This is a genomic window from Hymenobacter artigasi (assembly GCF_012275535.1).
GTDB classification, from domain to species: domain Bacteria; phylum Bacteroidota; class Bacteroidia; order Cytophagales; family Hymenobacteraceae; genus Hymenobacter; species Hymenobacter artigasi.
Map to the genome: position 1 here is coordinate 1 of NZ_JAAVTK010000021.1, position 57671 is coordinate 57671.

At 61.2% G+C, this 57671-nt stretch carries 32 protein-coding genes, 2 tRNA genes and 1 pseudogene (1 of these 35 running past the window's edge); 17 read left to right on the plus strand and 18 right to left on the minus strand.

All coding sequences use genetic code 11. The features are described from left to right. Positions 1-189 (plus strand): annotated as a pseudogene (locus HBN54_RS21180) (IS630-like element ISMth1 family transposase); the annotation flags it as partial. 155 nt (positions 190-344) lie between these two features. On the opposite strand, the gene HBN54_RS21185 reads toward HBN54_RS21180, so the two are convergent. Together HBN54_RS21185 and rpoN are read right to left on the minus strand one after the other, a co-directional pair. Continuing rightward, positions 345-3098: a response regulator gene (locus HBN54_RS21185; protein WP_168675239.1), complete on the minus strand. Its 2754-nt coding sequence runs from the start codon at positions 3096-3098 to the stop codon at positions 345-347. Between the two features lie 135 nt (positions 3099-3233). Then, a complete protein-coding gene (gene rpoN, locus HBN54_RS21190) occupies positions 3234-4826 on the minus strand; it encodes an RNA polymerase factor sigma-54 (protein WP_168675240.1) in 1593 nt (530 codons plus the stop codon). A 275-nt stretch (positions 4827-5101) separates the two neighbouring features. Here rpoN and asnS point away from each other — a divergent pair, with 275 nt between their 5' ends. Beyond that, positions 5102-6496 (plus strand): asparagine--tRNA ligase, encoded by a 1395-nt coding sequence (asnS, locus tag HBN54_RS21195; RefSeq protein WP_168675241.1) that lies wholly within the window; start codon positions 5102-5104, stop codon positions 6494-6496. Positions 6497-6607: 111 nt separating this feature from the next. Here the strand turns inward: asnS and HBN54_RS21200 are convergent, their stop codons facing one another. Next, entirely contained in the window at positions 6608-7918 is a 1311-nt protein-coding gene (locus tag HBN54_RS21200) for an alginate O-acetyltransferase AlgX-related protein (protein WP_168675242.1), read from the minus strand. Positions 7919-7957: 39 nt separating this feature from the next. After that, positions 7958-9382, minus strand: coding sequence for an MBOAT family O-acyltransferase (locus HBN54_RS21205; RefSeq protein ID WP_168675243.1), 1425 nt, complete (start codon positions 9380-9382; stop codon positions 7958-7960). 112 nt (positions 9383-9494) lie between these two features. Here HBN54_RS21205 and HBN54_RS21210 point away from each other — a divergent pair, with 112 nt between their 5' ends. Further along, positions 9495-11132 (plus strand): FAD-dependent oxidoreductase, encoded by a 1638-nt coding sequence (locus HBN54_RS21210; RefSeq protein ID WP_168675244.1) that lies wholly within the window; start codon positions 9495-9497, stop codon positions 11130-11132. A 232-nt stretch (positions 11133-11364) separates the two neighbouring features. Here the strand turns inward: HBN54_RS21210 and HBN54_RS21215 are convergent, their stop codons facing one another. The 3 genes from HBN54_RS21215 to HBN54_RS21225 all read right to left on the minus strand — a co-directional run bounded on the left by HBN54_RS21215 (position 11365) and on the right by HBN54_RS21225 (position 13435). Further along, on the minus strand, positions 11365-11880 hold the full coding sequence (locus HBN54_RS21215; protein WP_168675245.1) for a hypothetical protein: 516 nt from the start codon (positions 11878-11880) through the stop codon (positions 11365-11367). Positions 11881-12039: 159 nt separating this feature from the next. Next, positions 12040-12531 carry a hypothetical protein gene (locus HBN54_RS21220; protein WP_168675246.1) on the minus strand — a complete coding sequence of 164 codons (492 nt, stop codon included), beginning with the start codon at positions 12529-12531 and terminating at the stop codon, positions 12040-12042. Positions 12532-12640: 109 nt separating this feature from the next. Continuing rightward, on the minus strand, positions 12641-13435 hold the full coding sequence (locus HBN54_RS21225; RefSeq protein ID WP_168675247.1) for a hypothetical protein: 795 nt from the start codon (positions 13433-13435) through the stop codon (positions 12641-12643). Positions 13436-13725: 290 nt separating this feature from the next. Here HBN54_RS21225 and uvrA point away from each other — a divergent pair, with 290 nt between their 5' ends. Then, positions 13726-16758, plus strand: coding sequence for an excinuclease ABC subunit UvrA (gene uvrA, locus HBN54_RS21230; protein WP_235955649.1), 3033 nt, complete (start codon positions 13726-13728; stop codon positions 16756-16758). 93 nt (positions 16759-16851) lie between these two features. Here uvrA and HBN54_RS21235 read toward each other — a convergent pair whose 3' ends face one another. From HBN54_RS21235 to HBN54_RS21250, 4 genes are all read right to left on the minus strand, one after another. Next, positions 16852-17454: a DUF4142 domain-containing protein gene (locus tag HBN54_RS21235; RefSeq protein WP_168675248.1), complete on the minus strand. Its 603-nt coding sequence runs from the start codon at positions 17452-17454 to the stop codon at positions 16852-16854. 163 nt (positions 17455-17617) lie between these two features. Further along, complete coding sequence (locus HBN54_RS21240; RefSeq protein ID WP_168675249.1) at positions 17618-18268, minus strand: DUF4142 domain-containing protein; 651 nt, start codon at positions 18266-18268, stop codon at positions 17618-17620. A gap of 231 nt (positions 18269-18499) precedes the next feature. Next, on the minus strand, positions 18500-19102 hold the full coding sequence (locus tag HBN54_RS21245) for a DUF4142 domain-containing protein (RefSeq protein WP_168675250.1): 603 nt from the start codon (positions 19100-19102) through the stop codon (positions 18500-18502). A gap of 76 nt (positions 19103-19178) precedes the next feature. After that, complete coding sequence (locus HBN54_RS21250; protein ID WP_168675251.1) at positions 19179-19790, minus strand: DUF4142 domain-containing protein; 612 nt, start codon at positions 19788-19790, stop codon at positions 19179-19181. Positions 19791-19988: 198 nt separating this feature from the next. Between HBN54_RS21250 and HBN54_RS21255 the strand changes: the two genes are divergently transcribed. Both HBN54_RS21255 and HBN54_RS21260 read left to right on the plus strand, forming a co-directional pair. Then, on the plus strand, positions 19989-20828 hold the full coding sequence (locus HBN54_RS21255) for a hypothetical protein (protein WP_168675252.1): 840 nt from the start codon (positions 19989-19991) through the stop codon (positions 20826-20828). 719 nt (positions 20829-21547) lie between these two features. Continuing rightward, a complete protein-coding gene (locus tag HBN54_RS21260) occupies positions 21548-24025 on the plus strand; it encodes a T9SS type A sorting domain-containing protein (protein ID WP_168675253.1) in 2478 nt (825 codons plus the stop codon). A 362-nt stretch (positions 24026-24387) separates the two neighbouring features. On the opposite strand, the gene HBN54_RS21265 is transcribed toward HBN54_RS21260, so the two are convergent. Further along, the gene (locus HBN54_RS21265) at positions 24388-25104 is read right to left on the minus strand and encodes a 2-C-methyl-D-erythritol 4-phosphate cytidylyltransferase (protein WP_168675254.1); all 717 of its coding nucleotides are present in this window, start codon (positions 25102-25104) and stop codon (positions 24388-24390) included. Between the two features lie 151 nt (positions 25105-25255). Further along, on the minus strand, positions 25256-26305 hold the full coding sequence (gene queA / locus HBN54_RS21270) for a tRNA preQ1(34) S-adenosylmethionine ribosyltransferase-isomerase QueA (RefSeq protein ID WP_168675269.1): 1050 nt from the start codon (positions 26303-26305) through the stop codon (positions 25256-25258). A 295-nt stretch (positions 26306-26600) separates the two neighbouring features. On the opposite strand from queA, the gene HBN54_RS21275 reads away from it, so the two are divergent. Both HBN54_RS21275 and HBN54_RS21280 read left to right on the plus strand, forming a co-directional pair. Then, positions 26601-27863 carry an ABC transporter permease gene (locus tag HBN54_RS21275; protein WP_168675255.1) on the plus strand — a complete coding sequence of 421 codons (1263 nt, stop codon included), beginning with the start codon at positions 26601-26603 and terminating at the stop codon, positions 27861-27863. 110 nt (positions 27864-27973) lie between these two features. Further along, a complete protein-coding gene (locus HBN54_RS21280; RefSeq protein ID WP_168675256.1) occupies positions 27974-29092 on the plus strand; it encodes a mechanosensitive ion channel family protein in 1119 nt (372 codons plus the stop codon). Positions 29093-29286: 194 nt separating this feature from the next. On the opposite strand, the gene HBN54_RS23895 is transcribed toward HBN54_RS21280, so the two are convergent. After that, positions 29287-30195, minus strand: a complete 909-nt coding sequence (locus HBN54_RS23895) for a TerB family tellurite resistance protein (RefSeq protein WP_168675257.1) — start codon at positions 30193-30195, stop codon at positions 29287-29289. A gap of 254 nt (positions 30196-30449) precedes the next feature. Between HBN54_RS23895 and HBN54_RS21290 the strand changes: the two genes are divergently transcribed. After that, a tRNA-Val gene (locus tag HBN54_RS21290) sits at positions 30450-30524 on the plus strand. Positions 30525-30630: 106 nt separating this feature from the next. Further along, positions 30631-30705 (plus strand) — tRNA-Val (locus HBN54_RS21295). Positions 30706-30757: 52 nt separating this feature from the next. Here HBN54_RS21295 and HBN54_RS21300 read toward each other — a convergent pair. Continuing rightward, on the minus strand, positions 30758-31429 hold the full coding sequence (locus tag HBN54_RS21300) for a DUF6134 family protein (protein ID WP_235955650.1): 672 nt from the start codon (positions 31427-31429) through the stop codon (positions 30758-30760). Then, entirely contained in the window at positions 31419-32213 is a 795-nt protein-coding gene (locus tag HBN54_RS21305) for a DUF547 domain-containing protein (RefSeq protein ID WP_168675258.1), read from the minus strand. The genes HBN54_RS21300 and HBN54_RS21305 overlap by 11 nt, the downstream gene beginning before the upstream one ends. A gap of 270 nt (positions 32214-32483) precedes the next feature. Between HBN54_RS21305 and HBN54_RS23280 the strand changes: the two genes are divergently transcribed. The 5 genes from HBN54_RS23280 (at position 32484) to HBN54_RS21325 (ending at position 38018) form a co-directional block, all read left to right on the plus strand. Further along, a complete protein-coding gene (locus HBN54_RS23280) occupies positions 32484-33176 on the plus strand; it encodes a TIGR04283 family arsenosugar biosynthesis glycosyltransferase (RefSeq protein ID WP_210428140.1) in 693 nt (230 codons plus the stop codon). After that, positions 33176-34165: an NAD-dependent epimerase/dehydratase family protein gene (locus tag HBN54_RS21310; RefSeq protein ID WP_210428141.1), complete on the plus strand. Its 990-nt coding sequence runs from the start codon at positions 33176-33178 to the stop codon at positions 34163-34165. Before HBN54_RS23280 ends, HBN54_RS21310 begins: the two co-directional genes overlap by 1 nt. Further along, complete coding sequence (locus HBN54_RS21315) at positions 34158-35042, plus strand: SDR family oxidoreductase (protein ID WP_168675259.1); 885 nt, start codon at positions 34158-34160, stop codon at positions 35040-35042. The genes HBN54_RS21310 and HBN54_RS21315 overlap by 8 nt, the downstream gene beginning before the upstream one ends. Before the next feature lie 78 nt (positions 35043-35120). Then, positions 35121-36761: a hypothetical protein gene (locus HBN54_RS21320; RefSeq protein WP_168675260.1), complete on the plus strand. Its 1641-nt coding sequence runs from the start codon at positions 35121-35123 to the stop codon at positions 36759-36761. An 87-nt stretch (positions 36762-36848) separates the two neighbouring features. Next, positions 36849-38018 carry a hypothetical protein gene (locus HBN54_RS21325; RefSeq protein WP_168675261.1) on the plus strand — a complete coding sequence of 390 codons (1170 nt, stop codon included), beginning with the start codon at positions 36849-36851 and terminating at the stop codon, positions 38016-38018. Between the two features lie 193 nt (positions 38019-38211). On the opposite strand, the gene tamL is transcribed toward HBN54_RS21325, so the two are convergent. Together tamL and HBN54_RS21335 are read right to left on the minus strand one after the other, a co-directional pair. After that, entirely contained in the window at positions 38212-40623 is a 2412-nt protein-coding gene (gene tamL, locus HBN54_RS21330) for a translocation and assembly module lipoprotein TamL (protein ID WP_168675262.1), read from the minus strand. 77 nt (positions 40624-40700) lie between these two features. Continuing rightward, the gene (locus HBN54_RS21335; RefSeq protein ID WP_168675263.1) at positions 40701-45950 is read right to left on the minus strand and encodes a translocation/assembly module TamB domain-containing protein; all 5250 of its coding nucleotides are present in this window, start codon (positions 45948-45950) and stop codon (positions 40701-40703) included. Between the two features lie 241 nt (positions 45951-46191). Here HBN54_RS21335 and HBN54_RS21340 point away from each other — a divergent pair, with 241 nt between their 5' ends. Both HBN54_RS21340 and HBN54_RS21345 read left to right on the plus strand, forming a co-directional pair. Then, positions 46192-49014, plus strand: a complete 2823-nt coding sequence (locus HBN54_RS21340) for a 4-alpha-glucanotransferase (RefSeq protein ID WP_168675264.1) — start codon at positions 46192-46194, stop codon at positions 49012-49014. A gap of 733 nt (positions 49015-49747) precedes the next feature. Beyond that, on the plus strand, positions 49748-57671 hold the 5' portion of the coding sequence (locus tag HBN54_RS21345; protein WP_168675265.1) for a right-handed parallel beta-helix repeat-containing protein. It continues 893 nt past the right edge of the window; 7924 of the gene's 8817 nt are visible here — the first part of the coding sequence; it begins with the start codon at positions 49748-49750; its stop codon lies off the right edge, out of view.

A 57671-nucleotide genomic window follows, 5' to 3' on the forward strand; every position in this document is an offset into this window, starting at 1 on the left:
GCCATCGCCCGCCAGTGCCTGCACCAGCGCATCCCCACCCTGGACGAGCTTACGGCCCACGTCGCCGCTTGCGTGGCCGAGCGGAATGCGGCCCGAGCCACGGTGAAATGGCAATTCACCCTGGAAAAAGCCCGCACCAAACTCAACCGACATTACCAGAAAATTAGGGTAACCAACTCCCCTGACTAAGCACTAGTCTGTTAGGATTCTCCACCCCTCATAACCTAACCGCCACATTTCAGCACCAATGGTAGGTCTCTGCCACATCTTTCCACAACTAACGTTGCCTTAATTCCTGCCGAAATACCGCCTATTGAGGCTGTTCTCATTAATCCCTAACGTGCTTATTTGGTCAGTACCACTGTGGGCAGGGCGGCCAGCACTTCGGTAAGGCCGGTGGCCAGGGCCTGGGTGGCTTCTCGTCGGGCGGCATCGGAGCCGGTTTTACTCTCCAATACCTCCATCCAGGGCACCAGCTGCTCGGCGCCGATGAGCTTGAGCGACGGCCGCAGCTTGTGGGCCACGGCGGCGGCGGCGTGCCAGTCGGAAGCGGCCAGGGCGGTGTGCAGGTCGGCCACACTGCCGGGAGTATTGGTGTGGAAGGAGGCCAGAATCCGGTTGATGAACGTGGTGTTGCCGTGGGCCGTCTGGTGCAGCAGGGCCAGGTCGAATAGCGGTGTGGGCTCGGCTGTGGGTGCGGGTGGGAGCGGGGCGGTTGCTGCGGGCTTCACGTCTACCAGCGGGACGGGCACCCCGGCAATGAGCGAGGCCAGCTTGCTCAGCAGCTCGGCTTCGTCGAAGGGCTTGGGCAGGGTGTCGTTCATGCCGGCGGCGAAGTACTTTTCGGCATCGGCCCGGAAGGCGTTGGCCGTGAGGGCCAGGATGGGCGTGGCTGCCCGCCGGGCATCGGCGTGCGCCCGGATGCGGGCCGTGGCTTCGAGGCCGTTCATGCCGGGCATCTGAATGTCCATCAGCACCACGTCGTAGCGGTTCAGCTCAAATAATTCAAGGGCTTCGATGCCACTGGCGGCCTCGTCCACTACCACGCCGTGAGCTTCGAGCAGCAGCTGGGCCACTTCGCGGTTCACGGCATTATCTTCCACCAGCAGCACCTTGGCGCCGCGCACGGCGGCTTCCTGCACCGGGGCCAGGGGCGACAGGGCCATCTGCCGGGCTTCGGCGCTGGCCTTGGGCAGCGTGACGCGGAAGGCGAAGGAGCTGCCCTTGCCGGACTCGCTTTGCACCGTGAGCTGCCCGCCCATCTGGGCCACCAGGGCCCGGCTGATGCTCAGGCCCAGGCCCGTGCCGCCAAACTGCCGGGTGGTATCGGCATAAGCCTGGGTGAATTCCTGAAAAATGCTGTCCAGCTTATCCGGGGCAATGCCGATGCCGGTATCCGTCACCCGAAACTCGGTGGTGAGGGTGTCATCGGTTTCGCTCACATAGTAGCCGCCTATTGTCACGGTGCCGCCCGCCGGCGTAAACTTGATGGCGTTGGAAACGAGGTTGATGAGTACCTGGTTAAGGCGGTAGGAGTCGCCGAGCACCCAGGGATGGAGGCAGGAGTCCTGCAGGCGCGTGCCCAGCACCCGAATGCCCTTCTCCTGGGCCTGAATGGCCAGCGGCTGGCAGGCACTGGACATCGAGTCGCAGAGGTTGAAGGGGGCTTGCTCCAGCTCCAGGTTGCCGGAGGTGATTTTGGCCATGTCGAGCACGTCGTTCACCACGTTCAGCAAGTGCCGGCCCGAGTGCTGAATGACGGCGGTGTAGTTGCGCTGCTGCTCGTTGAGGCCGGTTTTGGCCAGCAGGCTGGTCATGCCCAGCACGCCGTTGAGGGGCGTGCGGATTTCGTGGCTCATGTTGGCCAGGAAGTTTTCGCGGGCCGTGGCGGCGGCTTCGGCCGCGTGCTGGGCCGCTTTCAGGCTGGTAATGTTGGTGCTCACCCCAAGCACCTGCGTGCCGCCATCGGCCAGCACCATTGGGCAGCGCACGGTTTGCAGCCACAGCAGCTCGCCGTTGGGCATTTTAATGGAAACCTGAATAGTGCCGGGCTCGCCCGTGCGCAGCACTTCCTGGTCGGCCATTACCGAAATCATTATCTCCTCCTTGCTCAGGGCCAGCTCCATGGTTTGGGTGCCGGCCAGCTCGCACATGTGTTGGCGCATGCGCTGCATGCCGGCGTTCTCAAATATGGTATTGCCCTCGGCATCGCGCACCCAAATGAGGTTGGGGTTGAGGTCGAGCACCAGATTGGTGAACGACTGCTGGGCCAGGGCCGTCGCCTCGCTCTGGCGGATGCGCGCCTCGGCCTGGCGCAGGTTGGTAATGTCGAGGCCGTAGCACATCACCTGGTGCAGCACCCCATCCGGCCCAAACACGGGCTGGTAGTAGCACAGCCAGTGGCGGTGGGTGTCGAGGGAGGTATCGGGCCACCGCTCTTCCCAGTTCACGAGGGCGCGGGTTTGCACGGCCCGCTCAAAAAGGCGGTGGCGGCGTACGGCCAGCTCGGCGGGCAGGCCCTTTTTGGCGCAGTGGTCGGCAAAATTGCTGCCGATGCGGGCCTGGCGCTGGGCGGGGTCGGGCTCGGTGTAGGTGTTGAGGTAGCGGTAGCGCTGGTCGGGGTCGAGTACCGTTACCACGGCCGGCAGGTGGGCCATCACCGATTCGTAGAATGCGTATTGCTCCCGCAGGCTTTCCTCGGCTAGCCGCTGCGCCGTGATGTCGGTGAGGTAAAGCATCACCGAGTTGTCTTCCATCATGGGCACCGCCGACAGCAGGAAATGCTGGTTGTTGGCCATGATTTCGCGCTGCTGCATGGCCCCGGCGCGCAGGGCGCTGGTGGTGGCCTGCACCAGCAGCGGCCGCAGCCGCGAGGGCCCCGTAGCTTCCAGCTCGCGGGCCATGTAGCCGGCGGCCGGGTTGGCATACAGCAGCTGGCCCGCGGCGCTCACCCGCAATAGCGGGTTGGGGTTGAGCTCGGGAAGGCGGCTCAGGGCCAGCAAGGCGGGTAGCTGGGCCTCGGCTTTTTCGCGGCGGGCGCGCTCGGCCAGCAGCAGCTCCTGAAGCTCGGCAGGGTCGGTGGGAAGTTCGGTTTTCATTAGCAGAAGCGAAGCGGCGACGTCTGGCAATGTACTGTCGCCCGGACAGGGAGGCCCAATCCTGACTGGAAAGTTACTTCAGACCACTTATTTCGTGCTTCTGATTAGCTATTTCCGAATTATTTATGCATTGATTTATAGCTCCTTGCGCAGCCGGGCAACCGGAATGTTCAGCTGCTCGCGGTACTTGGCCACCGTGCGGCGGGCAATGTTGTAGCCCCGGGCGTTGAGCATTTTCTCCAGCTTGTCGTCGCTCAGGGGCCGCTCCTTGCTCTCCTTGCCGATGAGGTCTTTGAGAATGCTCTTCACCTCGCGGCTGCTGGCATCCTCGCCCGAGTCGGTGGCAATGCCCTCAGAGAAGAAGTATTTCAGCGGATAAATGCCGAACTCTGTCTGAATGGATTTCGAGTTGGCTACCCGGCTCACCGTGGAGATGTCCATGCTAATCATCTGGGCAATGTCCTTCAGAATCATGGGCTTGAGCTTGCTCTCGTCGCCTTCCACAAAGAACTCGCGCTGCAGCTCCACAATGGCATTCATGGTGCGCAGCAGCGTATTCTGCCGCTGCCGGATGGCGTCGATAAACCACTTGGCCGAGTCCAGCTTCTGCTTCACGAAGGTCACGGCCTCCTTCATCTTGGTGTCCTTCTTGGCCGCCTTGTCGTAGGTCCGGAACATCTCGGTGTAGGCCGGGCTCACGCGCAGCTCGGGGGCGTTGCGGGCATTCAGGGTCAGGTTGAAGCTGCCGTTGTCGTTGGTCAGAATGAAGTCCGGCATCAGGTACTGCGTCTTGCCCAGGCCGCTGGGGCCGCTGCCGCCCGGCTTGGGGTTCAGCTTCAGAATCACATTGATGGCCTCCTTCAGCTCGTCCTCCTCCAGGTCCAGCTTTTGCTGAATGCGGGCGTAGTGCTTCTTGCTGAACTCCTCAAACGTGTCGGTCAGTATCCGCTCGGCGTTCACGGTGTTTTCGTCCTGCGGGCGGCGCTCCAGCTGCAGCAGCAGGCATTCGGGCAGGTCGCGGGCGCCAATGCCGGGCGGGTCGAAGCCGTGCACCACGCGCAGCACGGCCTCAATCTCAGCCACGGTCACTTCCAGGTTCTGCGAAAAAGCCAGGTCGTTGGCAATGGCCGAGAGGTCGCGCCGGATGTAGCCGTCGCCGTCAATCGAGCCGATGAGCTGCTGGCCGATGGCCTCCTGGCGTTCGTCCAAATCGGCAAAGTGCAGCTGGTCGAGCAGCGAATCCAGGAGCGAGCCGCTGGTGTCGGCCAGTGGGGTGTCGCGCTCCTCCTCCTCGCCGGGGCCGTCGCCCTGCATCTTGTAGCCGGCTATTTCATCGTCGTTGAGGTAGTCGCTCAGGTCGAGGTCGGTGTTGTCGGCGGCGGTTTCGCTGTCCACGGGGCCTTCGTCCTTAGGCTGAATTTCGGGCTCGGGCATTTCGTCGGCCATTTCCGATTCGCTGCCGCTGCGGTCGTCAAAGTCCTCATCCAGCGTGTTTTCGTCGTTGTCGAGGCTGGCGTCCGGGTCGTCCGAATCGTCGCTATCATCGTCGTCGCGCTCCATTTCTTCGGAGTCGTCGGGCTCGTCCTCTTCCAGGGCCGGGTTCACCTCCATTTCCTCCTTGATGCGCGTCTCCAGCTCCGCCGTAGGAATCTGCAGCAGCTTGATAAACTGAATCTGCTGCGGGCTAAGCTTTTGGGAAAGGAGCTGTTTTAGGTCGAGGCGTTGCATAATGACGAAAGTACGGAAAGGCGGGGGCGGAGGTCGGGTTTACTAAACTTTGGCATGAAAAGTTGGTGTACCGCAAGCTTTAGCCGAAGTACCGTAAGCTTTAGCTTGCGATGAGCGCAGCGAATAATGTCGGCCGCACCGTTCAACGATTTCACTCGCTACGCTCGTCGCAAGCTAAAGCTTACGGTACTTCGGCCAAAGCTTGCGATAGTTCTACTAAAGCTTACGGTACATTCCTACCTTTGCCCTCTTACACTCCGCTCCCCCCGCAAGTTATGTCCCTCAAACGGTCCACCGTCAAAGAGCTCCTGGCCAGCCAGGACCTCGACCGCGAAGTCCTGGTTAAAGGCTGGGTTCGCTCCCGCCGCGGCAACAAGTACGTGCAGTTCATCATCGTGAACGACGGCTCCACCATCCACACCATTCAGGCCGTGGCTGCCGCCGAGAATTTCCCCGAGGAAACCCTCAAGGATGTGGGCAACGGCGCGGCCGTGGCCATTCGCGGCACGCTGGTGGCCTCGCAGGGCAAGGGCCAGGCCGTGGAGATTCAGGCCACCGAAGTCATCGTGCTGGGCGCGGCCGATGCCGAAGCCTACCCGCTGCAGAAGAAAGCCACGTCGCTGGAGCACCTGCGCGACATCGCCCATCTGCGCCCCCGCACCAACACGTTTGGCGCGGTGCTGCGCATCCGGCACGCGCTGGCCTTCGCCGTGCACCAGTATTTCAACGACCACGGCTTCTACTACGTCCACACGCCCATCATCACCGGCTCCGACGCCGAGGGCGCGGGCCAGATGTTCCGCGTGACCACCCTATCGGCCGACAAGCCGCCGCTGGCCGAGGACGGCTCTGTGGACTACACCCAGGACTTCTTCGGCAAGCAGACCAACCTCACCGTCTCGGGTCAGCTCGAAGGCGAATTGGCTGCCATGGCGCTGGGCAGTATCTACACCTTCGGCCCCACGTTCCGGGCCGAAAACTCCAACACCGCCCGCCACCTGGCCGAGTTCTGGATGATTGAGCCCGAAGTGGCCTTCAACGAGCTCGAAGAAAACATGGACCTGGCCGAGGATTTCCTCCAAAGCCTGGTGAAATATGCCCTGGCCAACTGCGCCGATGACCTCGCCTTCCTCAACGAGCAATACGACAAGGAGCTGCTCGCCCGCCTGCATTCCGTGGCCGACAACGCCTTCCAGCGCCTCACCTACACCGAGGCCGTGGAAATCCTGAAATCAGCCAAGCAGAAGTTCGAATTCCCCGTCGATTGGGGTACCGATTTGCAGTCCGAGCACGAGCGTTACCTGGTCGAGAAGCACTTCAAGAAGCCCGTCATCCTCACCAACTATCCGAAGGAAATCAAGGCCTTCTACATGAAGCTGGACGACGACGGCCGCACCGTGCGCGCCATGGACGTGCTGTTTCCCGGCATCGGCGAAATCATCGGCGGCTCGCAGCGCGAGGAGGATTACACCAAGCTCACCACCCGCATGGCCGAGATGAACGTGCCCGCCCACGACCTCGACTGGTACCTCGACACCCGCCGCTTCGGCACCGCGCCGCACGCCGGCTTCGGCCTGGGCTTCGAGCGCCTGGTGCTGTTCGTGACGGGCATGAGCAATATCCGCGACGTGATTCCTTTCCCACGCTACCCCAAGAACGCGGCGTTTTAAGTCAACAAAAAAGGCCTCCATGTGAGGCCTTTTTTGTTGAAGAATAGTCGTGTTCCGGAAGCTTATCACGAGCTTGAGATTCGTGTACCAGCGCTCAGCCTGCAAGTTGCCTTACTGCAAGTGTTGGCGGTCGAAGAGTGCGTGAGCCTGCTGGCGGCTGCGTTGGATAAGTCCTTCCAGGTCCTTGGTTTGCTCTTCCCAGGTAGCTTGGCTGGTCAGCTTTTCCGCCAGTTTGTCGATGGCCGTTTGGTCGGCAGCGGTGAGTGGGTGGTAGAGGTGGTAAACTTGTTCGGTGAAGCCGAACTCGTTCTCGGCCAGGTTGTGCTCGGTAAGTACCAGCACGACGAAGCGGCGCGATTCCAGCTGCTGCCGCAGGTTCAGGTCAGCTACTTTCTGGCCGGTGTCGTGGTACACGCTGTCGGGTAGATGGACGGCATTGTTGTAGTACCAAAAGCGGGTGTCCTCGGCAAATTCACGCTGCATATACGGGCTGAACAGCATCAGGCCCCAGGTAAAGCTGTCGCCTACGAACAGTGCCGACGGCCGCATCTGGCCTGGCCCGGGCGGGGCAAAAGCCAGCTGCCGGTAGGCCAGCGGCGTGGCCGCCGGCAGCCACATCAGGTTCATGAGCCAGCTCAGGTCGTTGTCGGTGCCGCGCAGCGAGTCGGCCGTGTGCACAATGCGCGGCGGGCCCACGGTGCGCACCAACGGAAAGCGCAGCTGGCCCAGCTGCTCCAGGCATCGGAGCAGCGTATCGGCGGCCAGGGTGGCCCCATAGCCGCTCCAATGTGCGCCAGCGCTCGGGAAAAGCGGGTACGGCCGGGTGCTTTTCCAATGCGCGAATACCGGAACGAAATTGAGCAGGGCCACGCTGTCGGCTTGCAGCGCGGCAGTAAAGCGGGTGTAATTGGTCGGCGTGCCCGGCGCCGGACGTTGGGCGGGCGGCAGGTTTTCGGGGTAGAGGCGGGCTTTGCCGGGGGCCAGCACGAACAGAAACTGGACCCCATGCTGGCGCAGCGCCCGTTGCACCGCCCGCAGCCGCCGCACCCGAAACCGCACCTCGGCGGCCGGAAGGCAGTCGTGCCCCGCATAGCTGGCCACGGCGCTGGGCTGAAACAGCATGTTGTGCTGGCCCACGAGAATTTCGCGCGATTCCAGGGTCCGAAACAGCGAGAATTTCAGTTGGTTGCGCAGCCGCACGAGGTAGGCGCGGAACCCAAGCTGTTCTTCCATGTACTGCTCCAGCGCCGGCTGATACGTGTTTGCCCGTAGGCTGTCCCAGGTCAGCGTGGGGCGCGCCACCTCCGCAAAGGCCCCGTGCAGGCCAGCTTCCTTGGAGAAATGAAACCGGCCCTGTAGTACTGGCACCAGCACCATTGCCAGGAAAAAAACCAGCAAAAACCGTTTGGCAAAAAGGGTCACAGTGACAGGAGGAAAAGAATTGGCCACCAGGCAGGCAACCTAAAATCGGAAATAAATAAACGGGTTAAACGAGTTGCTCACCACGTAGCTCAGGCTGATGACCAGCAGCACGGCCGAGCATACGGCCAGCCCCAGTGCCCCCCGCAGGGTGAAATGCCCCCGCGCCAGCAGGCCCACCTCCCAGCGCTCGACGGCCGGCCACGCCGCCACCGCGCAGCTACCAGCGGCCAGCAATAGGGTGAACCAGAATTCGCCGCTGAAATACAGTTCCTTAGCCGCTGTCCGCAATCTAAGCATCGCGTGCAGGTAGCGCCCGGCCGCATGCAGAGAGTCGGCCCGAAACAGCACCCACCCAACCACCGTGATGAGGAAAGTAGGCACCATGCTCAAAGGGCCAAGGGGCCGATAAAGCCGCAGCAGAAACAGCCGGTCCAGAATCAGAAACAAGCCGTGATAGGCTCCCCAGGCAATAAAATTCCAGGCCGCGCCGTGCCATAAGCCCGACAGAATGAAGACCGTGCCGAGGTTGACGTAGAGCCGGCTGGGCGAAACGCGGTTGCCACCCAGCGGAATGTAGAGGTAGTCGCGCATCCAGCGGCCCAGCGTGATGTGCCAGCGCTGCCAAAACTCGGTGATGGAGCGTGACACATACGGGTTGTTGAAATTCTCGGGAAACTGAAAACCCATCATGCGGCCCAGGCCAATGGCCATATCGGAGTAGCCCGAGAAATCGAAATAAATCTGGAAGGTGTAGGCCAGCGCGCCCAGCCAGGCCTGCGCGGCTCCCAGCGCCTCGGGGGCCATGTGGAAAATCTGGTCGGCCTGCTCGCCCAGCACGTTGGCAATGAGGACCTTTTTGGCCAGACCGATGACGAAGCGAAACAGGCCCGCCAGCTTCTGGTCCACGGTGTCGAAGGCGCTGCGGTCGGTGAGCTGCCCGGCAATTTCGTGGAAGCGGACAATGGGCCCGGCAATCATTTTCGGGAACAGCATGATGTAGAGCATGAAGTCCCAGAAGGACTTCAGCGGCTTGTTCACGCCCCGGTACACGTCGACGGTATAGGTGAGCTTTTCGAAGGTGAAGAAAGAGATGCCAATGGGCAGCACCACCTTTTCCCAGGTTAGTTCCGGCCCGCCGAAGTAGCTGCGTACGGCACTGGCGTTATCCAAGAAGAAGTTGGCGTATTTGAAGTAAAACAGCATTCCAACGTTGAGAAGGATGCTTATTATCAGGAAAATGCGCTGTTTCCAACGGTCAGGCGTGGCATCCATGTAGCGGATGAGCACGAAGTTGACGCCAACCGAGCCCACAAACAACGCCAGGAACTGGAGGCCACCCCAGGCATAGAATAGCAGGCTGGCCAACAGAGCCACCGCGTTTTTGAGGTGTTTGGGCACTGCGTAGTAGAGCAGTAGAAAGCCGGGTAGAAAGTAGAAGAGAAACAGCGTACTGCTAAAAACCATCGTGCAGAAAAAGGAAGGCCAGGTTCGGACATTTAAAGGTAGGTAGCGGATAAGAGTGCCCAACCAAACGGCCCGTGTGCGCGTTGCTAATAAGCACCACACTCCGCTCCGTATGCTCCCCGAAATTAACCTCACCGACTCCGCCAGTCTACCCGAAGGCGGCCTCAAATCCTTCCCCACGCCCAATGAAGGCTCGGCGGTACTGCTCACCCGGCAGCAGGGCCAGGTGCACGCCTTTGCCGCGCACTGCCCGCACTACGGCGCGCCGCTGGAGAAGGGCCGGGTAATGGGAGGGAAGCTGATTTGCCCCTGGCACCACGCCTGTTTCAAGCTCGATAGCGGCCACCTCTGCGAGCCGCCCGCCCTCGACGACCTGCCCACCTTCGCCGTGCGCGAGGCCAATGGCCGCATCTGGGTGCAGCTGCCCGAAAACCCGCCCGCCAGCACCGAGAAGCCCGATGCTACCCCCACGGCCGAAGTAGGCGGTGAGCCACTCCCCGCGCCCGCCAAAGCGCCCGCCGATGCCCGCACGTTCGTCATCATTGGCGGCGGCGCAGCCGGCCAGTTCGCGGCCCAGACGCTGCGCCGCGATGGTTTCGAAGGCCGCTTAGTCATGGCATCGGCCGATGAGGCCGCGCCTTACGACCGCACCAAGCTCAGCAAAGCCTACCTGGCCGGCAAGGCGAAACCAGCGGCGCTCCCGCTGCGCGAGCCGGATTTTTATAAGGTACAACGCATCGAGCTGCTGACCGATACCCGCGCCACCAGCCTCGACCTGAGCAAGCAGGAAATCCACTTCGAAAACCACCCGCCGCTGCGCTACGACCAGCTGCTGCTGGCCCTCGGCGGCACGCCCAACACGCTGCCCAAGCTGCCGGGCTACGACCTGCCCGGCGTGCACACTCTCCGCACCCAGGCCGACGCGGCTGCCATCCTGGAAGCCACGAAAGAGGCCAAGCAGGTGGTGGTTATCGGCTCCAGCTTTATTGGGATGGAAGCCGCGAGCAGCCTCATCAGCGAAACGCGGCAGGTGACCGTGATAGCGCAGGAGAAAGTGCCGTTTGAGCGGGTGCTGGGGCTGGAAATCGGGCAGATGTTTCGCCGGCTGCACGAGGAGAAAGGCGTGCAGTTTGAAATTGAAGCCGAAGTAACGGCCCTGCTGGGCGAAGGCGGGCACGTAAGCGGCGTGCAGCTGAAATCGGGCAAAACCCTGCCTGCCGAGGCCGTGGTGCTGGGTGTGGGCGTGCGCCCGGCCACCGAATTTCTCAAAAATATTTTCGACCTGGGAAAAGACGGCAGCGTGCCCGTCGATGCACAGTTACGCGCCGCCGAAAACGTGTACGCCGCCGGTGATATCGCCCGCTTCCCGCTGGCGCCCGGTGGCGCGCCCACCCGCATCGAGCACTGGCGGCTGGCCCAGCAGCACGGCCATACTGCCGCTCGCAACATGCTGGGCCGGCAGGAAGCATTCACCGCCGCGCCGTTTTTCTGGACGCAGCAGTTTGGCAAGAGCCTACGCTACGCTGGCCACGCCGAGCAGTGGGAAGAAATCATCTACCACGGCGAAGTAGCGCAGCAGGATTTCCTGGCGTTTTACGTGCAGGCGGGCCGCGTTGCGGCCGTAGCCGGCATGGGCCGCGATACGGCTATGATTTACATCACCGAGCTGCTGGGCAAGAATAAAATGCCTGACCCGGCCAGCATCAGCCCCGAAACCGACTGGGCAACGCTGGCCGAAAACGCGGAATAAACCCGGGCGCTCAACGAGAAAAGGCTGCCCATACGGGCAGCCTTTTCTAAATCTGGAGCCGTTGCTCCGGTCCGACCGCCCCAGGCGGTCTGACCGGTTTTCGGCAGAACAAAATCGTGCTCACTTCAACCGGTCAGACCGCCTAGGGCGGTCAGACCGGAGCAAGGGCCTACCGTTTGATAGCCGTTAAATAAACTCGGGCACGGACAAGCCATATGGGCATCACGTTCGTTTAGTCGCGGTCGTGGCCCCTGCCATGACCGTTGCCGTTGCCACGGCCGTTGCCGTTGCCGCGGTCATCATGCCGGCCTTCGCGGTAGCCTTCCCGATAGAGTTTTTTGGCCTGGCCGGGGGGCAGGCCGCGCTGGGGGCGCACAATTACGGGGCGGGGTTGCACCACTACCACGCGGCGGGGGTAGCGCTCGCGGTGCGCGCCCACGTACACCCAAGGCTGACGGCCCCGATAGTCGAGTACCACGGGGTGGAACTGGTAGGGGTCGTAGCCATCAATTACGGCCAGCGGTACCCACTGGCCATTGCGGAACACGATGTACTGCTGGGCGTAGAGGTCGTAGTACCCGTCAATTTCGGGGATGTAGTAGAACTGGGTGCCCTGCGGCACGGCCGGGCCCCAAGCGGGGCGCCCCACGTTTACATTAACATTTACCTGGGCCTGAGCAGGAGTGGGAGTTGCGAAAACAGCAAAAGCACCGAAAGCAAGCGCAAGAAACGGCTGATGGTATTTCATAGCGGAAAAAGGGAAAATGAAAAAGATGGTCCGGGGTTAGCCAGACCGTCTTCCTAATGCAAACCAGACTTACAAACATAAAAGAGCCTCTTTTCTGACCATCAGAGAAGCGCTTTTTTATTAAAAAATGCCCTGGCCAGTGGCAAAGGGCCGGCAGGGCTAGTGCTTGCCTTTGCCGTGGCCTTTGCCTTCGTGCTCGTACTCGTGTTTGTCGTGCTTGTCCTTTTTGCCGTGTTCTTCCACGTAATAAGTGCCACCGACGGGCACCAGGACAGTGCCTTTTTTCAGCTTCTTGGCCTTGCCGTAGGGGTTGCCGTGCTTGGGGTATTTTACCTTGTACTCCTCGTAGCGCACCCAGGGCTGCGCACCCACGTAATCGACCACCACGGGATGAAAGTTGCCGGTGTTATAGCCGCTTAGCGTGGCCGTCCGAACCCATTTACCATTGCGTGATACCACGTACTGGCGGGCCGGTACATCGTAGAAACCATTGGTTTCGGGAATGTAGTAATACTGAGCGCCCTGCGGCACGGCCGGGCCCCAGCTGGGCGGCGTGATGTTGATATTAATCTGAGCGTGCGCCTCGGGGGTGACCGCAAGGGCAGCCCCGCCAAGCAGTACGGTGCACAATAGGGTGGGAAACAATTTCATGGGGGTGTGGGATTGGTTGAAAACAAGAGTGCCCGGTGCCGTACAGGCAACACCGGATGGCCCTTACCGGGTTTAACCCAAGTGGGTTGGTACGGGCTGAATTTGAAATTTAATCTCGGCCGTGGCCCCGGCCGCCACCTTGGTTGCCGCCATTGCTGCGTCCGCCGCCGTCATTGCCGCGCCCGCCGCCGTTGTTACCGCCGCCCTGGCCGGGATTGTAGCCCCCGCCCCCTTGCTGGGGCTGTTGCGTGGGCTGCTGGGGCATCGGATTGGTGCGCGGGGTATTGTTGGTGCGCGGGGTATTGTTGCCGCCGGAGTACTGGCCGCGGTTGTCACGGTCGTTGCCCCGATTGTCGTTGCCCCAACGGCCGCCTCGGTCATCGTGGTCGTTGCCCCGATTGTTATTGCCCCGGTAGCCGCCCCGGTCGTCGCGGTCGCGGTCGCCGTAGTTGCGGCCGTTGGAGTAGCCGCCACGGGTGTCGTAGCGGGGGCGGCCGTAGCTATTGCCGTAGCCGTAGCCGCCGTTGTAGTAGCCCCGGCTAGGGCCATAGTTACGGTAGGGCCGGTAGGCGTAGCGCTGGCGGTAGTAATCAACCCGCAGCCAGGGCTGGGCCCCGCGATAGTCCACGATGACGGGGTGAAACTGGTAGGGGTCGTAGCCATAAAGCTGCGGCAGCGGCACCCAATAGCCATCCTGAAACACGATGTACTGTTGGTTGTAGAGGTCGTAGTAGCCGTCGATTTCGGGGATGTAGTAATACTGCGTGCCGTAGGGAACCTGCGGCCCCCAGGCCGGGGTGCCAATATTAATATTCACCCCCACCTGGGCCTGCGCGGCCGGGGCCGCAAACAGCGCAAACGCGCCCACCAGGGCCGCGCCAATAAATTTTGCGAGGGGTTTCATGATAAGGAACTGATAAAAAGTGAGCTGGCCTCCTAACGGTGCCGCCACCTTATTAGATGCAAGCCAAGTGCCAGAGTGCCCGGCCAACCGTTGGTTGGGCCAAAACATTCGCCCAAATGCCTAAAAACAACGCCTATTTATTTTCCGTGGGATTGCCGGGGACAAATACCCCCCGTTTGGGGTTGTACCCCGACGCCCGGCGGCGTCAGTCCTCGTCTTATCTCGTTGCCCGGACTAGCTATCGGGCGGCGCTTTCCGTACTTTTGCGAACTTATTCGCTGCGTTTCTGAATGGCCAAAAAATCCACTGCTACCCCGGTTGCCAAAGCTCCTAAAGCCCCGGCCGCCGCTAAGAAAAAACCGGTTGCCAATGGCGCAGCCGTGGCGGCCGAAATGGCAGCTGCCGTGCGTGATATTGCCGAAATCCCAGCGGCCGGCCCCGTTACCGGGCACGTCCACGGTCAGCTCAATGGCCATAGCCCCGCCTCGCAGCACCTGGAAGCCCAGTACATTGAGGTATACGGCGCGCGCGAGCACAACCTGAAGAATGTGACGGTCAAGATTCCGCGCAATCGGCTGGTGGTGTTCACGGGCATTTCGGGCTCGGGCAAGAGCAGCCTGGCCTTCGATACCATTTATGCTGAGGGGCAGCGGCGCTATATGGAAACGTTTTCGGCCTATGCCCGCTCGTTTATGGGCGGGCTGGAGCGGCCCGACGTGGACAAGATTGAGGGCCTGTCGCCGGTTATCAGCATCGAGCAGAAAACCACCTCGCGCAACCCGCGCTCCACGGTGGGTACCATCACCGAAATCTATGATTTCCTGCGCCTGCTGTACGCCCGCACCGCCGAGGCCTTCAGCTACGCCACCGGCGAGAAGATGATTCGGCAGAGCGACGACCAGATTATCAACTTCCTCCTCAAGCACTTCGACGGCAAAAAGCTGGTGGTGCTGGCCCCCGTGGTGAAGGGCCGCAAGGGCCACTACCGCGAAGATTTTCAGAAGATTGCCAAGCTGGGCTTCACCAAGGTGCGCGTCGATGGCGAAATCCTCGACATCACGCCCAAGATGCAGGTGGACCGCTACAAGATTCACGACATCGAAATCGTGATTGACCGGCTGCTGGTGAAGGAGGAGGACCGGTTCCGTCTCTCGGGCTCGGTACAGAATGCCCTCACGCACGGCAAAGGCACCATGCTGGTGCTCGACCCCGACGCCAAAAAAGCCGCGCCGCAGTTCTTCTCGCGCTTCCTGATGGACCCCGCCACTGGCATCGCCTACGACGACCCGGCGCCAAATACCTTTTCCTTCAACTCGCCCTACGGGGCCTGCCCCACCTGCAACGGCTTGGGCGAGGTGCAGGAAATTACGGAAGAAGCGGTATTGCCCGACCGCAAGCTGAGCATCAGCCGGGGCGGCATCGCGCCGCTGGGCGAGTACCGCGACATCTGGATTTTCCAGCAGCTCCAGCTCATTCTCAAGAAGAACAAGGCCACACTGAACACGCCCATCGAAAAGATGCCGGAGGAACTGCTCAAGGCCCTGCTCCACGGCATCTCGGAAGACGAGGCCGACAGCGGCAAGGGCCTGTACAACGAGGTGTTCGAGGGCATTATCCCCTTCCTGCGCCGGCAGATGGACTCGGAATCGGACAACATCCGGGAGTGGATTGCGCAGTACGCGCAGGCCCAGCCCTGCCCCGAGTGCCAGGGCTACCGCCTCAAAAAGGAAAGCCTGCACTTCAAGATGGACGGCAAGCACATCGGCGAGCTGTCAGTGATGGATTTGAACGACCTGGCCGATTGGTTCGAGGGCCTGGAAAGTCGGCTGAGCGAGCGCCAGAACGTGATTGCCCGCGAGTTGCTCAAGGAAATCCGCAAGCGCATCGGTTTCCTGCTCGAAGTGGGCCTGGACTACCTGAACCTGCACCGCCCGGTGCGCACGCTGAGCGGCGGCGAAAGCCAGCGAATCCGCCTCGCCACCCAGATTGGCACCCAGCTCGTGGGCGTGCTCTACATCATGGACGAGCCCAGCATCGGCCTGCACCAGCGCGACAACGAGCGGCTCATTAAGGCCCTGCAGCACCTGCGCGACATTGGCAACTCCGTCATTGTGGTGGAGCACGACAAGGACATGATTCTGCACGCCGACCACGTGCTCGATATCGGTCCCGGCGCGGGTATTCACGGCGGCCACATTGTGGCCTCGGGCACGCCGCAGGAGATTTTTAACTCCGGCTCGCTCACCTCGCAGTACCTCAGCGGTCAGAAGCATATTGAGATGCAAAAGAAGAAGCGCAAGGGCGAAGGCGTGGATTTGGTGTTGAAAGGCGCAAAGGGCAACAACCTCAAAAACGTGACCCTGAAGGTGCCGCTGGGCAAGCTGGTGGCCGTGACGGGCGTATCCGGCTCGGGCAAATCCACGCTCATCCACGACACGCTGTACCCCATTCTCAACCAGCATTTCTTCAACGCCAAGCGCGAGCCGCTGGCTTATAGCGGCATCGAAGGACTGGAGTTTATTGATAAGGTGATTGAGGTGGACCAGTCGCCTATTGGCCGTACGCCGCGCTCGAACCCAGCCACCTACACCGGCGTGTTCACCGAAATCCGCCAGCTGTTTGGCGAGATGGCGGAGGCCAAAATCCGGGGCTACGGGCCGGGGCGCTTCTCCTTCAACGTGAAGGGCGGGCGTTGCGAAACCTGCGAGGGGGCCGGTATCCGCACCATCGAGATGAACTTCCTGCCCGATGTGCACGTGCCCTGCGAAACCTGCAAAGGCCGCCGCTACAACCGCGAAACGCTGGAGGTCCGCTTCAAAGGCAAGTCCATCACCGACATTCTCGACATGACTGTGGAGAAGGCCGTGGAGTTCTTCGAGTACCAGCCCCGCATCCTGCGCAAAATCAAGACCCTGAACGAAGTAGGCCTCGGCTACCTCACGCTGGGCCAGCAGGCCACCACGCTAAGCGGCGGCGAGGCCCAGCGCGTAAAGCTGGCCACCGAGCTCAGCAAAAAGGACACCGGCAAAACCTTCTACATCCTCGACGAGCCCACCACCGGCCTGCACTTCGAAGACATCAATCACCTCGCCGACGTGCTCCAGAAGCTGGCCGACAAGGGCAACACCGTCCTCATCATCGAGCACAACCTCGACCTGATAAAAGTGGCCGACCACGTCATCGACATCGGCCCCGAAGGCGGCGCGGCAGGCGGCATGATAGTCGCGCAGGGCACACCCGAGCAGGTGGCAAAGGCCGGTAAGGGCCACACCGCCCGCTTCCTGGCCGAGGAGCTGAAAACGAGCAAATACGCCACGGCATAAACTGCTGAAGCGTCTTAAAAAACCGAAAAGCGGCGGCCCTATCTGATTATGATGGGGCCGCCGCTTTCCGGTTTTCAGCGTTGGGAGACTGGATTATTTCCGCTCGTCGGCGCGCTTATACAGCTCCTCGGTTTGTTGCAGGTGGGCGCGCAGGTTGGGCAGGGCCTGGGCCGCAAAGGCGCGTAGCTCGGCGTTGCTGAGCTGCGTGGCGGCGGCGGCGTAGCGCTGCACGTCGCGCTCGTGGGCGTCTTTCAGGCTGCGCAGGTACTTCTTGTCGAAGCCGAAGTATTTGCGGTCGTCCACGTCGTTGTAGTGGTCGCGGTCGTCGTCGCTCATCATCCTGGGCAGGGTAATATTGGCGCGGCCGGCAATGGCTTCCAGCTCCTGGTCCATTTTGGTGTGCTCGGTTTCAATGGTTTTGGCCCATTCCTTCACCTCCAACGCAATGGCCTTCTGCTGGGCCAGCTTGCTGATGGCTACTTCGAGCTGGTTGCTGCTGGAAGCGGCTACCGCGAAACCGGCATCGTAGTCGAGCTTTTTCTTGATTTGTTCGGGCGTTTCGATGGCGGCGGCCACGGTTTCGTTGCGGCGCTCGTTGGCTTGGTTGGCCTGCTGCACGGCATCCTGCGAGCCGGTGCAGGCAGATAAACCGCTGGCTATTAAAAATAATAAAAGTGCGTTGAGTCGATTTTTCATGGAATTCACGTTTGTGTACTGCGCAGCTTGCGCTTGGAAGCCAATCAATTGAAAAGCTCCCTCTTACTTACGCGTCTTAACTAAAATGGATAAAAAAACCGCTGCAGGAGCGGTTCTTTTATGGCATATTGGTGCAGAGGCCGGCTGTGCGGGCGGCTGGGGCCTACATCTTCATATCATTGCCTTTCTGCGCCATAGCCAAGTGCTGCTGAACTACGGGCAGCGTTTTGTCGATGAAGCCCTTCAGGTCGGCATCGTTGGTCATTTTTGCGTGGGCCATCATCGTATTAGCCGTTTTCTGGTGGTCAGCCTGCATCTGAGCCAGGTACTTGGACTCGAATTCTTTGCCCGACAATTTCTCCATTGCGGGCACCATGGCCTTGTGCTCGGCGTCCATGTCGGTGGGTAGCGTCACGCCTTTTTTAGCGGCAATAACCTTCAGGTCGGCCGTCGATTTGGCATGGTCAGTAATCATCTTGTTGGCCATTTCCTTGGCCATGCCGGTCACGCCCTTGGCCAGCGCCATTTTGCTTTGCTGAATCTCGTTTTGGTCGCTGTGTGCGGCCGTCATCATGAATTCGTTGTCGTCTTTGTGGGGGCCGGTAGGGCCGTTGGCATCGCCCATGGCGGTGTTGCCGTTGCTCATGGCACTGCCGTCGCCCGCCATGGCTCCGGTCGTATCGGCCCCAGCGGCCGGGGTGTTGGCCATATTGCTGTCGGTAGCCGTGCCGTTGTCGGCCGTTTTATTGGCATCGCCGCAGGATGTGAGGGCAAGCAGGCCCGCAGCCAGCAGTGGAAGGAAGGTGGATTTCATACGGTTGAAAGGAGAGTAAGTGAGGTGGAAAAGGGACGTAAAGACAAGCACTAAACCTTGTCGACACAGGCAGTACGCACAAGTCGGGCGAAGTTGTTGCGCCCGGAATATAATTTTAACGATAAGCTGAGCCGTTGATAGTCAGCTGAATGAACTGCGATAAAACAGATTGGCCCGCCCCGGGTGGGGGCGGGCCAATACAGAAAGCGGCTGCTTGCGAATGGCCGTTAACTACTTAGCGGCATCCACGGTCGGCTTCATTTTGGTCACCATGTCGAGGTGCATTTTCAGCACGGGCACCTGCTTGGCGGCGAAGGCTTTAATGTCGGGGTCGGAGGCTTTGATGGAAGCATCGGTGAATTCCTTCACGTCCTCCTCGTGGTCCTTCAGCATCTCTTTCATGTATTCCTGGTCCATTTTCACCCCTTTCTCCTCGGTCACGTCTTTCAGCACGTCTTTGTGGTCGTCGCTGAGGGTGGTAGGCAGGGTGATGTTCTTTTTCGCCGCCAGTGCCATGAGCTCAGCGTTGGCTTTGGTGTGGTCCGATACCATCTGCCCGGCAAATTTTTTGGCGTCGGGCGTCACGGCGCGGGCGGCCACCGCCTTGCCCAGCTCTACTTCGAGCATGCCGCCGCTGGCGGCCTTGGCCAGGAACTCGGAGTCGTAGTCCATGCCTTTTTCTTCGACTTTGCCCATGTTCGTATCGGCCGTGGCGCTGTCGGCTTTCATTTCGTTGGAGTCCTGGGCCTGCTTAACCGAGTCGTTGGAGTTGCAGCTGGCGGTGCCGATGAGCAGTGCCGCGGCGCTGAGCAGGGTGATGAAGGTGCGTTTCATAGGGAAAGAGTAGGTTGGTGAAGTGGAAGTGGCAAAATCAGTCGGGGTTGATGAAAAATGGCTGAAGAGCCGGTCGTTACGGAAGTTTCTCCGCCACATCGGCCGCGTCTTTGGCGGCATCAAGCTGCTCCTGCACCGGCGCGTGGAACTTGGCCGCGAAGCCCCGGATATCGCCGTCGTACGCATCGTCGCTCATGTCATCGAAGGCGTCCTCGTCCTGTTTCTGGGCTTTCACCAGCAGGGCCATCAGGTACTTGTCGAGCTGCGTACCGGTTTGGGTGCTGGCTTCGTGGTAGGCTGCTTGTTCATCGCCGCCGAGGGCGGCGGGCACGGTCAGGCCCTTGGCGGCGGCCAGGGTGCGCAGGGTGCCCAGCAGCTCCAGGCGCTGCGGCACCAGGCGGGCCCCGTAGCTGCGCACGGCGGGGGAGGTGGCGCGGGCCTGGGCCAGCTTGCCCAGCTCTACTTCGAGCAAAGCATTGCTGGTGCTCTTCACGAGAAATTCGGCATCGGCCTCCTGCTTTTTGGTAATGTCGGCGGTGTCAATTTTCTTCTCGTTTTGCGCCATGGCATTGTCCACGGCATCGGCGTTGCTGCCGTTGCCCGAGCAACTGCCTAGCAGCGGCAGCGCAACCGCCAGTTGCCAGAAAAACCGGCGCGGCCGAAAAGTAGAATGGAGGAAACGATGCATGAGCGGGACGAAAAGCGCGAGGCTCTTTTGCCGGGCGTGCAGGCTATACGGCCGGCTGAAAATGGGGTTTGACCGAAAGCATCGCAATATTTATTTCGACTGCTTAAACCCGGCGGTATCTTCCGCTTCCAACCGGCCACAAACGCAGTACTTCGTCCTGTTTCTCACTCTATTCCCAACCCGTTTTTCACCTTCGTTATGCGTACCGCAACTCTCCGTTCCTTCGCCCTGGCCTGCCTGGCCAGCGCTGCCCTGCTCACCACCGGCTGCAACCGCAACAACGACGCTACGCCCACCGACGACATCACCACGGCCGAAGACCGCACCGACGACAACTCCGAAACTGCCATGAGCTCGGAAGCCGCCCAGATGGCCGGCCCCACCGACCCGCAGGTGCAGGGCTCAACCAACATCATCGGCGATGCCGATTTCCGCGCCCGCTTCGGCAGCTGCGCCACCCGCACCTACGATTTCAACACCAAAACCCTCACCATCGACTTCGGCACCACCAACTGCCTGTGCGCCGACGGCCGCTACCGCCGCGGTAAAATCCTGGTGCGCTTCACCACCGACATCAATCGCCGCACGGCCGGCGCCGTGGTTACCCGTGTCGATTACTTCGTGAACGACAACCAGCACACCGCCACCCGCACCTTCACCGACATCGGCAGCGGCTCGTTCACCGTTGATGTGACCAACGCCAGCATCATCCGCGCCAACAACGGCGGCACCCATTCCTGGACTGCCAGCTGGACCTTTACCCGCACGGCAGGATTCGGCACCCCGCAGGTTTCCGACGACGTGTATAGCGTAACCGGCTCGGCCACCGGCACCAACCGCAAAAACGTGGGCTACACCGCCACCATCCAGAACCCGCTCATCAAGCGCGCCGACTGCCCCAAGTACTTCGTGCAGGGCACCACGGTCATCACCAACACCAATAGCAAGTCGATGACGCTGGACTACGGCACCGGCACCTGCGACAACGTAGCCACCGTCACCGTGAACGGCCATACCCGCACCATTGCCCTGCGGTAGTTTTGAATTGTTTGCCCACAAAAAAAGTCCTTCCGGTTACCGGAAGGACTTTTTTTGTGGGTTATGAATCTGCAAACAGCCTCGGTGCGCCAACAATCAGGCTTTTTGTTGATGCAGCATTAGCAGGAACTACGAGTGCTCATTGGGAGAATGTAGCCGACATATGTTAGCGCAGCGAGTGAATAAATGAAATAATTTTGGGTGTGAGATGTGGAGTTGGTATTGAGCTGATGCATAGTTTATTGAGTAGTTGTAAATGTTGCGATATATTAAGCTTTAATAATAAAAAATAAAACAAAAAGCAGATTGTAATTAAAATTATTAGATTATATAAATTTATATAACAAAAAAAGAGCCTTGCATATGCCTTCTGACTGTAGGCACAATGGCTAAGGCCTGTGACCTCGCGTACTGCCCGGATTTCGGGTGGTCTTCTGGTTCATTTGCCGATTTTGGTATCGGCAATACCTGCTTACCCTTAGTACTTGCTGCATTCCTACTCTTTCCATAGGAACGAATCTTAGGATTTTCGATAAGCAGCCATCTGCCAGAACTTATGAGGGTTTTTTCCTGGCCGGCTGGCTGTGGAACGGAGTGCGTTTTGCCCCGCGATTTCCCCTCTCTTGCCGCTACGGTCGCCCGTTGCGCGCCTGCTGCTGACTGGCAGCCCCTCCGAACGAATAAGCTGCTTTTGGGACTTTACTTTTTACCTGCACCCCATGAAAACTCCACTCTATACCTCCCTCTTTTCCCTTGCCGAATTTTCCAAGCGCCCTAGGACCACGCCGTGGCTCACGGCTTGGTTGTGGCGCATGGCCCTGGTTCTGGTTGTGGGCCTGGGGCTGGCACCCACCCCGGCCCGCGCCCAGAACCCCGGCGTGGGCGGCACTCAGGCTGGCTTCGAAATAGACGCCCATTTCTCTTCTGGCATCATTCCGTCCTTCTGGACCGGCTCCGGTCCCAACCAAAACTATTTTCCTAGCGTCACCACCTTCGGCGATGACTGGTCACAAGGGCTCACCGGTTCTGCGATGCTCAAGCAGGTCGGGGGAGTGTCGGTAACCGGTGCCACGGCCGATGCACGCGGCCTCTGGCAGGTAGATGGCAACTGGGGCACCTCATCGGCCATCGGCGAGTTATCGGTCTTTGCCGGCTCGTCCAATAAGAACGGCGACGCCATCGGTACCGGGCAAAGCCCCTATTCGGTAGGCACCGGCAGTGGCGGGCCGCAAAAGAACGATATCACCAACACCTTTCTGCACTCACGTCAGGTGGATAACAAGCTCTGGCTGTTTTTTGGGGCCGAAACCCGCTCGGTGAACGGGGCCAGCTACCTCGACTTCGAGTACAATCAGGCTGGGGTCAAGAAGATTGGCAACCAACTCGTGGGCCAGGGTCCCCTGAATGGGCGTACCCTCAACGACTTTCTGTTGGTTATTAACTACACCGGCGGTGGCAACAAGCCAGTCGTGGGCGTGCGCCGGTGGGTGGCACCCGGCACCTGGTCGAACGAACTGCCCGTGAGCACGCTCGGGGCCTTTGTCACCACCAACACGGCCGATGTGGCGCCGGTGGCCCCCAACAAGGCCTTCACATCCGACGGAGCCTTCAGCAACACAACCGGGGCGCTGCAATTCGTGGAAGGTGGCCTTAACGTGACCGACGTATTCAGAGACAGTCCCCTTGACCAGTGCACGCCGCTTGCTACGATTACCGTGAAGACCCGCTCTTCCCCATCGTATACTTCGGAGCTCAAAGACTATGACGTCCTTAGCTTCCCCCTGACGCCCTCGGCCACGGCCACCGTAGCGGATGTGCCTGCGCAATGCAAGCCTATCAGCGGTTCGACGGTCTTTAGCGTGAGCGGCACCTACGGGAACGGGACGCCGACCTGGAGCGCCTCGTCCGGGGTCGTGCTCTCCAACCAAAGCTACTCGGCAGGCGTGGCGACGGCGACGGCCAGCGTCGCCGGCAACGGGCCGGAAACCGTCACGCTCACTACGGCCAGCTCCAACTCGGCCTGTCCATCCGCGGTGGCTAGTAAGCCCCTTAACATCAATCCCACGCCCGTCGGCACGAACACGACGATGAGTTCCTGCCCGACGAGCATTGGCGGCCCGACGGCCGTGTTTGACCTGACGAGCAAGAACGGCACCGTCACGGGCGGGGTTACGGGCGTCACGGTAGTAGGGTGGTACGAGGGCTACAATGCCACCACCGGGGCCTTTACCGGTTCCATTGCCAGTCCGACCACTTACACTTCGGGCAGCAAAACGGTGTACGCCCAGCTCAGCGGCACCGGCAGCTGCCTCGGCGTGGCCCAGAATGCGCTGACGCTGATGCCTTCGCCCGTCGGCACGAACGCAATGATGAGTTCCTGCCCCACCACTGCGGGCGGCACGACGGCCGTGTTTGACCTAACCAGCAAGAACGGCACTGTCACGGGCGGGGTAGTGGGCGTCACGGTAGCGGGGTGGTACGAAACGTATGCGGCCGGGGCCTTCTCGAATCCCATCACCAGTCCGGTCACATACACTTCAGGCAGCAAAACGGTGTACGCCCAGCTTAGTGGAGCCAGCAGCTGCCTCGGCGTGGCTCAGAATGCGCTAACGCTGACTCCCTCTCCCGGCCGGCCCGACGTAACCATCACGGAAGCCACGTTATGCGGGACGCTTTTGGCACCTTCTCTGACCGTGAACTCCCCCGTTACGGGCACCACCTACACTCTTACCCAGACGGGGGTAGCCGGCTCTCGAACCTTTGCCTACCCGGCCGATGGCACGACGGTCGTGTTCCTGAACCTGGTGGCTGGCAAAGGCTTTAGCATTATCGCCACTAACGCGGGCTGCGTGTCGGCTGCTACAGATTGCAGCAATTATACCCAGTCTGCTCCAGTTGGCCGCAGTGTTCCAACGGTGGCCCCATCACCGCAGCAGAGCATTCAGACAGAGGCTTACCCGAACCCAACCAGCAAGGACGCGACAATCAACTTCTCGGTGCCCAAAACCGGGCATGTGCTGGTAAGCGTGTACGATGCGCTGGGCCGGCCGGTGGCCACCCTCTTCGATGGCGAAGCCACGGCCGGGGAGCAGCGCTCGGTGGTGCTCAAAGGGGCCTCACTGGCCTCGGGCATCTACACGTATCGGGTGGTTGCCGATGGCAAAACCAGGACCAACCGCGTTAGCCTCGAAAAATAAGGCTCACCGGTTAGTTGGAATGAAAAGGCCCGTTCTTATGGAACGGGCCTTTTTAGTTTAGTGCTTATTGGCTCTTAAAAGCTGGCTTTTACTTCTTGCTGTACGCCTTCATCCCCTCAGCATAATTCTCCGATTCCGTAGGTTTCGTAGTCCAGCATCTCATCCAGCGTGGCTGCGCTAGCGGTGTTCAGCATTTGCTTGATGAAGCCGATGGATTTGGTGGGAGCAGAGGCGTAGCGGGCCGCCTGCTTTAAAGCATCTTGCTACTCATAGCTCGGCGGGTTATTAAAGGCGTTGAATACGTCCGAACAGTTAGGGGCGATGGTAGCCACGCCATCGGGGTGCACGTCGTAAAGCATATGCTACAAGCCCAGCAGTGCCTCCGCAATCAGTAAATCTTCGGGCGTCGTTATTTTCAGGTTGCGGTAGTCGCCTTCCACCAGCTGCACGCGGCAGAGGTCGTCTACCACCGTGGCATCGTCGGTGAAGGTGGCCAGCTCGGGCATGGCGTAAGCGCGGCGCAGCAGGTCGATTTCGAAGGTTTGAGGCGTTTGCATCAGGCGCAGGCGGCTGCGGTTCTGGGCTGCCGAGCCGTGCTGCGACACCAGCCGGACCGAGTCCTTGGGCATCACGGCGGCCGCGGCGGCCGCGTGGGTGGCGGCGGCGGCATAGGTACGTTCCACCACCAAGCGCGACACCAGCGGCCGCACGCCATCGTGCACCGCCACGAGGCCTTCCGGGTGCCCTTGCAGTGCCGCCAAGCCCTCCTTCACCGAGGCCCAGCGCGTGGCTCCGCCCGCCACCAGCCGGTGCGGGATGTCGATGCTGAACTGCGCGCACAGCGCCTGCCAGGTATCGAGCTGGTCGGCTGGCAGCACCACCACAATGTCCGCCACGCCCAGCGCCGGCTCGGCAAAGCGGCGCAGCGTGTGCAGCAGCACGGGTTCGCCGCACAGCAGCAGAAACTGCTTGGGCCGGTCGGCCCCCATGCGGGTGCCACTGCCGCCCGCCACCAGAATAGCGAATCTGGGGACTTGGGGACTTGGGGACTTGGGGGCTTGGTTGGAATAGGTATTCATCGGCGCGAAGTTCTGACAAAAAAGAAGCGCCGACATTCCTCAAAAGGAACATCGGCGCTCAAAATTTGGAATTCGAAGACCAAGGCAATAGGAAGGACGGGCCGGAAAAAAACCAAGTCCCGAAGACCCCAAGCCCCTAAGTCCCCAAAAACTACAGAATCAACATCGCGTCGCCGTAGCTGAAGAAGCGGTACTTCTCCTTGATGGCCTGCTTGTAGGCTTCCATCATCAGGGGGTAGCCGGCGAAGGCTGACGCCAGCATGATGAGCGTGCTCTCCGGCATGTGGAAGTTGGTGAGCATGCAGTTCGCGATTTTGAAATCGTGGGGCGGGAAGATGAACCGGTCAATCCAGCCCTGCGTGGGCTTCATGCGGGCATTGGCCGACACCGAGGCCTCCATGGCGCGTACGGTGGTGGTGCCCACGGCGCACACTTTCTTCTTGGTATCGAGGGCCTTGTTCACTATCTCGCAGGCCGGGGCCGTCACGATGAAGTTCTCCGAGTCCATTTTGTGCTTGGTCAGGTCTTCCACATCTACCGTGCGGAACGTGCCCAGGCCCACGTGCAGCGTCACAAACGCCGGCTCGATGCCCTTGATTTCCATGCGCTTCATTACCTCGCGGGTGAAGTGCAGGCCGGCCGAAGGGGCCGCCACTGCGCCAATATTCTCGGCATAGATGGTCTGGTAGCGCTCCTTGTCGGCGGGCTCGGTTTCGCGGTTGATAACCTCTTTCGGAATCGGGGTTTCGCCCAGCTCGTACAGCGCCTTGCGGAACTCCTCGTCGGTGCCATCAAACAGAAATTTGATGGTGCGGCCGCGTGAAGTAGTGTTGTCAATTACCTCGGCTACCATGTCCGACTCGCCGAAGTACAGCTTGTTGCCGACGCGGATTTTGCGGGCGGGGTCCACCAGCACGTCCCACAGGCGCAGCTCCTTGTTCAGCTCGCGCAACAGGAAAACCTCGATTTTGGCACCGGTTTTTTCCTTATTGCCGTAGAGGCGGGCCGGGAAAACCTTGGTGTCGTTGAAGACCATTACATCGCCCTCGTTGAAATAGTCGAGAATATCCTTAAAGTTGCGGTGCTCAATTTGGCCAGTGGCGCGGTGCACCACCATCAGGCGGCTCTCGTCACGGTTGCGGGCGGGGTGCAATGCCACCAGCTCCTCAGGGAGTTCAAATTTGAACTCGTGCAATTTCATCGCCATAGGGCAGTATTTGGGGGAATATACGGAATTTTGGGGAGGCAAAAGTACGGCTTTTATTTGGATATTGTTTTTTTGGGTGAAAACAGTGTTTGCTTATTCGCCTGTCATCCTGAGCGTAGCGAAGGACCTTATCACGTTTGGGTATGTCGGTTATGGCAGCAAACCATCCTGTGGTAACAAGGTCCTTCGCTGTGCTCAGGATGACAATCGTTGAGAGAAGGGCGCAACTTCCCCGCAGGTTTCCGTCTTTTGAGCCCGGAAGCAGCTTTATCCGTGTCCGCCCTCCCTTATGCTGAACCTGCGCCTCACCCTCGAAAGCTTTCTGTTTGCCTGGGATGCTTTGAAATCCAACCTGTTGCGTACCATTCTGTCGCTGCTGGGCGTCACGGTCGGCATCTTTGCCATCATTGCCGTCTTCACCATCGTCGATTCGCTGGAAGCCAACGTGCGCAGCAGCCTCGACTTTGTGGGCGACAAGATTATCTACGTGCAGAAATGGCCCTTTGAGTTTGGGTCCGATTTTCCGTGGTGGAAGTATTTCCAGCGGCCCGTGCCCACGCCGCGCGAATACCAGCAGCTGCGCCAGCAGCTGGGCCCCAACAACAAAGGCATTGCCATCTTCGCCGCCAATAGCGGCAATACCCTGAAATCCGGCTCTAACTCAGTGTCCGACTGCGTGCTGCAGGGCGTGAGCTACGATTTTCGCGTGGTGAGCAACGTGCCCATCAAGGAAGGCCGCTATTTCACCAACCAGGAAATGGACGCGGCCCGGCCCGTGGCCATCATTGGCGCTACCATCGCCGAAAACCTGTTTCCGAACGGCAATGCACTGGGCCGGCAGTTCAAGGCGCGCGGCCAGAACTTCACGGTGATTGGCGTGATGGAAAAGGAGGGCAAAAAGCTCATCACCATTTCCAGCAACGACGCCAACTGCATCATCCCGTTCCCCATGTTCATGAAGATGTTTGCGCTCAGTACCACCGGCTTCGGCGGTGGTCCCAGCGCCAGCATTGCCGTGAAGGGCCGCGACCAAGACGAAGGATTGCTCGATTTGGAGTACGAAATGCGCGGCGTGATGCGCAACATCCGCGGCCTGAAGCCCCGCGAAGACGACAACTTCGCCCTGAACCGGCCCGAAATGATTGCCTCGGCCGTGGGCAAGCTCTTCAGCGTCATTGGGTTGGTGGGAGGCGTTATCGGCTCATTCGCCATTTTGGTGGGTGGGTTCGGCATTGCCAACATCATGTTTGTGAGCGTGCGCGAGCGTACCAACATCATCGGAATTCAGAAGTCGTTGGGGGCCAAGAACTTCTTCATCCTGTTTCAATTTCTGTTCGAAGCCGTGTTTCTGTGCCTGATTGGGGGCGCGGCGGGCATTGCGTTGGTGTGGCTCGTGACCCTGATTCCGCAGGATGCCCTGCCGCTCACCATGTCGGCCGCCCGGGTGATGCTGGGGCTGCTTATTTCGGTGGCCATCGGCATCATCGCCGGCATTGTGCCCGCTGTGCTGGCCGCCAACCTGGACCCGGTAATTGCCATCCGGGCCAAGTAGGGGAGGCCCGCGTTTCGTAACCGGCCGCCCCAAACGAACGTCATAAAGTAAAAAGAACGGCGCGCTGAGCGCAGTCGAAGCGGCGCGTTCTGAATTCAGCAAAACAATACATGACGCTACCCCCCTTTCTGAGCTACGAAATTCTGGGCAACACCCTTGGGCAATACCTCATCGCGACGCTCATCCTATTGGTGGGCAGCGCGTTCCGTCGGCTGTTTTCGCGGCTGCTCAGCAAGCTGCTGTTTTCCCTCACCAAACGCTACACCGCCGGCGTAACGGAAGAAGAGCTGCACGACCTGCTCATCCAGCCGCTGTCCACGCTGCTGCTGGTCGTGACGCTGCAACTGGCCGGAGCCACGCTCACGTATCCGCACAGCCCTACGGCCGGCCCGGGTGTGCTGCCCTGGCACGAGGTGCTGCTGCTGCGCATTCTGGCGCTGGCCTTCATTGTAGCGGCGGCGCGGGTGGCCCTGCGCCTCGTCGATTTTGCGCTGCTGGTAATGGCCCGCCGGGCGGCGCTGCGCACTACCGCCCACGGCCCCACGCGCCTCGACAACCAGTTCCTGCCCTTCGCTAAAGACCTGCTGAAAGTGTTTTTCATCATCATCGCGGTGCTGGTGGCGCTGGGGCAGGTGTTTGGGGTGAATGTCACGGCCCTCATCGGTGGCCTGGGCATTGGCGGGCTGGCGGTGGCTTTCGCGGCCAAGGAAAGCCTCGAAAACCTCATTGCCTCGTTCACCATCTTCCTCGACCAGCCCTTCGGCGTGGGCGACCTCGTGACGGCCGGCAGCGTGAGCGGCACCGTGGAAAAAATCGGTTTCCGCAGCACCCGCCTGCGCACGGCCGAGAAAAGCTACGTCACCGTGCCCAACAAAAGCATGATTGACAAGCCGCTCGATAACCTGTCGCTGCGCACCTCGCGCCGCGTGGGCTTCACGCTCACTTTCGACCAGAAAACCACCAGCGCCCAGCTCCACGCCATCATCGCGGCCGCCGTGGCGGCCATGCAGGCGCATCCCCTCGTGACCCCCGACGCTCAAATGAAGTTCAGTGCCCTCACGCCCGCCGGTAAGGAAGTGACCGTGCAATATTTCGTGCAAACCACGAGCTACGACGAATACCTCAACGTGAAGGAAGACCTCAACTACAGCATCGTGGAAGTGGTGGAGCAGCACGGCGGCTCTTTCGCCGGCGCGCCCATGGTGGTAGCCCCCGCCGAAAAAGCCTGAGCCGGGAAGGCTGGCGGCTGCCGCTTCACAACGGTGAATCAAAGCGACAGCTACTTCACTAAAAAAGGCTATCCAAGCATTAAAAGCACGTCATGCAGGGCAGAGCGAAGCATGACGTACTATTTTGATACCCCACGAAAAAAGGCCTGCCAACCGGCAAGCCTTTTTTGATTTCGGATGATTCGGCGAAGACGTTACCGGCCACCAAACAGGCCGCCGAGCATTCCGCCCAAGCCGCCGTTCAGCAGGCCACCCAGGCCCGAGCCGCCTGCGCTGGCGGGCTGCGAGTTGGGCCGGCCACCCAGGCCACCCAGAATAGACATCATCGAACCCAGCCCGCCGCTGCCAATGGCCGAGCCCTGCTGTGGCAGATTGGCCGTCTCGTTGGAGTTGCCCCCGCCCAGCAGGCCGCCCAGCATGCCGCCGCCGAGCAAGCCTCCCAGCAGGCCGCCCATGCCGCTTTGGGCCGCGCCGCCCAGCAGGCCACCCATGCCGCTGCTAAGCAGGCCGCCGCCGGAGCTGCTCTGGTTGCCGTAGCCGTTCTGGCTCTGGCTGCCACCGCCCATTACCTTAGAAATTACCATGGGGGCTACCACCCCCAGCAGGCCAGCCATGAGGGCACCTTTGGGAATGCCCACGCTGGATAGCTTGTCGCCAATACCGCTCAGGAAGCCGGTTTTGGCCGGGTCCTGCGGGTCGTGGGGCACGCTGGCGGCCTGGTCTACCACGGTTTCGAGGGTTTGCTTCTGCTCGGGGTTGATGCCGAGGTACTGGGACATTTTGCTAATCATGGCCTCCTCGTCGTTGGCATACGAGCCATCGGCACGCGCGAAGCTGATGAGGTCTGTAACGAGTGAAAAGCGCAAGTCGCTGTTCTTAAGCACGTCCAGGTTTTGCTGGATGCTTTGGTTGTTGGCATCCTGGGCGGCGGCCAGCACCTGCTGGGTGGCCCCGCCCGAGAGGCCGGCCTGCTGCGCCAGCGCCTGCAGAAACTGCCCTTCGGCCCCTGAAGCCTGCCGGTCGGCAGTGGCTAGGCTGGCAATGGCACTGAGGTAAGCGGTTTTTTCCTGTTCCGAGTAATTCTGGAGGAGTTGGGTGTCCATCGGGAAGCGAATGTTGAGTGAGAAAGGTTTTTTAACTCCTTAACGAAGCGGCCCGGAATACGTTGCTTCCCCTGATTAGAGCCAGCAAAACAAGTTTTTTCTAAAATTATTCGAAATTTTCTTGCGCTGAAAATGAATTTGTTGCTGCCGGATTTGGTCGAAAAACGAAAAAATATGCGCCCAAATGCAGCAGCAGGTTTTGTGTTTCCAAAAAGTCCCCCCATCTTTGCAATCCCAAACGGAAACAACCACTCGGGGGATTAGCTCAGCTGGTTCAGAGCATCTGCCTTACAAGCAGAGGGTCACTGGTTCGAACCCAGTATCCCCCACACTGAAAAACAGCCACTTAGGTTAGAAACTAAGTGGCTGTTTTTATTCTGATTTAAACGTTGGTTTAAATCAACCCCTTGGCTGCTTTTTAGCCAAGTATTATTTGGGAGGTTAGCTCAGTTGGTTTAGAGCGCTTGCTTCACACGCCAGAGGTCGAAGGTTCGAATCCTTTACTTCCCACACCGCAAAACAGCCACTTGGTAGCAATACCAGGTGGCTGTTTTCTTTTGGGCTACGGCAGCAGGCGGATAACGAAGTTTTTCAGCGGGTTCTTCTTGATGAGCGTCACCAGCTGGCCGTTGGCGTAGCGGTACTCGTCTTCGCGGCCGTCGCGGTGGGCGCGGTAGGTGCCATCGGGGGCATGGGCCACGGTGAAATAATCGCCGAAATATTCGGCAAAGGCGGTGGTATGGCCACCGGGCTCACCAAAAAACATGTCCGTGACGGTGTAGGTGATGGGGTGCTTTTCGGTGGCCTGATAATGGTGCTTATACTGGTCGGCGCGAATGTCGTAATGGTCGCCTTTCCACTCGGTGCGGGACGAAAAATCGCCCTGGTTGGTGTGCGCCTCCACCGTGGAAAGCAGCAGCTGGCCGCCCCGCACGCGGTTGGTGACCTTGTAGTAAATCTTCAGGTGGTAGAATAGGAACGTAACCTGCACATCGCTGATGAGCGTGGAAACCACTTCGGTGGTGCCGGGCTGGGACTGGCGCGTGGCCGTCATGGTACCCACGCGCAGGCCGGCCACCTCAATGGCGTAGTGGCGGGTTTCGGTGGGGGCCGCGGCCGGGCGCGGGGTGGTACCCGGCAGGGCCTGGGTATGCGCGGTGCCGGCCAGCCCCAGCCACAATAGCCCCAGCAGTTGGCCGGCGCGGGGTGGTACCCGGTAGGGCCTATTGCTCATTCAGGCTCCAGTTGTAGTCGAGGTAGGAAACCTTGGTTTTGGCGTCAATTTTGGTAGTCGAATACTTGTTCACCCACTTCTCTACCGACTGACCGTTCTTCTCCCAGTCGCCCTTGTACCAGTCGAAATACTTGGAAAGCTGGGCGCTGGCGGCGCTGATTTTGTTCTTGGCGGGGTTGTTCAGGAAATCGCGGGCCTGGTCGTCGAGCTGGCTTTCCAGCTTGGCGGCGGTGTAGGCCTCGGGGCGCAGGCTGGGGCACGACATGGAGGCGCACACCAGCGCGAAGTGAATGCGCGGGTCGTTGTATTTTTTGCGCAGGATGCCGTGCTCAATGTTATCGAGGCTCATTTTTTCGCCGCCGATGCTAAAAAACTTGATGGCCCAGGGCGTGGTCACGAAGGGAATCTTGATTTTTGAGCCAATGTCCTTGATGCTCGAAACGGGGTAGTGGTCGAGCACCAAGCGGATGGTGTAGGCGTTGTAGGCATTAATCCAGAAGGCCATCTGGTCGGCCTTGCTCCACGAGGCGGCGGGCGCGTTCTTGCTGAGCATATCGAGGTAGCTGTTGAGCTCCTGCTGGTTCGCTTTCAGGCCCTTGTAATTGACCAGGCCTTTGGCGCTCACGTATTTCTTGAGGAGCTTGTCGTAGCTGCTGTGGTCTACCGCGGCGGGGCTGGCCGTAGCCATGCCGGCCGGGGAGCGGGCCGGGGCCGAAGCAAAGGCGGATGAGTCCATAAACAGGGCTCCGAGTAGGGCAATGGTGAAAAATGGAGTGGTTTTCATGGGGAAATACTGGCTGAAAAGCGCGTGGATGCCCGAATGTGGGCCCGCGCTGCGGCTATAGACGCAGCGCGGTTCGTTATTTTACAGCATACGAGAAATAAAGCTGTGCCGATTGACGAGATTAGCGGGGCACAGCATTGTTCACTGTACCGATAAAGATTTCGCCTGTAGCAAACTTCCGGCCACGGCCTTTGCGTAAGCACTAAAGAGCGGCCAGCAGCGCGAGCGCGGCGAAATGAGGAAATTGCACCCTCGTCCCCTTCCCTGACTATGAAACTGAGTGTTATTATTCCCACCTTCAACGAAGCTGCCAATATTGCCCGCCTGGTGGGCGAGCTGCGTCGCCACGCCGCCGACCGCCCGGTAGAAATAGTGGTAGTAGACGCCCACAGCCCCGACGGCACCGCCGAGCTGGCCCGCCAGGCCGGGGCCACCGTGCTGCTGGCCCCCAAGCCCGGCCGCGCGGCCCAGATGAACCACGGGGCCGCCCACGCCACCGGCGACGTGCTCTACTTCGTGCATGCCGATGTGAGTATTCACCCGGGCTACGTGGCTACCCTTGGGCAGGCGGTGGCGCAGGGCTACGCGGCGGGCTGCTACCGCTTTCGGTTCGATTCTACCCGTCCGCTGCTGCGCATTAATAGCTACGGAACGCGCTTTAAAGGGATTATGAGCCGGGGCGGCGACCAGACCCTGTTTGTCACGCGGGCGCTTTTTCAGCAGCTGGGCGGGTTCAACGAGCATTTTGTGGTGATGGAGGACTTTGAGATTATCCAGCGCATCCGGCGGGTGGCCTCGTTTCTGATTGTGCCGCAGGACGTGCTGGTATCGGCCCGCAAGTACCAGAACAACAGCTGGCTGCGCGTGCAGGTGGCAAACCTGACGGCCTTTTCGCTGTACTTCCTCAAGGTGTCGCCGGTGCGAATTGCCCGCACCTACAAGGCCATGCTGAACACCTACTAATGGCCGAAACCGTGCTTGTGACCGGTGCTAATGGCTTTCTGGGCCGGCATCTCGTGGCCGGGCTGTGCCGGCGCGGCTATGCCGTGCGGGCGCTGCTACGACCCGGCACACCCGCGCCGTTTCCGGCCGAATGGGGCATCGACTACCGCGAGGCCGACCTTACCCGACCGGCCACGCTGGCCGGCGCGGCCGATGGCTGCGGAGCCATCATCCACGCGGCGGCGCTGGCCCAGGTGAACCCCGCCCGCAACCCCGCCGTGTGGGCAGCCAACCTGGGCGGCACCGAGGCGGTGCTGGGGCTGGCGCAGCAGGCGGGCGTGCGCCGGCTGGTGTACGTGGGCACGGCCAACGTCTTCGGCTTCGGTACCAAAGCAAACCCCGGCGACGAAACCCGGCCCTACGCCGGCCACCGCTACGGCCTCGACTACATGGCCAGCAAGCGGGCGGCTACCGACCTCGTGCTGCGCGCCGTGGCGCAGGAGCAGCTGCCGGCCGTGCTGGTGCATCCCACCTTCATGCTCGGCCCGCAGGACGCCAAGCCTACCTCCAACGCCCTGCTTCTGGAGCTGTTGCGGGGCAAGCTGCCGGGCTACCCGCCGGGCGGCAAAAACTACGTGCACGTCCGCGACGTGGCCTCGGCCACTGTCAATGCCCTTACCCAGGGCCGGGTGGGCGAATCGTATATTCTGGGCAATGAAAACCTGAGCTACCGCGAGGCCTTTGGGCTGATGGCGGGCGTGCTGGGCGTGTCGGCGCCGCGCTGGCCCATTCCGGCCGGGCTGGCGATGCTTTACGGCGGTATTTGCGATGTGAAAGCGCGGCTCACCGGCCGGCCGGCGCAGCTAAATTCGGCCATGGCGGCTGTGGCCAACGACGGCCATTATTTCAACGTGCAGAAGGCCCGGCAGGAGCTGGCACTGCCCCAAACGCCCATCGGGCAAGCCGTAACCGAGGCCTTCGACTGGTTTAAAACCAACCATTATGTTTGATTCAAATCTGGTGAGCGATGCTGAGCGGGCTACCGTGGCAGCCCGGCCGCCGCAGCTGCCGCGCTCCGGCCCATTTGCGGGCAAAGTGGCCATTGTTACCGGCTCGGAGTCGGGCATTGGCCGCGAAACGGCCCGCGCACTGTGCGAAAGCGGCGCCGCCGTGGTCCTCAACGGCCGCAACGCCGAGCGGCTGGAGCACACCCGGCAGGACCTGGCCACCGCCGGCCACACCGTAGCAACCTGCGTGGCCGATGTAACCGACTACGCGGCCTGCGAACGCCTGGTGCAAACGGCCCTCGACCACTTCGGCCAAGTCGATATTCTGATAACCAACGCCAGTATTTCGATGCGGGCCTACTTCGCCGATATGGCCCCGGAGGTGTTCCGGCAGGTGCTCGACAGCAACGTGTACGGCACGGTGTACCCGCTCAAGGCCGCCCTGCCGCATTTGGTGCGCACGCGGGGCAGTGTCACGTTCATCTCGTCCATTTCGGCGCTGAATGGGATGCCCAGCGGCTCGGCCTACTGCGCCGGCAAGGCCGCCGTGGCCAACCTAGCCCACACCCTGCGGCTGGAGCTGGTGGATACCGGCATTCACTTCGGGGTGGTGCACATCGGTTTCACCCAAAATGACCCCGAAAAGCGCGTGCTTGATGCCCAGGGCCAGCCCGTGCCCATTGCGCACCGCCCGCCGCGCTGGCAGAAATCGCAGACCGAAGTGGCCGCCATCATCGTGCGGCACGTGCGGAAGCGGCGGCAGCGCACCGTGATTTCGGCCTTGGGCCGGCTCATCGTGCTGGTGCATACCTACCTGCCGCGCCTGGGCGACTGGGTGGTGCTGTCCACCATCCGGCGGATGCGGAATTTTTATGAGTAGAGGCCCGGAAGTGTCGGCACGACCATAGCGGGGGCTACATTCGTGGCCGCCCCGTGCTGTTTTTGTTTCCGCGCTACTTTGCCTGACGTTGGTTTTTCTGCCTTTGTTCGTTCGCGCCGCTGGGTGGTGGGCGTCTTTTTTGGCCTGCTGGCGGTGCTGGGTGTGGCCCTGCACCGCGACTACGGCATGGGCTGGGACGAGCCCGCCGAGCGCCTCAACGCCTTTGTGAGTGCCAAGTACGTGGCCCTGAAACTGGCCCCCGAGCTGGCCCGACGCCAGCCCCGCCTGGCCGACATCCCCGACCTGCGCCAGCACCGCGACGCCGACCACGGAGTGCTCTTCATGCTGCCCTGGGTGGGCCTGGAGGCCCTGCGGCCCGGCCCCGACCCGGCCGAATGGGCCTACCGACGGCATCTGGCCGGGTTCCTGCTGTTTGTGGCCGGGGCCTGGGGCGTGTACCGGCTGGGCCGGGCACGGCTGGGCAGCTGGCGCTGGGGGCTGGTGGGGGCGGGGCTGCTGGTGCTCTCGCCACGCATTTTCGCCGAGGCGTTTTATAACTACAAGGACATTGTTTTTCTGAGCCTGTTTGCGCTGGCGGTGCTCACGCTCACGCGGCTGCTGCGGCGGCCCACGGCGGGACGGGCACTGCTGCATGCGTTGGCCACGGCAGCGGCCGTCGATGTACGGACCATGGGCGTACTGCTGCCCGTGCTCACGCTGGGCTTTGGGGCGCTGGAAATGTGGGCGCGGCCGGTGCGGCGGCGCGGGCTGACTGCGATGTTGGCCTTGTACCTGCCGGCGGCGGCGGCACTGGTGGTGCTGGGCTGGCCGTATTTGTGGGAAAATCCGGGGGCTTATTTCACGGCCGCCATCAGCAGCTTTGGGCACTATGCCAAGCCGCTGGAGGTGTTTTATCTGGGGCATTTCGTTTCGATTCAGGCCCTGCCGTGGCATTACGCGCCGGTGTGGCTGCTCATCACTACGCCGCTGCCTTACGTGTTATTGTTCGCGGTGGGGCTGGTAGGAGTGGGGCGAGGGTTGCTGAAAACCGGAGTTGGGCGCTGGCTGCGGCGCACGGCCAGCCGCCGCGATTTGCTGGTGCTGGCCTGGTTTTTTGGCCCGCTGCTGGGCGTGATGGTACTGCATTCGGCCATATATGACGGCTGGCGGCACCTGTATTTCGTGTATCCGGCCTTTGTGCTGCTCGTGGTGCAGGGCTTGCGGCAGTTGTGGCAGGCGTGGCAGCAACGCAGTGCGTCCCTGCGCTGGCGGTCTGCTCCGGCGGCGGCTGGCGTGGCGCTGCTGCTGCTGGCGCTGGGTACCGCACAGGTAGCATGGCGCATGGCCACGGAGCATCCGTTCCAGTACGCCTATTTCAGCTTTTTGCCCGGCCGCGTTGTCGAGCAAAACTTCGAGCGCGACTACTGGGGCCTCTCCGTGAAGCAGGGGTTGCAATGGGTGCTGGCCCACGATGCCCGCCCAGCCGTGCTCGTGAGTATGGACCGCCGTACTGAAATGACCCTGCGCATCAACGCCAAAATGCTGCCGCCGCCTGCCCGCGCCCGCCTGCGTATCGTGCCGCCGGATTCGGCGGCTGGCGGGTATTTCCTGAGCGTTCACCGCTGGCACCCGGGGGCGTACCCGGCGGGCGTGGGGCGGCCGGTGCACGTCATTCGGGTGGGGGGGGCGGTTATTCTCACGGTGCTGCGCCGGCCCTGAACGGCGGCGCGGGCGTTTCTTTGCGGCCCCGTTCGGGATTTTGTTGCTTGTGTTTTATTGGCAGGTTTCGCTTGCCTGTTTTAGCTTATGCCGCTGCTTGAAGTTGTGAATGCCCGCCTGGCGCGGCAGTTTGTGGAGTTGCCCGCCCGCCTGCACCAGGCGGTGCCGCAGTACATCGGGATTCTGGAAAACGAGATTGAAGTTGTTTTCGACCCCATCAAAAACCCGAAATTTGCCAACGGCGAAGCCATTCGCTGGGTGCTGACGGATGCCACGGGCACGGTTATCGGCCGGGTGGCGGCCTTCCTCAACCGCGACGCGGTGGACGTGCAGAACCCTGACCTGCCCACCGGCGGCATGGGCTTTTTCGAGTGCATCAATGACCAGTCGGCGGCTAACGAGTTGTTTGATGCCGGCCGGCAGTGGTTGGCCGCGCGCGGCATGCAGGCCATGGACGGCCCCATCAATTTCGGCGAGCGCGACCGCCTCTGGGGCCTGCTGATTGACGGCTTTGACCGGCCGCCCAACTACGGCATGTTCTGGCACCCACCGTATTATCAGCAGCTGTTTGAGCAGTATGGGTTTCAGCTTTACTTCAAGCAATACACCTGCTACCGCACCACGGCCGCGCCGCTGCACGCCCGCTTCGCCCAGCAGGCCCAGGAGCACGCAAAGGAATTTCGGTTTGAGCACGCCCGCAAGGCCGATGCCGAGAAGCTGGCCTACGACTTCCACCACGTGTATAACCTGGCCTGGGCCAAGCACTCAGGCGTGAAGCCGATGACGCTGGACCAGGCCCGCAACATCGTGAAAGAAATGAAGCCCGTGGTGGATGAGCGCCTGCTCTGGTTTGCCTACCACGGCTCCGAGCCGGTGGCGTTTTTCATCAGCCTGCCCGAGCTTAACCAGATTTTCCGGCACGTGGGCCGGCGGCTGAACCTGCTGGGCAAGCTGCGCTTTTTATGGGCGCGCTGGCGCTTCATGCGCCGCCCTGATAAGCGCCTGTTCGGCATTATTTACGGCGTGGTGCCCGAGTACCAGGGCAAGGGCGTGGACGCGGCCATGCTGACGTATGCCCGCCAGTCGTTCGTCGACGCGGGCTACGCCGATATCGAGATGAACTGGATTGGCGATTTTAACCCGCGCATGCTGGTAACCATTCGCTCCATCGGGGCGACCATTGTGAAAACCCACGCCACGTTCCGCTACCAGTTCGACCGCGAGCGGCCATTCGAGCGGATGCCGATAATTCGGTAGACGGTGAAGTACTGGGGCAAAAAGAACGTCATGTTGAGCGCAGCTACTGGGGCAAAAAGAACGTCATGCTGAGCGCAGCCGAAGCATCTCGCGTGCATAACTAATCCAATTGATTGAGTTACTTGAGTACGCGAGATGCTTCGGCTGCGCTCAGCATGACGTTCTTTTTGTTCGTTTACTATTTCGTGACCCCTTAGAATGGGTACCCGATGGCCAGATTTAGCCTGGGCGCTTTATCGGGACTGCGAGTGCCGTCATCATTGAGCTTGGTGGGCGTGCCGTAGGGGGCCTGTATTGGAAAGGCGAGGTCGAAGCGGATGACGAAGAACTGCACGTCGATGCGGATGCCAGCCCCGGCGCCTACGGCCAACTGGTTGAGGAAAGAGCTGGACTTGAACTCGCCGCCCTTGCGGCCGGGGTCGGGATTGACCAGCCAGATGTTGCCGGCATCCACAAACAGGGCCCCTTTCACGTAGGGAAACAGGTCCTGGCGGTACTCCAGGTTGCCTTCGAGGCGAATGTCGCCCACCTGGTCGTAGAACTGGTTGGCTTTTTGGTCGGCGGTTTGGGCCTGGTACACGCCGGGGCCGATGCCACGGGCCGCAAAGGCCCTTACCGAGTTGGGACCGCCGATGCCGTACTGTTTGGGGTAAGGCAGCACCTTCGAGTTGCCGTAGGGGTTGCCGATGCCGGCCAGCAGGCGGCCCACAATGCGGTTGCCGGAAGCAGGGTCGGCGCTGATGCGGTAGTATTCGCGCACCTCCAAATCGAGCTTGAGGTACTGGCTGTACTCCTGGCCCAGAATGGTGTTGCCGCCCGAAGGCCCTTTGGGCGTGCCAATAGACGTGGCGATGCCCTGAGCCAGGTTGCCGCTGCCTTCAATCTGGCCGCTGAAGTAAATCTGCTGGCGGCGCTGCTCCAGCGACTGCTGGTTATAGGTGTAGCGGTAGGAGCTGGCCAAGATAAACTGCTGCTGAAACGCACTTTTCAGGAAGCTTTTCTCCGGCGTGTTCAGAATATCGGTAAACGTCTGGGAAGGGGTGAACTGGACGTAGGTAATGTCGATGGGCCGGATTTCCTGTTCGTTGGTTACCTTGGTTTTCCAGGTGTAGCCGTAGTTCACGTTGAAGAAGTTCTGCGAGAAGTAGCTGGCGCGGGTCACGGACCGCACGCCCACCGCGACGCTGGTACGGGGCTGGAAGTCGGAGTTGGGCAGTTTCACATCGAGCAGCGGCAAATCGGGCGTCACCAGGCGTGGAATGAGCAGCTGGGCGTTGATGCCGTACTCGAAGCTGGTGAGGCCCAGGGCGCCGTTGCCGCCGCCCGTCTGGGTTTCGGTCGAGGCAATGGCATTGATGAGCAGCTGCTCGGCACCGCGCAGGGCCGAGCGGTTGCGGAAAGTCACCTTCAGGGCCGGGCCGGTGAAGCCGTTGGTTTTGCTGGTGAGCTGGACTTCGGCGCGCAGGCTTTTCTTTTTGAGCTGGGTCATGAGCACCTCGGCATCGAGGCGGTTGCGCAGGCCCACCGAGCGGTTGCTGCCGGGCACGGCATCGGCCGGCACGGTCACGGTGGTGTCGCCGGCGGCGGCGGGTTTGAAGCGGATTTCCACGAAGCGGAACGTGCCCAGACTCATGAGGCGGCTCAGGGTCTGGTCGCGGCGGTGGCGGCGGAACACACTGTCGGGGTACAGGAAGGTGGCGCGGGTAATGGCCTGCGCCTTAAACATTTCCTCGTCCGGAAAATACTGGTAACCCCGGAAAAGCATGGGGTTGCGCATGGTGGTGTCTGTCAGCACGTAGCTGGTGTTCAGCTTCACTTGGTCGAGCCAGTAGGGGCGCACGGCCTTGGGCGGCGCGCTGGGCTTGAGGCGCACGTCCACGGTAGCCTTGTGGTCGAGGGTGCTATCAACCTTGAAAACGATGTAGTCGGGCGCGAAGTAGTAGTAGCCGCGCTCCTTCAGTGCGGCATCGATGCGCACCCGCTCGTTGGTGAGCGTGGCGAGGTTGTAGGCGTCGCCCACCTTCACCAGGCTTTCGCCCTGCGTAGCCCGAATGGCCGCCCGCACCAGCGAGTCGCCCTGCGGGAACGTGACCTCCGTGAAACGGTAGACCTTGCCCGGCAGGGCCGTGTAGTCGATTTCGGCCGTTTTCTCCTGCTTTTTTACTTCGTAGGAAGTGGTGCCGTTAAAGAAGCCGTTGTTGTGCAGGCGGTTGGTTATCAGGTCGCGCACGGCGGCGGGTTTGGCCTGCGACAGGTAAATGGGCGGCTCGCCAAACTTGTCGGCGAAGAACTTGCCCAGGCCTTTCGACTTGCCCACGCCCATTTGCCAGAAGTAGAGCTTGGGCCGCAGCCCCAGAATGGAGCTGTTGGGCTTGGGCCCCAACACCGACACCAGCTCGGTTTGCAGAGCGCTCTGGTTGTTCACCGTTTTCTCGTCGGCCGGTGGCTTAATGGTCACCTTGCTGCCGGTATAGAGGCGCTCGCCTTCGGGCACAAATTTCAGGCCCGAGCAGGAGGCCAGCAGCACCAGGGCCGGGGCCAGCAACAGGGTAGCCCGGGTGGAAGAGGGAAGAAAACGCTTCGTTAACTGGCGAACTGGACTCAAAACTGCAGAATTAAGATATTGGCCGGCCGAAAGCTGGCGGCGTTGGAACGAGGGGCGGGAGGGGCGGAGCAGCTTTCTCATTTCGTTTTGCTGCCAGTGGTTTTGCTGCTGTCGACGCGGGCGGTGGGCGGGGTTTGCAGCGAATCCTGCAAGGCCTTTTTATCGGCTTTTTCTTCCTTGCGCTGCTGCTTACGCTCCTGCTTTATCTCGGGGGGTAGCTTGGCAAACAGCTCTTTGAAGCTGTCGTATTCGCGCTGGAATACCAAGGCCGCGCCGGTCTTGATGAGCAGGCCGTCGATGTCCTCGTAGGCGTTCTGGCGGAAGGCGCGCAGGCGCAGGCGGCCATCGCGCAGAATACTGTATTCGATACTGATGTCGCCAGCGAAGTTGCTGGCCGAGCTTTTGCCCTGAGTGGCCTGCGAGCCCGCGCCACCCAACGGAATATCGGTGCCGAGGCGCACGGACAGGCGATTGTTCAGGAACTGGCGCTTCACGGCCACGTTCAGGTCGGTACGGCTCTTGGCCGAGCCGCTGCTGTAGTCGGCCTGGTTGGTCACGCCCAGGTCGAGGCCCAGGCCGGAGAGGTACTTGCCGGTCAGGTTGTTCAGTTGGTCGGTGAGCACCGCGCTGGCCGAGCCGCGCAGCTGCGTGGCCACGAAGCTCTCGCTGGCGCTGGCATCAAACGGGTTCTGCTGCAGGAAGCGGCCCAGAATCAGCAGTGAGAATACCTGCTTGCTTTGCTCCGAGGTCTGGTTGGGCTGGCGCAGCTGGGCCAGCTTGGCCTCTACCTGGCCACTTAGCGCGCCGCGCTGGCTTTCGGGCAGCGTGATGTCGAAATTGATGAGCGGCTGGCTGAGCTTGTCGGTCACCTTCAGCAGCACGTTGAAGGGGAGGCGGTTACGGGCCGTGGTGTTGGCCACGGCATTGTCGAGGCCCTGGGCGGCCAGCAGGTCGGCGGGGGCGGCTTCTACCTTGTACACGGCCGTTACGTCGAGGTCGGCGTTATAGGGGTCGCCGCTCCACGTCAGGCTGGAACCGGGCCGAATGATGAAGTCGCGCGAAGCCAGGTCGTAGAGCGACAGATGGTAGGAGCCCCGCGCCACTTCTAGCCGGCCGCTGAGCGTGATGGTGCCCGTGGGGTCGATGTTGGTGTTGAGCGTGCCGTTGGCGCGCACCTTCAGGTTGTCGCCGCTGATGGGGTCGATAACCACGGTGAAGGGCGTTTTATCGGTCACCGTCACCACGGCCGTGATGTCGTAGCCGGAGGCCGTTTTCATGGTGTCCAGCGCCAGCTGCCGCTGCAGCATGGTGTCCACGGGCGCGCTCTTATCAATCCACTCCACAATGCCTTCGGAGGCCACCTTGTTGGCCTCCGTGCCCGGCGATTCAATGGTCAGGTTGGAGCCCTCGACTACCGTCACGTTGGTATTGATTTTCATGAGCTCCAGCGGGCCGGTAATGCGGGTGCGGGAGTCCACCACCAGCTTGCCGTAGAACAGCGGGTTGTTTTTGCGGGTGCTGTTTACGGCCGTGAAGTTGTCGGTGGTGGCCGTGAGGTCAAAGGCGTAGTTGATGAAATCTTTGGTCAGCAGGTAACCGTTGGCCACCGCTTTGTTGTCGGCCGAGTCGCGCACCGTGAAGTTGTCGAACTTAATGCCCCGGTCGTCAAACGTCAGGTCCTGGCCCGGCAGGCGGTAGAGCGCGCCAAGCTGCGTGACGGCAAACGCCGCCTCAGGCGACGTGGTGAGCGTGCCGCGCACCACCGGGGCCGAGGGGGAACCCTTCACCGTGAGCTGGCCGCGCACGTAGCCCGCCGCCTGCTGAAGCTGCCCGGCCGAGAAGGCCTGGGCGAGTTTCAACATCAGGCGCTGGGCATCCACGGTCAGGTTGAGGGGCTCCTTGCTATCGGCCTGGTAAAAGCCGGTTACCCGCACATCGTTGCCCTCGCCGCCAATGGAGCCGCTGGCCCCGCCGGTCAGGCGGGCATCCAGGTCGTAGCGGTTGGGCGTGGAGTTAGTGGCTTTCACGGCGATGTCGCCAATAACGGCCTTCTGGAAGGTGAGGCCCGTGACGGTGGCATCGGCTGTGAAGGCCATGTTTTTCTGGCCGAGGTTGCGCAGCGCGGCCTGGCCGTTCAGGGTGCCGGCCACCAGCGAGTCGGTGCCTTGCACGGCTTTGGCCAGCTCGGCAAGGTCAAAATCGGTGAAGCGCACATTCAGCGGCGAGGTTTTCACCCGAGGGTTTTCGCTTTGCACAGCCAGCGAGCTGCGGCCATTGGTCAGGTTGAGGCCGTCGGCCACGATGGCGCCGCTAGGGAAGTAGCGTAGGTAGTTGTTGGCACCGGCCGTCCAGTTTTCGTAGTTGATAACCTGCTCGGGCGCGGCCTCAAACTGGTACACCACGCCTTTTTCGCCGGGCAGCGTGCCGTCGGGGCGGGTGCTGAGGGTGCCGGCCACGGCCAGCCGCTCGCGGTTGGCCGAGTCGCCGAGGATGGCCACGCGGGTGAATACCTTGTTGTTCGCCACATTGCCCACAATGCTGGGGCGGCGCAGCTTCAGGGTGGTATCCTGGGCGGCCCTGGCCATGCGCAGGCTGCAGTCGAGCTTACCGGGGTCCGAGTCCACGCCCAGCTTCAGCGAATCGATGCGGTAGTTGGCGTAGCGAATAATGGGGATGCTGGTATTGGCCGTGAGGCGGGCGGCCTGCCGCGAGTAGTCGCCGGCGAGCGTGAAGGGCGAAATCTGCTTCAAATCCGGCACCAGCTTGGTGGCCAGCTTGGGGTCTTTCAGCTGCAATGAATACGTGAAATGCCGGTCGGCACTGTTGGCCACGTACTTCACGCCGGGCACGTCGAAGTAGCGGTCGAGGTGCTGCTGCAGTTCGGTGGCGATATCGCCGAGGTGCACGTTGCCATCGAGGCGCACGTTGGCAATATCGGAGGTGATGACGGCCAGCGTGCGGTTGGCATTCTGCACAATGCGGCCGTTGAGCGAGTCCAACGGAAACCGCTGGTTGTCGCGCACAATCACAATCTTGGTCCCGCTGAACGTGCCGTTGAGAGAGTTCAAATCGGAGCCGCGCAGGTTGGCCACCAGGTTGCCCTGCACCCGCAGGTCGCCGCCGGTATAAAAGCCCAGCGCCGTGAGGTTGGCTCCGCGCAGGTTCAGCTTGGTGACTTCGTAGGTGGGGTTTTTGGCGTCGCGCAGATTCACCACGGCCGTCAGGTCGAGGTCGAGGTTGGGGTCGTCCTTGCTGCTGGCATTGATGACGTAGCGGTTGCGGTCGAGGTCCACCGTGGCTTTCACGCCTTTGTAGGTGTAGCCGTTGTAGCGGGCGCTCTGCACGTTGGCATTCACCTGGCCAACCAGCGTGCCGGGGTCTTTCAGGTTGCCGGTGGCGTTGATGCGACCAGTAGCAGTGACGCGCCCGATGGTGGGGTCCTTTAGCAGCTTGCCAAAATCGAACGCCTTCACCGCGAAGGTGCCCACGAGCGGCTGCCGGCCGTTGGCCTGCGCCTTACCCAAATTACCACTGAAAGCCAGGTCGCCGTAGCTGGTGCGGGCCTGCAGGTTGGTGTTGAACTGCAGCGTGGTTGGGTAGCCCTTAAACGTACCGTTCACCGCGAACGTGGGCGGAATGCTGATGTTGTTCGGAATGCTGCCCTTGGGCGCGAGGCTCATAATATCGGCCCGTGACGAGCTAAACTGCTTCAAATTAGCATCCACGTACAGCCGCCCGTCCACCTCCGGCAGGCCGGTGATGTGGATGCGGGGCGCTTTCACGATGGTGTTGCGCAGGCCCACAAACTCGAAGTTGCGGATGGTCATGTCGCCCACGCGGCCGGCAATCTGCCCGTTCACCAGCACGCTCTGGTTGGGGCCGGTGTTGAAGGGTGGCGTGCCGGCCAGCTGCGGCGCCAAGTACAGAATATCGCGGAAGCCGATGCGCACTTCGCGCAGGTCGCCGTCAATCTTCAGGTTCGCCAGCTGCTTGGTGTCGCTCAGGGCCGCCAGGTTTTTGTAGCCAATGGCCAGCTTGCGCCGGATGCGGGTGTGCGGGGTGATGAGGTCGAGGCTATCAAGGCGGATTTGCACCGAGTCGTACACCACGTTGGCCCGCCACGACGAGATTTCGAAGCCGCTTTGCTCCTTGCCGGCCAGGTTATCGACCTTGGCGGTGGTGCGGTTTTCGGTGTAGCTCAAATCGTGCGTGTTCAGCACCAGCTCGCTGAAGGCAAGGTGGTTGTAATCCATCGCCGGCAGGCGGGTCTTCTGTTTGGGCTCGTTGAAGTTGTCGAATTTTACCGCGAGCCCGCTGATGTCGGACTCATTCAGCGTCACCTTCCAGGCCAGGCGCTGGCCGGTGGCGGCCTTGTTCTGGTCGGCGGCCTCATCGAGCTTGCGCACTACTTCGGCGGGGTTCACCACCCGCTCTTCCACCGCAATGTCTTTGTTCTGAGCGTAGGCAAACGTGGTGTTTTTGAGGGTGAGCTTGTCCAGCGCCACCAGCTCTTTTTGCAGGTCGATGTTCTTGGCCGTGATGTCGGCCAGGCCGATATTGGTGCTGATGTACTGGCCTGAGGGCGCGTTCTTATACACAAACCCCACGCTGTCGAGCGTAGCCTGGTTGATGCCGAACTGCACCGAAATAGGAGTAGTGGGGGCGGCGTTATCCACCTGCGGGGCCGTCTTCGTCTGCACGATGCTGATGGCGGCGCGGTGCAGCGCGGCTTTATCCACCTTATAGATGGACTTATCCACATTCACTTCGTCCATGTTGGCGGTAAACTCGCCGATGCGCGCCCGGATATCGGAGCCCGTCACCTCATCGAGCTGCGTGAAGTAGATATTCGTGAGCCGGGCCTTGCCGATGTCGTATTTCAGGGTCGAAGCAGTGGTATCGACCGGCGCGTTGGGGTCCACGAAGGCATCGATGATGAAGTCGTAGTTGTTCACCGAATCGGGTTCGGTGCGCGTGAGGCGCACGCGGCCATCGTTCAGCTCGACGTTGGAAATATTTATCTGGCTGTGCAGCAATGCCCAGATATCAATGTCGACGCCGAGGTGGCCGACCGATAAAAGCGTGTCGCGCTGCTGGTCGGCCAGGTACACGCCGTCGAGGTTGATGGCGTGGCGAAAATCAGTCCGAAACTTCCCGATTTTAACCTCCGTTTTGAGCTTGCCGCGCAGGTAACTTTCGGCGCGGCTGGCCACAAAGTCCTGGCCCGAAGGGAATTGCAGAAATACTACCACTCCAATAACGAGGAGTAGGACCAGGGCAATTAACCCTAGAATTCCGTAGAGGGCACGACGCAGAAAAGTGGACAAAGCAGGAAGTAATTAGCGGCAACACAAAGCAAAGGCAACTTCCCAAACGCAAAACCAGCGGTTGGGGTTGGCTGCTGGCCCGACGTCCCGCCGGCCGAACACGACCCGGCCCAACTGCGTAAGCCCTGGCCCGTGCGACTGCTCGTGCGCAACCGATTGAGCACAATGACTCCCGCGCGGCTTCGTAAATCCTCTCTTGGCAAGTCCCTATCTTGCACCTCCCAAACCCCACCGCTTGCCCATGATACTACGTTTTTCTCTTCCCTACCGCACCGTACTCGGCCAGCGTTTGGCCGTGTGCGGCTCCCATCCCGACCTCGGCAACTGGCAGCCCACGGCAGCCGCCGACATGAACTACGACGAAGCCAGCACCTGCTGGAGCATCGAGCTGACGGTGCCCGACACCACCGGCGAGCTCACCTATAAGTATGTGCTGCGCGACGACAACACCGGCGGCGAGCACTGGGAAGCCGGCCCTAATCGCACCATCGCCTACGATGCCACCCGCACGCCCCGCCTGCACCTAGCCGACTACTGGCGCGCCCCCGCCCAGCCCGAAAACGAGCTGCTGACCGCCGCCTTCACCAAAGCCCTGTTCCGCCGCCCTGCCAAAGCCCCGGCCGAAACCCCGGCCGCCAAAGCCAAAAGAGCGCCCGCCGCCAAAACCAAGGCGGCCAAATCTGCTGCCGAAACCAGTGCAGCCGAACCAAGCACAAAGCACCAGGCACCAGGCACCACATATCCCGCCGCTGGCGAAACCACCTTCCGCCTGCTGGCTCCGCGCGTAGCGCCGCAGCACGGCCTCTGCATTCTCGGCTCTGACCCTGCCCTGGGGGCCTGGGACAACACCAAAGCCCTCGTGCTCGCCGATGCCGAATATCCCACCTGGAGTGGCACCGTGACGCTGCAAAACCCCGGCGAGGACTGCCACTACAAGTACGCCATGTGGGACGCCGCCGCCGGCCACGCCCTCGACATGGAAGGCGGTGAAAACCGCGTGGTGCCCGCCACGCAGGACTACATCATGGCCCGCGTCTTCAACGACGAGGCCTACCAGTATGCCACCACTTGGCGCGGGGCCGGCGTGGCCCTGCCCGTGTTTGCCATGCGCAGCGCCACCGGCCTCGGGGTAGGGGAGTTCTCCGATTTGAAGCTGCTGACCGACTGGGCCGTGCAAACCGGCCTCAAGCTGGTGCAGATTCTGCCCATCAATGACACCACGGCTACGCACACCTGGGTCGATTCGTACCCCTACGCGGCCATTTCGGTGTTTGCGCTGCACCCGCAGTTTATTCACCTCGAAGGCATTGCTGCCCTCAAGGACAAGAAGGCCGCCAAGGAGCTGGCCACGCTCAAAGCCGAATTTAACGCCAAGGATTTCGTGGACTACGAGCCGGTGATGAACGCCAAGTGGAAGTTTCTCAAGCTGCTCTATCAGCAGGAGAAAGCCGCCTTCCTGGCCGACCCCGAGTACCGCGAGTTCTACGCCAGCCAGGCCGACTGGCTGGTGCCGTATGCCGCATTCTCGGCCCTGCGCGACCGGTACCAGACCGCCGATTTCCAGGAGTGGCCCGCGCAGTTCCGCACCCCGCAGAACCTGGCCGCGCTCACCGCCGAAACCGCGCCGGACTACGACGACTACGGCCTGTTCTTCTTCACCCAGTACCACCTCGACAAGCAGCTGCGCGCCGCCGTGGCCTACGCCCGCTCCCGCGGCGTGGTGCTGAAGGGCGACCTGCCCATCGGCATCTACCGCCACTCCGTGGATGCCTGGACCCAGCCCGAGCTCTACCATATGGACAGCCAGGCCGGGGCCCCACCCGATGATTTCTCCACCACCGGCCAGAACTGGCGCTTCCCCACCTACAACTGGCAGCGCATGGCCGAAGACGGCTACCTGTGGTGGAAGCAGCGTATGGGCCACCTCGCCCGCTACTTCGACACGCTGCGCATCGACCACATCCTGGGCTTCTTCCGCATCTGGGAAATGCCCATTGAGTCGGTGGAAGGTCTGCTGGGCCACTTTGCGCCCGCCTTGCCCCTGCACCGCCACGAGATTGAGCAGCGCCTCGGCTGGTTCAATTACTCGCGCCTCTGCGAGCCTTATATCCGCTGGCATATGCTCGAGGATATTTTCCAGGGCGAAGCGCAGGCCGTGTTCGATGAGTACCTGAACGATGCCAGCTACGGCCACATTCACCTCAAGGACGAAGTGAATGACCAGCGCAAAATCGAAGCCTATATCGCCCGGAAAGTAGCCGCCCAGCCCGAGCACGCCGAGTACTTCGCCTGGCTGCAAAAGGGCCTGTTTGCGCTGGTGAACGAGGTGCTGTTCGTGCCCGCTGGCAACGACTTCTACCACCCGCGCATCACCCTGAATAAGAGCTACTCGTTCCGCGAACTGGACTCCGACCAGGACCGCCGCCGCCTCTATGATGACATTTACGTGGACTTCTTCTTCCAACGCCATGAGGAGTTCTGGCGGCAGCAGGGCCTCGTGAAGCTGCCGCCCGTGCGCTACGCCACCGACATGCTCATCTGCGGCGAAGACCTGGGCATGGTGCCCGCCTCGGTGCCCGGCGTGATGAAGGCGCTCGGCATCCTGGGCCTCCACATCCAGCGCATGCCCTCAAACCCCGAAACCGAGTTCGGCCACCCCAACACCGCGCCCTACCTGAGCGTAGTCACCACCAGCAGCCACGACATGAGCACTGTCCGCGGCTGGTGGGAAGAGGACCGGGTGCGCACCCAGCGCTTTTTCGAAACCATCCTGGGCCACTGGCGTGAGGTAGCCCCGTTCTACTGCGAGCCCTGGGTGGCCCGCGAAATCCTGGTTCAGCACCTGCACTCGCCGGCCATGTGGGCCATCTTCCCGCTCCAGGACCTGCTGGCCATGGACAACAACCTGCGCCGCGCCAACCCGCACGAGGAGCAAATCAACGTGCCCAGCAACCCCAGCCACTTCTGGAAATATCGCCTGCACCTCCCGCTGGAGGAGCTAGTGGAGGCCGTGGGCTTCAATGAGCCGCTGCGGGCGCTGGTGAGCGCCAGCGGGCGGGGGTGAGGAGACTTCGTTGTTCGCATGGGTAATTCGCGCTCTGCTGAACAACGAATTTTTGCTCGCATTGGTGTTGAACGCAGAAAGGGCCTTCCCAATTTGGGAAGGCCCTTTCTGCGTTCAAGGCTGACTACCTATTCCGTCCTCCGTCCAGCATAGCTGCTACGCCAAAGTATGCTTTCTATAAGCACTTATAGTTATTGTTGAGTTAGGTGGGTAATTATTGAGTTAAGTGGATAATAGTACTAAAAAAAAGTTTTGTTCGAAGAAAACATAAACTTTTAAAAAGTATAAAATCCGGAGTAGAACTCCCTTCGTAGTTGGTTGGATTATATCGCTACGCGAAATCCTAATTTTATAGTGTCCCGGCTATTGCGTTTACCGGCAGAATAATTAGGTTCATCGAAAATATGCCTTCCCCATTATGGGAACAAAGTAATTTTGTACACACTAAGACGCCTGCTATTCATTCGCTATGATGACAGTTGGACCTCGCGTAGATTTTAAATATTCATTTATTTTGATGTATTTGACTATGCACAAGAGTAATGAAATATGCTTTTTGTGCAAATTTTTACGAATTGACAAATTTCTGGGCCTTTTAATAGTACTAGTGAAATCAAACTCCTAAAAAATAGCATTGTGCTAATTGCCCAATCGGGATTTTACTGCTGTACTATGCATTTAACTAGTCTTAACATTTTTTTAAATCCTTCACTTTTACCTGTATAACACTCTTATGACACAGTTTTTACGAACGTTGGGGCTATTGCTTGCCTTCGTCGCGCTAATCCGACCGGGTAACGTCTGGGCCCAGGCGTGTACTACGGGTACCAGTACGCTGGTGCTCCGCACCACGGCGCCTGTGCCCACAGGCACCTATACCTCGAACAGCATCGAGGAAGACAAGCACCCTACCGGCACTGGCGCGACAACCCCCGGCCCGGAGACGGTGCGGGCCACCTCGTTCTTGTTTAGCGACTACCTCAGCACGGCTCCGGGGGCATTAACTACCGCCCAAACCACCAACGACATCTTCCGGCTTTATGCGGCCGGTACTTATGGCACCATTGACGGGCGGGCGCTGGTTTGGCGGCAAAATAACTCGGCGGTGAACTTGACGACGGCCAACGGCGGCATTGCCAGTGGGCAAGTCGCTACCACCAATGCCAACACGCCCTTCTACGCCACCGTTACCTTGACCTTCGACCGGGAAGTGTCGAACCTGACATTTGTGGTGCAGGATATCGACAAGGGCACGCTTAACACGACAGGCGTGACCGCCAACGGCGGTGGCAGCGACTTTACGGATGAGCTGGACCTGTATGCCCTGAACGGTGCCGGGACGCGAGTAGCCCTGGCGGCTGCCAACGTTTCGACCGTAGCCAACATCAACCAGTTTCTCGCGAACCAGTCGGTGAATGGGACGACGCAGGATGCTGTGCGCGGCATCGGCCTCAACGGTGACCCCAATAATGCGAATTCTTCGAGCCGGCTGGGCAACGTGACCATTACGTTTACCAGCCCGGTAAAATCCGTGCGGCTGACGTTTCGCAACCTGAACACCATCACCGGTGCCACCACCCGCATTCAGACCATCGGTTTCGAGCAGATTTCCTGGTGCAGCCAGGCGGACCTGACCACGACCCTTGCGGCGCAGGCATCGCCCGTACTGGCGGGAGGAACCGGACAGTTTAACGTGACCTTTGCCAACGTGGGCGACATCACCACTGCGGCTACTACGCAGCGGGTGCAATTGCCTACTAACCTGAGCGGGGTATCTGCCACCAACGGGGGCGTGTATAGCAGTACTACGGGCTTCGTAACCTACAGCAACGCGGCCGCTACCGCCCTGGCCAACTACGCTAGTGCGGCATTCAGCTCGGTTATTACGTTTACGGCCCCGGCTTCGGGACTAGTAAATGGCACTTCCACCATTACCTCGACCACGACGGAGGGCCCAAGCAGTGACCCTAACCCAAACACGGCCACGGCTGCCATTGCCGTAACGCCTGTAGCCGACCTTACCACGACCCTGACCGGGCCGGGCGCTTTGGTGGGAGGAGTGCAATCGGGCAACTATACCGTGACGTACACCAACAACGGCCCTTCTGTGGCCGCCAGCACAACGCGGACCGTCACGATTCCTACCACCTACCTGACCGGCGCGCCAACTCCTTCGGCGGGAACGGTAACAACGGTGGGAGGAAACTATGTTATCACGTTCCCGGCGGGCACCAACGTGGCCTCGGGCAACACCGCTTCCTATACGTTCACGATTACACCCACAGCGGCTACGTCGCTGGGTCAGAGCATTCCGGTTACCAGCAATACGGCCCCCGGTACCGGGGGCACCGGCCAGGGGGCCAATACGGCTCCCGACCAGGCCAGCATAAACTACGTGGTAGGCGCCGTGGCTGATGTGGGCGTGTCCTTCTCCAGCGGCCAGGCCAATAACTCGACGGTGACGGCGGGTACCACGGTCACCTATGGCGTTACATTCACCAACGCCGGCCCTTCTGCCGCCAGCGACGTAACCCGCACGGTAAGCATTCCGGCCGGGGTGCTTCAGAGCAGCATTGGCTTTTCGGGTGGCACTCTCACCGGTACCCAAACTACCGGCTATACCATTACGTACCCTGGGGGAGTTATCGCGGCTGGCAATTCGACAGCCTACGCCTTTAGCTTCGCGGCGCCAGCCAGCGGGCCAATCAGTGTGGTGGCCAACACGACCACCTCAACCGGTCAGGGAGCCAATACGGTGGCCGACTCGGACACCCGCACCCTGAACGTGACGCCGGTGCCCCTGAGTGGCACTGTGTACGACGATGTGAATTACGGTGGCGGTGCTGGCCGTACCTACACGGCGGCTAATAATTCGGCCACCGCCTCGGGTTTTGCCAGCAACGACATCGGCAGTGCCAACACCATTGTTGAGATATACAATAACCTGGGCGCTTTCGTGGGCTCGACGACGACCAACACGCTCGGAGCATATTCGTACAACCTGCCCGGAACCGGCTCCTATACGGTGCGGGTGGTGAACTCAACCGTGGTGCCCGTTCGTACCTCGACCGTAACCGGCCTGGTGCCGGTGCAGACATACGTACTGAACGACGTGAACCGGGTGGGCGGCGAAAACCCACAGTTTACTGACGCGGCAGCCAACACCGGCAGCCAGACCCTCAGCAGCCTGAGCAGCGGTACTGTGACCCCACAGTCGCTGTACACGGCTACGTTTACCACCACGGCTACTACGGGTATCGATTTCGGCTTCAACTTCGATACAGTGGTTAACACCAACGACGTAGCCACCGTAACCGGGACCAACGCGCAGGGCTCGCTCCGGCAGTTCCTGCTCAATGCCCGTGCCCTCTCCAACACCAACCTTGACCAAGCTGCCGCCAGCACCGGGGGCAGCGCACCAGCTGCAGGAGTAGAGACGAGCATTTTCATGATTTCGAACGGTACGTCGGTGCCCGGCCTGCGCGCCGGTCTGATGAACCAGCTCACGGCTGGCGTGGCCGTGATTACGCCGGTAGCCACGCTGCCGCAACTGACGGGGGCTAACTCGCCTTTTACCCGCATCGACGGCACAACCCAGACCCAGAACGTGGGCAACACCAACAACGTGACCCTGGGTGCCGGCGGCACCGTGGGTACCGCCGCTACGGCTCTGGGCCAGCTAAACGGTCCCGAGGTACAGTTGTCTGGCCGCACGACCATCGCCTTTGGCCTTGACATAGCCGCTTCGGCCACCAACACTACCATCACGGGCCTGGCCATTGTGGGCTTCGGTAATGCATTGGATAGCAACACCGGCGCCAACATCCGGAGCGCCGCCAACGACATTACCATTACGCGCAACATACTAGGCTCGGCGGCTACGGCCTTCGCTGCCCCTGCCACCCCAACCAATGCCGACAACGTGCGCCTGACCGGCGGCACGAGCGGCGTGGTGGTGAGCAACAACCTCATTGGCTATTCGAACAGCAAGGGCATCGCCATCAACAACACGGTGAGCAATGCGACTGTGTCGGGCAACGAAATCCGCAGCAACGGCTTAAGCAGCGCCAACTACGATGGGGTTGACATTCAAGGCAGCAGTAATACCATCAGCAACAACCTGCTAACCGGTACCTCGGGCCAGGGCGTGGATAGCTACCGCTCGGCGGGCAGTAACACCATCACCGGCAATACCATTACCGACAACGGCCGGGGCACGGCCACGGTAGCACCCAGCGAAACGCCGGGCGTGCGCATCTACGGTGCGAACAACACTATCTCCCAAAACATCATTTCCGATAACTACGGGGCGGGCATCATGCTCGAAGGGACTACCAACGCGGGCGTCGTAGTGGCAGCATCTGCCACGAAAATTAGCCAGAACTCCATTTTCAACAACGGCACCGTGCTGGCCCGTAACGGCGCAGCCGCTACCGGGCAAGTGGGCATCGACCTGGAAGCGACGGGTGATAACGAGCTAGCGGGCACTGCCCCCTTCCAAACGTTGAACAGTGCCACCGCCACCGGTGCCAACGGCCTGGTGAACTACCCCATCCTCACCTCGGCTACCCTGGTGGGCACCAACCTGGTGCTGAAAGGCTACGCCAAAGCGGGTGCCAGCATCGAGCTGTTCCTGGCTCAGGCCAATACGCTGGCGGCCCCCTCGGCTACCACGGGCAACAACTTCGGTCAGGGCCGAACCTACCTGACCACGCTGCTCGAAGGCTCGGCGGCTGATACCGACGCGCGCATCGGCCTGAGCTATTCGGGCCCCATCAACGGGTTCGACCAGGGCTCGGATACCAACGCCAGCGGCTTCATCTTCACCATTGCGCTCAATGCCGCGCAGCAGGCGCTGGTGGTGTCGGGCGTGAAGCTCACGGCTACCAGCACGCTGGGTAACGCCACCTCGGAGTTCTCGGGCAACATCAGCTTGAGTGCCGATGTGACGACGACCATCACCGGTCCCAACGACCTGGCCGCCGGCCAGCCCACAGGCATCTTCACGGCCACGTTCTCGAACCCCGGCAACACGGCTGCCGCCACCGTAACCCAGAAGGTGACGCTGCCCACGGGCGCTTCGCTCACAGCGGCTCAGCTCAGCACGATTCAGACGGCTTACCCCACCACTACCGTCAGCGGGGGTGTTATCACCTTCCCGGCCGTGGCTTCACTGGCAGCTGGTGCCAGCAACGTGTACCAGTTTGCCTTCACGGCAGCTACCACTACGGGGGCGGCCAGCATTGCCAGCAACGTGACCACCACCACCACGCAGAACCCGAACACGGCACCCGATGCCGCGTCGTTTGCCCTCACGGTGAGCGCCGTGGCCGATGTAGCGGCCACCGTTACCGGTAATGCTACGTCAGTAGCCGTAGGCTCGGCGGGCACGTTCAACGTGACCTTTACCAACCTGGCAGCTACGGGCCCCAACCCCGCCGCAGGCGTAGTGGCTGCCGTGCAGCTGCCAGCCGGCCTCAACACCGGCCTGACCACCGGCCTCGTGAGCGCCTCCAACGGCGGCGTGTACGATAACACGACCGGCTTGGTAACCTACGCCGGCATCACTTCGCTCACCAGTGGGCAGTCCCAGGCTTCGGTGATTACCTATACGCAGCCCAACACGGGTACTGTTACGGCCACCGCCACCGTGAGCACCACCACCAACCAGGTGGGTCAGATTGCCAACGATGTGCAGGCCGCTACCAACACCGGCTCAGCCGGCTTCGACCTGGCTACCACCCTCAGCGGCCCCGCTACTGCAGTGGCCGGCACGCTGGTAACGTATGGCGTGACGACCAGCAACAACGGCCCCGGCACCGCGCCCGGCGCAGTGCAGACGGTGAGCATCCCTACGACGGCGGCCCTGACCGACGTCTTCCTGAGCAATGGCGGAACCTACTCGTTCAGCAACAGCACCAGCCTGTTTACTTTCCCAGTTATTCCGGCGCTAAGCAACGGGCAGCAGGTCAACAACAGCATCAGCTTCACGAGCCCCGGCCCGGCATCCGGCAGCCTGGCCCTCACGGCCCTGGTAACGCCCAACACCTCGGCCGCCGGCGATGCCAACACGGTTAACAACCAGGTGAGCATCAGCACGACGCTGACGACGGCCCCGGCCGCCGCCGGCAACACGGCTAACCTGTACGTCACTATCTCGTCGGACAAGCCCAACGGCGTGGCCCCCGGTACCCCCATTGTGTTCACCGTGACCCAGGCCAACAATGGTCCCAACGCGGCTACCAGCGTGATGACGCGTGCCTACCTGCCCACCGGCCTCACCGGCGTAGTGGTGAAGGACAAGGCCGGTGCTACCATTACCAACAGCACTACCACTGGCTACAATGCGGCTACTGGCGTGGTAATATTCCCCACCGAAACCAATGAGGCCAGTGCCAACACTCCCCTGAGCTACACCATCACGGCCAATGCCCCGGCTTCGGGCGTGGTAACGGCTACCGCGACCGTAACTGCCGCCACCAACGACCCCGTGCCCGCCGATAACGTGGCCCTGACCGCCGTAACGGTGAACCAGCCTATTGCCGGCGACATGGCCACCAGCCTCAGCGGCCCGGCCACCGCCACCCCCGGCGAGAGCGTCGTGTACACGGTGACGGCTGTCAACAACGGTACCACCAACGCCACGGGCGTAAGCCAGACGGTGCAGCTGCCCGCCGGCCTCACCGGCGTGGTGGTGCGCGATGCCAACAACAACGTGGTGGCCAACACGACCACCACGGGCTACAACGCCGCCACCGGCCTCGTAACTTATGCTACCACGGCTACGCTGGCTGCCGGGGCTTCGCTCACCCGCACCATCACGCTGCCTGCGCCGGACTTCTCCGGCTCGGCCACGGGGGGCAGCATTGTGCCGGTGGCCTCGGTTACCAGCACCTCGCCCGATGTAACGCTGGCCAACAACACGGCCAAAGTGACTACCGTCATCAAGCCGGTTGCCGACTTCACCGTGAGCCTGAGCGGTCCGGCCACGGCCGTGACCGGCAGCCCGGTAACCTACACCGTGACCACGGCCAACAACGGCCCCTCGGTAGGCGGCCAGCAAACCACCGTGCAGCTGCCCATCGGCCTCGACGCGGCTGGCGGCGGCCTGGTACTGCCCACCGGCGCTACCTACAGCGGCGCCACCGGCCTGCTTACACTTGCCGCCGTGCCGGCGCAGGGCCTCGGCCTGGCCAATGCCCGCACCAGCTCCGTGAGCTTCAACCTGCCAGCTGGCCTAGTCGTACTGACCCCTACGGCTCAGGTAACGGCCGCTACCGGCACCAACGATGCTAACCTAGCCAACAATGTGGCTACCGCTACCACTACGGTAACCCCTGCCACCGAGCTGATAATCGACCTGGCGACCACAGTAACCTCCAACGCGCCCGGCAATACCGCCGGGGCCGGGGGCACCCAGACGGCCGGCCAGCCCATCACGTTCACCGTGACGGCTACCAACAACACGGCCGGTAGCACCGCTACCAACGTGGTGCAGCAGCTGGCGCTGGCCGCCGGCCTGACCGGCGTGAAGCTTGACGGCACCGACCCAACGTCGACTACCAACGGCATCTCGACCTACGCCACCGGTACCTACAACGCCAACACCGGCGTGGTAACGTTTAACGCCCTCAGCGTAGTGAACGGCACGCCCCGTGTCCGCACCGTGCTGTTGAACGCGCCCACCAGCGGCCCACTGGTAGCTACGGCCGCCGTGAAAGGCGACCAGTCCGACGCTGTCACGGCCAACAACACGGCCAACACGAGCATCGCCATCACGACCAGCGCCGACCTGGTAACCAGCACGACTGGTCCAACGGCGACGGCTCCCAGCACGCCCGTAACCTATTCGGTGATAACGACCAACAACGGCCCGTCGGCCGCCATTAGCGTGGTGCCTACCATCGTCCTGCCCGCCGGGGCTACCAATGTGGTCCTGCCTGCCGGGGCCAACCTCAGCGGCAGCACCGTGACCTTTGCCACTATCGGCAGCCTGGCCAACGGCCAGATTGCTACCAACACGGTAACCTTCACCTCGCCCGCTACTGCTGGCAGCTACACCGTGAACGGCAACAGCCAGAGCACAACCACCGACCCGACACCCGGCAACAACGCCAGCTCGGCCGCCACCACCAGCACGGCTCCTACCCCGGCTCCCGTGGCCTTCGATGTAGTGGACAAGACGACGTTTAGCGCTGGAACTGCCGGTGCCGTGAACACGGCCATCGGCAACACCGCCGGTCAGGTGCTGATTTCGCCGCTTAGCGCGGCGGCCTCTACCGGCCGGACCATTGCTACCTACCTGGTAACGGCCTTGCCGAACGCTACGCAGGGTAAGCTCTACTACAACTCTACCGGCACGACCTATGTGCTCGTAACGTTGACCCAGCCGCTGACGCCAGCCCAGGCTGCCAGCCTGAAGTTCGCCCCCGCCGACAACGCGACCACTTCGGCCTCGGTGGGCGACATCACGTTCTCCTACACGGCTACCGATGACCTGAACAACGTTTCGAACGCCGCTCTGTACACCATCCCGGTGGGCAAGGACAACAACTCGTTCTACACGTCTACGCCTAATAAGGGCCGCGCCGTGCAGTACCAGACCAACGACGTGCTGGCCTTCGTGATTGACCCCAACGGCGCGGCGTACAATAGTG

Bases quoted from the DNA above. Each gene is read 5' to 3' on its own strand.
- HBN54_RS21315 (WP_168675259.1), top strand. From the start codon at position 34,158: ATGTTTGATTCAAATCTGGTGAGCGATGCTGAGCGGGCTACCGTGGCA.
- HBN54_RS23895 (WP_168675257.1), bottom strand. From the start codon at position 30,195: ATGGACACCCAACTCCTCCAGAATTACTCGGAACAGGAAAAAACCGCT.
- HBN54_RS21235 (WP_168675248.1), bottom strand. From the start codon at position 17,454: ATGAAAAATCGACTCAACGCACTTTTATTATTTTTAATAGCCAGCGGT.
- HBN54_RS21210 (WP_168675244.1), top strand. From the start codon at position 9,495: ATGCTCCCCGAAATTAACCTCACCGACTCCGCCAGTCTACCCGAAGGC.
- uvrA (WP_235955649.1), top strand. From the start codon at position 13,726: ATGGCCAAAAAATCCACTGCTACCCCGGTTGCCAAAGCTCCTAAAGCC.
- HBN54_RS21250 (WP_168675251.1), bottom strand. From the start codon at position 19,790: ATGCATCGTTTCCTCCATTCTACTTTTCGGCCGCGCCGGTTTTTCTGG.
- HBN54_RS21215 (WP_168675245.1), bottom strand. From the start codon at position 11,880: ATGAAATACCATCAGCCGTTTCTTGCGCTTGCTTTCGGTGCTTTTGCT.
- HBN54_RS21225 (WP_168675247.1), bottom strand. From the start codon at position 13,435: ATGAAACCCCTCGCAAAATTTATTGGCGCGGCCCTGGTGGGCGCGTTT.
- HBN54_RS21325 (WP_168675261.1), top strand. From the start codon at position 36,849: ATGCCGCTGCTTGAAGTTGTGAATGCCCGCCTGGCGCGGCAGTTTGTG.
- HBN54_RS21275 (WP_168675255.1), top strand. From the start codon at position 26,601: ATGCTGAACCTGCGCCTCACCCTCGAAAGCTTTCTGTTTGCCTGGGAT.
- HBN54_RS21240 (WP_168675249.1), bottom strand. From the start codon at position 18,268: ATGAAATCCACCTTCCTTCCACTGCTGGCTGCGGGCCTGCTTGCCCTC.
- HBN54_RS21220 (WP_168675246.1), bottom strand. From the start codon at position 12,531: ATGAAATTGTTTCCCACCCTATTGTGCACCGTACTGCTTGGCGGGGCT.
- HBN54_RS21280 (WP_168675256.1), top strand. From the start codon at position 27,974: ATGACGCTACCCCCCTTTCTGAGCTACGAAATTCTGGGCAACACCCTT.
- HBN54_RS21260 (WP_168675253.1), top strand. From the start codon at position 21,548: ATGAAAACTCCACTCTATACCTCCCTCTTTTCCCTTGCCGAATTTTCC.
- HBN54_RS21305 (WP_168675258.1), bottom strand. From the start codon at position 32,213: ATGAAAACCACTCCATTTTTCACCATTGCCCTACTCGGAGCCCTGTTT.
- HBN54_RS21185 (WP_168675239.1), bottom strand. From the start codon at position 3,098: ATGAAAACCGAACTTCCCACCGACCCTGCCGAGCTTCAGGAGCTGCTG.
- HBN54_RS21310 (WP_210428141.1), top strand. From the start codon at position 33,176: ATGGCCGAAACCGTGCTTGTGACCGGTGCTAATGGCTTTCTGGGCCGG.
- HBN54_RS21245 (WP_168675250.1), bottom strand. From the start codon at position 19,102: ATGAAACGCACCTTCATCACCCTGCTCAGCGCCGCGGCACTGCTCATC.
- asnS (WP_168675241.1), top strand. From the start codon at position 5,102: ATGTCCCTCAAACGGTCCACCGTCAAAGAGCTCCTGGCCAGCCAGGAC.
- HBN54_RS21300 (WP_235955650.1), bottom strand. From the start codon at position 31,429: ATGAGCAATAGGCCCTACCGGGTACCACCCCGCGCCGGCCAACTGCTG.
- HBN54_RS21205 (WP_168675243.1), bottom strand. From the start codon at position 9,382: ATGGTTTTTAGCAGTACGCTGTTTCTCTTCTACTTTCTACCCGGCTTT.
- HBN54_RS21265 (WP_168675254.1), bottom strand. From the start codon at position 25,104: ATGAATACCTATTCCAACCAAGCCCCCAAGTCCCCAAGTCCCCAAGTC.
- HBN54_RS21340 (WP_168675264.1), top strand. From the start codon at position 46,192: ATGATACTACGTTTTTCTCTTCCCTACCGCACCGTACTCGGCCAGCGT.
- rpoN (WP_168675240.1), bottom strand. From the start codon at position 4,826: ATGCAACGCCTCGACCTAAAACAGCTCCTTTCCCAAAAGCTTAGCCCG.
- queA (WP_168675269.1), bottom strand. From the start codon at position 26,305: ATGAAATTGCACGAGTTCAAATTTGAACTCCCTGAGGAGCTGGTGGCA.
- HBN54_RS23280 (WP_210428140.1), top strand. From the start codon at position 32,484: ATGAAACTGAGTGTTATTATTCCCACCTTCAACGAAGCTGCCAATATT.
- HBN54_RS21255 (WP_168675252.1), top strand. From the start codon at position 19,989: ATGCGTACCGCAACTCTCCGTTCCTTCGCCCTGGCCTGCCTGGCCAGC.